A 55,759-nucleotide genomic window follows, 5' to 3' on the forward strand; every position below is an offset into this window, starting at 1 on the left:
TTCACCCGGGCCGTCCCGGGATTCGAACCCGCCCCGGAAGCCGCCGCACTGGCCCGGGACGGGCTCCTGCCCCTGCTCGACACCGTGCGTACGGCCATCGAGGCCGGCCAGTTCGCGGACGTGGCGCCCGAGACCATCGCGGTCAGCGCGTGGGGCCTCGTCCACGGCCTGGTTTCCCTCGAACTCACCGGGAACCTGCCCCCCGCCTTCGATGTGGCGGCCTCCTACGAGGCAGCACTCCGCGCCCACGCCCGCGGATGGCAGGTCCGGTGACTCAGCGGGCGCCGTACTGGCGGTCACCCGCGTCGCCGAGTCCTGGCACGATGAACCCCGAATCGTTGAGCCGTTCGTCGATGCTCGCGGTGACGACCCGGACCGGCAGCCCCGACTTCTCCAGATGCTCGAGCCCTTCCGGCGCGGCCAGCGCACAGATGGCGGTGACGTCCGTGGCGCCGCGCTCGGTCAGCCGCCCGATGGTGTAGGCCATCGAACCGCCCGTGGCCAGCATCGGGTCCAGCACGAACACCGGTTGGTCGGCCAGGCTTTCCGGCAGCGACTCCAGGTACGGCGTCGGTTCCAGCGTCTCCTCGTCCCGCGCCAGGCCGACGAAGCCCATCCTCGCGTCGGGAATCAGCTTGTGCGCCTGGTCCGCCATGCCGAGTCCGGCCCGCAGCACCGGCACCAGCAGCGGCGGGTTCGCCAGGCGGTACCCGTCGGTGCGCGCGACCGGCGTGTGGATGCGCTCGACCCGCACCGGCGCCTCGCGCGTGGCTTCGTAAATCAGCATCACGGTCAGTTCGTGCAGCGCCGCACGGAACGCGGCGCTGTCGGTGCGGGCATCCCGCATGGTCGAAAGCCGGTCCTTCGCCAGAGGATGATCAACGACGAGCACGTCCATGGGGCATCACCGTACCTGCTCATCGGGGCGGCCGAGGACAAGTCGCCCGCACGGCGACGGCCGGACCGCTAGGCTCACGCTGTGACCGAGCAGCCACCGATGCGCGCCTCCAACGCCGATCGTGAACGGGTCGCCCAGCTCCTGCACACCGCACTGGCCGAGGGCCGGATCACCGTGCAGGAACTCGAAGAGCGGCTCGACACCGTCTACGCCGCGAAGACGCTGGCCGAGCTCGAACCGCCGGTCGCGGACCTGCCGGACGTCCGGGCGGGCACGGCCGTCCAACCGGCGCCCTCGCACGCGGTGGACCAACGCATCGGCGGCACGCCCGGCTCGCAGACGTCGATCGCGATCATGTCCGGCGCCAGCCGCAAGGGCAACTGGGTGGTACCGGCCCAGCACAACAGCTTCGCGTTCTGGGGCGGGGTCGAGATCGACCTGCGCTCCGCGCGCTTCGCGCAGCGGAACTCGACCATCACCGCGGTGGCGATCATGGGCGGAATCGACATCGTGGTTCCGGACGACATCGTCGTCGAGGTGACCGGCATCGGGTTCATGGGCGCCTTCGAAAGCCGGGACGACCCCGCGGCGGCCGCCACTGCACCACCGCCGGGCGCTCCCGTGGTGAAGATCAACGGGCTCGCGTTCTGGGGCGGAGTCAGCGTGACCCGCAAGCCACGCCGCGAACCGTAGCTGGAGGACATGCGCCGCCGGGCGCGGCTAGCCTCTGACGGGTGAGCGCACCCACTCTGCCGGCGGGGCTCGCCGACGCTATCCGCGACGACGCTGCCCTGCGCCGGTTCCTGCACGGCCTGCCCGGGGTCGACCAGGTCGGCCTCGAAGCCCGAGCCGCCTCGCTGGCCACCCGCAGCATCAAAAAGGCCGCGAAGCTCTGGGCCATCGACACCGCGATCTCCATGGTCGACCTGACCACGCTCGAAGGCGCCGACACGCATGGCAAGGTCCGTGCGCTGGCGGCGAAGGCGAAGCGGCCCGATCCGGAACGCCCGGAAACGCCGCGTGTCGCGGCGGTCTGCGTGTACCCGGACCTCGTCGCCACCGCCGTCGAGCAGCTGGCAGGGACGGGGATCGGGGTCGCCAGCGTCGCGACCGCCTTCCCGTCCGGCCGCTCCAGCCGCGAGGTCAAGCTCGCCGACGTCCGCCTCGCCGTGGACGCCGGGGCGACCGAGGTGGACATGGTGATCGACCGGGGCGCCTTCCTCGAAGGCCGCTACGGCGCCGTGTTCGAGGAGATCCAGGCGGTCAAGGCGGCCTGCGGGGACACCCACCTCAAGGTCATCCTCGAAACCGGCGAGCTGGCCACCTACGACAACGTGCGACGCGCGTCGTGGCTCGCGCTGCTGGCCGGGGGCGATTTCATCAAGACCTCCACCGGCAAGGTGTCGCCCGCGGCGACCCTGCCGGTCACGCACGTCATGCTGCAGGCGGTCCGCGACTGGTTCACCACCACGGGTCAGTTGCGCGGGGTGAAACCGGCAGGCGGGATCCGGACCACCAAGGACGCGATCCGGTATCTGGTCGCCGTGCACGAGGTGGCCGGTGAGCAGTGGCTCACCCCGGCGCTGTTCCGCTTCGGCGCGTCCAGCCTGCTCAACGACCTGCTGCTCCAGCGGCGTACCCAACTCGACGGTCACTACAGTGGCCCCGACTACGTGACGGTGGACTAGATGACCTGGGACTACGCGCCCGCCCCCGAATCGGCGGAGCTGGCGAACCTCAAACCGGCCTACCGGCCCTTCGTCAACGGCGAGTTCACCGACGGGGCAGGCGAACCGCTCAAGACCGTCAACCCGGCCACCGGCGAGGTGCTCGCCGAGGTGGGCACCGCCGCCCAGTCCGATGTGGACGCGGCGGTGGTCGCCGCGCGGCAGGCCTTCGAGAAGACCTGGGGCCCGATGCCGGGGACCGAGCGGGCGAAATACCTGTTCCGGATCGCCCGGCTGATCCAGGAACGCTCCCGCGAACTGGCCGTGCTGGAAACGCTCGACAACGGCAAGCCCATCCGGGAATCACGGGACGCCGACCTGCCCACCGTGGCCGCGCACTTCTTCTACCACGCGGGCTGGGCGGACAAGCTGGACTACGCGGGGTACGGCCCCGACCCGAAGCCGCTGGGGGTGGCGGGCCAGATCATCCCGTGGAACTTCCCGCTGCTCATGCTGGCCTGGAAGATCGCACCCGCGCTCGCCACCGGCAACACGGTCGTGCTCAAGCCCGCGGAGACCACCCCGCTGACCGCGCTGGTGTTCGCCGAGATCTGCCAGCAGGCCGAACTGCCGCCCGGGGTGGTGAACATCCTGCCCGGCGCGGGGGACGTCGGCGCACGCATAGTGGACCACGATGGCATCGACAAGATCGCGTTCACCGGTTCCACCGACGTGGGCAAGCAGATTCAGCGCCGACTCGCCGGTACTCCCAAACGGCTCACCCTTGAACTGGGTGGCAAGGCGGCCAACATCGTCTTCGACGACGCGCCGCTCGACCAGGCCGTCGAAGGGATCGTGAACGGGATCTTCTTCAACCAGGGCCAGGTCTGCTGCGCGGGTTCGCGGCTGCTCGTGCAGGAGTCCATTGCAGACGAACTGCTGGACAAGCTGCGGTACCGGGTGTCCACCCTGCGCCTCGGCGATCCGCTGGACAAGAACACCGACATCGGCGCGATCAACTCCGCGACCCAGCTCGCGAAGATCCGTGAGCTCGCCGATTCCGGCGAGGCCGAGGGCGCGCACCGCTGGACGAGCCCCTGTCCGATACCGGAGAGGGGATTCTTCTTCGCCCCCACGGTTTTTTCCGGCGTGCACCAGTCGATGCGGATCGCCCGTGAGGAGATCTTCGGCCCGGTGCTGTCGGTGCTGACCTTCCGCACCCCGGACGAGGCCGTGGCCAAGGCGAACAACACGCCCTACGGGCTGTCCGCCGGGATCTGGACGGAGAAGGGCTCCCGCAGTCTGGCCATCGCGAACCGGCTCCGCGCCGGCGTGATCTGGGCCAACACGTTCAACCGTTTCGACCCGGCCGCGCCGTTCGGCGGCTACCGCGAATCCGGTTTCGGTCGCGAAGGCGGCCGCATCGGTCTGGAGGCCTACCTCGATGTCTGATCGGCTCACCGTCGCCAAGACCTACAAGCTTTACCTCGGCGGCAAGTTCCCCCGCTCCGAATCGGGCCGGGTCTATCCGGTGCAGGACGCCAAGGGCCGCTTCCTGGCGAACGCGGCCCGCGCTTCACGCAAGGACGCCCGCGACGCCGTCGCCGCGGCCCGCAAGGCCTTCGGCGGCTGGTCCGGGGCCACCGCGTACAACCGCGGTCAGGTGCTGTACCGGGTCGCCGAGATGATGGAGGGCCGTCGCGACCAGTTCGCCGCCGAGGTCGGCGCCGCGGAGGGGGTGCGGCGCGCCCAGTCCCTGGTGGATCTCGCGATCGACCGGTGGGTCTGGTACGCCGGCTGGACGGACAAGATCGCGAGCGTGCTCGGCGGGGCGAACCCGGTGGCCGGACCGTACTTCTCGTTCACGGTGCCGGAACCGTCGGGCGTGGTCGCCGTCCTCGCCCCGCAACGCTCTTCGCTGCTGGGGCTGGTGAGCGTGCTGGCCCCGGTGCTGGCCGCCGGGTGCACGGCGGTGGTGGTGAGCAGCGAACGCCGGCCGCTGCCCGCGATCACCCTGTCCGAGGTGCTGGCGACCTCCGACGTTCCGGGCGGGGTGGCGAACATCCTCACCGGGAGCGCGGCGGAGCTGGGCCCTTGGCTGGCTTCGCACGGCGACGTCGACGCGCTCGACCCGACCGGCGCCGAGGATCGCACCGGCCTGGCGCGCGAAGCCGCCGGGACGGTCAAGCGGGTGCTGCGGGTGCCCGCCGAAGAGCCGGACTGGACGCAGCGCCCGGATCTCGCCCGCCTTCGCCACTATCTGGAGGCGAAGACCGTCTGGCACCCGATGGGAACCTAGGCGGCGGTCCCCCAGCCCTGAACTGTGCCGTGAAGGGGCCCTTCACAGTCGATTCGACCGTGAAGGGCCCCCGGGTTCTACGGGTCTTCACGGGTCTTCACGGGGCCTGAGATGAGAGCGCTTTCCGCCGCTTGACGCAACTTTCTGCAAGTTCTCTGCAAATTCTTGACGTGCTTGCAAGGCCCGACCATCCTGTTACGCGATGGACGCCACGCGGGGCGCGGCCGCGAGGACCCGTACATCGACGTACCTGTCCCCTATGGCGGCGCGAGGATGCGCCGTCGTTGCCAGGAGGTCGTGGTGAAATCCCTCAAGGCCGCGCGGAGAGCGCTCTCCGTGACGGCGGTGGCCGCGCTCGTGAGCGGTGCAGTCGTGGCATCGATCTCGTCGGTGCCCATGGCACAGGCGACACCACCGGGAAACCCGGTGAAAGACGTGATCGCGAACCTGTTCGAGTGGAACTGGAACTCGGTGGCCCGCGAGTGCGCGAACGTGCTCGGTCCGGCCGGTTACGGCGCCGTCCAGGTCGCACCCCCGGAGGAGTCGATCTCCCTCCCCGACTACAACGGCGTGACCCATCCCTGGTGGGAGGTGTACCAGCCGGTCAGCTACGGGCTGAACAGCCGGATGGGCACCAGGGACCAGTTCGCCGCGATGGTCACCGCCTGCCACCACGCGGGGATCAAGGTGTACGCCGACGCGGTGCTCAACCACATGACCGGACACACCGGCGGCGTCGGTTACGCGGGCACCGCGTTCTCCGGCAAGTACTCCTACGGCGGCCTCTACTCCAGCGGAGACTTCCACTACTACCCGGCGAACTGCCCGAACTCCACCGACCAGATCACCGACTGGAACAACCAGACCGAGGTGCAGGAGTGCGAACTGGTGGACCTCGCCGACCTGTACACCGAGCAGAGCGGCGTACGCGCCAAGGAAGCCGCCTACCTCAACGACATGATCGGCCTCGGCGTCGACGGGTTCCGGATGGACGCGGCGAAGAGCATCAACGACAACGACATCGCCGCGATCGAGTCGCAGCTGAACAGGACCACGTCCGGCACAGCCCCGTACGTCTACCAGGAGGTCATGCCCGGCGGCGCGGTCACGCCGTCGATGTACACCTCCACCGGTGACGTCCTGGAGTTCACCTACGCGTCGGACCTGAAGAACAACTTCCAGGGCAGCATCGCGAACCTGTCCTCGTTCGGTTCCTCGTGGGGACTGCAGCCCAGCGCCAACTCGGTGACCTTTGTGGACAATCACGACACCGATCGCAACGGCAGCACACTGAGCTACCAGAACGGCCGGACCTACCTGCTGGCCAACGTCTTCCACCTCGCGTGGGGGTACGGCACGCCGCAGGTGTACGCGAGCTTCCAGTTCTCCTCCAGCGACCAGTCGCCACCCGCCAACGGTGACGGCACCGTCACCGACACCGACTGCGCCACGAGCGCCTGGTACTGCACGGACCGGAACCAGGCGGTCACCGGCATGGTGGGGTGGCACAACGCGGTGGCGGGCACCACGGTGGCGAACTGGTGGAGCGACGGCAGCAACTCGATCGCCTTCAGCCGCGGCGGCAAGGGTTTCGTCGCCATCAACAACGAGGGTTCGACGGGGACGCGGACCTACGTCACCGGCCTGCCCGCCGGGAAGTACTGCGACGTCATCCACGGCACGTACTCGTCGTCCAGCGGCTGTTCCGGCCCGGTGATCACCGTGGACGGCTCGGGCAACGCGACGATTCCGGTGCCCGCCTACGACGCGGTGGCCATCGACGTCGACGCGCCGGGCACCTGTTCGAACTGCGCCACGGTGACGTTCGACGAAACCGAGTCGACTTCGCCCGGCCAGTACGTGTTCGTGGTCGGCTCCCTGCCGCAGCTCGGCAACTGGTCACCGGCCTCCTCGGTGGCCCTGTCCTCCGCCGGCTACCCGGTCTGGTCGGCCTCCGTCGACCTGCCCGCGAACACCACCTTCCAGTACAAGTACCTCGTCAAGAACTCCGACGGCACGGTCACCTGGGAATCCGACCCGAACCGGAGTTACACCACTCCGGCGGGCGGAACCGCCACACTCGGCGACACCTGGCGGTAGCGCGTCACCGCGGGAAACCGCACCCGGCTCCGTGGATCCGGGCGTTACCGCGCCTTTCGCCCGGATCCACGGTTCCACGTCCTCGCCGTGATGTCAGGCGAGACGGACCGTCAGGCGCAGCCGGGAGGGGCTTGCTCCCGGCTGCGCTTGGCTCGCATCAGGTCAAAGGCGCTGGTGGGGGTGCCGGGCAACGGGCTGCCCTGGCGTGCGCTCAGTCCGTCGAGGATGAGGGTGAGCGCCCGGTCGAGCAGCAGGTCCTCGTCGGGGGCGAACGGGATCCGGCGCAGCAGGAACGAGACGAGCACGGCCACGTCCCCGGTTCCGATGTCGGTCCTCAGCGTGCCGTCCTGCTGGGCCGTGCGGACGATCCCGTCGAGCACGTCCAGGATCGCGTCGCGGAACTCCTGGGTCTTGGCGTCGTTGCGCAGGATCGTCCAGGCCAGCGGCGACACCAGCGCTAGTTGCACGCTGAGCCGCAGTTCGCGCGACTGACGCAGCAGCCGGACGAGCGCCTGCCAGGCCGAGGGCTCCTCGCGGGCCGCGGCGCGGGCCTCTTCCAGCACGAGGGCGAAGTTGTGCTGGGCCACCGCGCGGATCAACGCCTCGCGGTCGGGGAAGCGACGGTAGAGGGTGCCGACGCCGACCCCGGCCCGGCGGGCGATCTCCTCCATGGGCACGTCCGGGCCCTGCGCGGCGAACATCTCCTTGGCGGCGGCGATGATCTGGTCTCGGTTGCGGCGCGCGTCGGCCCGCAGTTTCGTCTCCGGATCTGCCGTCACGCCCCGATTGTCGCATCCTGAAAGAGGTGGACGAAGTTCTTCCGCTTCGGTACCTTGGAAATTAAGTGGAAGGTGTTCGTCCGGATACTCTCAGTCACGGATTGGGGTGGAACCCATGACCACGGCTCCCGCACCACTGACCATCACCCGCAGCTGCCCCTACGCCCCGCCGGAACAGCACGTCCGGCTGCGCGAGGAGGCACCCATCTCCCAGGTCGCCCTGCCCAACGGCCAGACCGCCTGGGCACTGACCAAGCACGAGCACATCCGCACCATGCTGACCGACCCCCGGTTCAGCTCCGACCGCCGCAATCCCGGCTTCCCGCTCCTGCTGTTCAGCGACCGCAGGCCGACCAACTTCCGTCCCTCCCTGATCGCCATGGACCCGCCGGAGCACGGCCCGGCCCGGCGCGCCGTCGTCGGCGAGTTCACCGTCAAGCGCATGGCGGCGCTGCGCCCCCGCATCCAGCAGATCGTGGACGAGCACATCGACGCGATGCTGGCCGGACCGCGGCCCGCGGACCTGGTGCAGGCGCTGTCACTCCCGGTGCCCTCGCTGGTGATCTGCGAACTGCTCGGCGTGCCCTACGCCGACCACGACTTCTTCCAGAGCCGGTCCACGAAGCTCCTCCGCCGGACCACCTCATCCGACGAGCGGCTCGCCGTCATCGACGACCTGCGGGGCTATCTCCACCGCCTGATCGCCAAGAAGGAGCGGGAACCCGGCGACGACCTGCTGAGCCGTCAGCTGGAGAAGACCAAGGACCGGGAGGAACTGGTCAGCCTCGGCTTCCTGCTGCTCATCGCCGGTCACGAGACCACCGCCAACATGATCTCGCTGGGCACGCTGACCCTGCTCGAACACCCGGAAACCCTCGCCGCCCTCCGCGAGGACCCGTCGAAGACCCTCAACGCGGTCGAAGAGCTCCTGCGCTACTTCACGATCGCCGAGTTCGCCACCTCGCGCGTGGCCACCGCGGACGTGGAGCTCGGCGGGGTCACCATCCGCGCCGGTGAAGGCGTACTGGCACTGGGGAACACGGCCAACCGCGACCCGGAGGCCTTCGACGACCCCGAGGAGTTCGACATCGAACGCGGCGCGCGGCACCACATCGCGTTCGGCTTCGGCGCGCACCAGTGCCTCGGCCAGAACCTCGCCCGGATGGAGTTGCAGATCGTGTTCGACACCCTCTTCCGGCGGGTACCCGGCCTCCGGCTCGCCGTGGACGCGGGCGAACTGCCGTTCAAGGACGATGCGAACATCTACGGCCTGTACGAACTCCCGGTCACCTGGTAGGAGTTGCTCATGCGGATAGTCGCGGACACCACCCGCTGCGTCGGCGCGGGTCAGTGCGTGCTCACCGACCCCGAGGTGTTCGACCAGAGCGACGAGGACGGCACCGTCGTCGTCCTCGTCGAGCGGCCGGACGACCTGGAGAAGGTCCGGGAGGCCGTGCACATCTGCCCCAGCCAGGCCCTCTCCCTCGTCGAAGACTGAGCGGAGGCGCGGCACGCGGTGCCGTGAATGGTCCCTTCACAGTCGATTCGACCGTGAAGGGACCATTCACGGCAAACCGCGGCTGCTAGCGGACGTGGACGGGGAGGGTGTCGACGCCGTAGACGACGGAGGTCGCGCGGTAGGACAGCTCTTCCGGCTCGACGGCGAGGCGCAGTTCCGGGAAACGCCGCACCAGCGCCGGGTACGCGATGCGCAACTCCATGCGCGCCAGTTCCGCGCCGATGCAGCGGTGCGCGCCCCAGCCGAAGGCCAGATGCTGCGCGGGATCACGGCGCGGATCGAAATCCTCCATTCCGGACCCGAGCACATCATCGCGGTTGGCCCCGCTCAGGGACACGAACACCACATCGCCCACCTTGACCCGCACGCCACCGACGTCGAGATCCTCCTTGGCGAAGCGGGGGAACGCCACCTGCACGACGGTGAGGTACCGCAGCAGTTCCTCCACGAAGCCGTTGATCGCCTCGTCCTCGTCGCGCACGAGGTCGAAAGTGGACGGATCGCTCAGGAGCGCGATGGCACCGAGCGCGAGCATGCTGGCCGTGGTTTCCAGGCCACCGGTGAGCACCCCGTCGGCCAGACCCGCCAGCTCCCGGTCGGAGATCTCGTCGCCGTGCTCCTTGACGAGCATGCCGAGCAGCCCGTCCCCCGGCGATTCCCGCTGCTTCTTCACGATGTCGAGCAGGTACGACAGCGACTCGGAGATCGCGCCAAACGAAGCACCCGCACCGGCGAACAGATCGAACCGCGCGGTGCTCAGCCGCTGGAAGTCCGCGCGATCCTCGTAGGAAACCCCGAGCAGCTCGCAGATCGTCAACGACGGGATGGGAAACGCGAAGGACTGCACAAGATCCACCGGACCCTCACTCGCCGCCATCGCGTCGAGCTGATCTCCGACGATTTCCTGAATGCGCGGGGTGAGCCTGGCGAGCCGGCGCATCGTGAATTCCGGTGTGAGCAGTTTCCGCAACCGGGTGTGATCGGGCGGATCCGCGAAACCGAGGCCCCCGGGGTTCTGCTCGGCCGACATTCCGGCCGTGCCGACCAGGTTCGTGTAGTCGTTGCTGAACTTCCCCGTCGCCGCCAGCACCTCCTTGGCCTCGGCATACCCGGTGACCAGCCAGGCACGCAGGCCGAAGGGAAGCCGCAGCGAGGCGACCGGTTCGGTGTCGCGCCTGCCCGCCAGCTCGGGCACCGGATCCAATCCGTTCCGGCGCAACGGCATCAGCGTGGAATCGGGCAGCAGAGAAAGCAGATCGACGCCCTTTTTCTGCTTTCGTTCGATGTATCTGCGCCCCAACCACGCAATGACGCGCGCGCGAAGATCGCTCATACCCCGGATGCTACACGGAACCACCTGAGGATCAGTGGAACAGCGGAATTCGCGGTCCGGTTCGCTGTGCTCAGAGCTGGTCGACGGCGGTGATGCGGAGGACGGCGGCGCCGGCCTCGTCGGAGGCCGGGAGGTCGACCTCCGCGCTGATCCCCCAGTCGTGATCGCCCGCGGGGTCGTCGAAGATCTGCCGCACCCGCCACACCGGCGGTTCCTTCTCGATGATGAGCAGCGCCGGGCCCCGCGCGTCGGGACCGATGCCGATCTCGTCGTGTTCCTCGAAGTACGGCTCCAGCGCGGCTTCCCATTCGACCGCGTCCCAGCCCGAACCCGCGTCCAGCTCGCCCAGTTCCTCGTAGGCGCCGCGTGCCGCGAGTTCCACCCGCCGGAACAGCTCGTTGCGCACCAGCACCCGGAAGGCACGTTCGTTCGCGGTGACCGGCGGCGGTCCCTGCGGCAGTTGCGGGGCGTGCAGGCCTTCCACCTCGCCGGGATGCCGCAGCGCCTCCCACTCGTCCAGCAGGCTCGAGTCGACCTGCCGCACCAGCTCACCCAGCCAGGCGATGAGGTCCTGCAACGGTTCCGTCTTCGCCTCGTCGGGCACGGTGTGCCGCAGGGCGTCATAGGAGTCCGCCAGATACCGCAGCACCAGCCCCTCGGAGCGCGCCAGCGAGTAGAAGTTCACGTACTCGACGAAGTTCATCGCCCGCTCGTACATGTCCCGCACGACCGACTTCGGCGACAACTCGTAGTCGGCGACCCAGGGGTGGCCGCGTTTGTAGGTCTCGTACGCCGCGTGCAGCAGCTCTTCCATCGGCTTCGGGTAGGTGACCTCGTCGAGCATCGCCATGCGCTCGTCGTACTCCATGCCCTCGGCCTTCATCGCCGCCACGGCCTCGCCCCTGGCCTTGAACTGCTGCTGCGACAGCACCGGGCGCGGATCATCCACAGTGGACTCAATGACGGACACCACGTCGAGCGGGTAGCCCGGCGCTTCGGGGTCGAGCAGGTCGATGGCGGCCAGCGCGAACGGCGACAGCGGCTGGTTCAGCGCGAAGTCGAACTGCAGGTCCACGGTGAGCCGGACGGTCCGGCCCTCCTCGTCCGGCTCGTCGAGCCGTTCCACCACGCCCGCGGCGAGCAGCGCCCGGTAAATCGCGATGGCGCGGAGGATGTGCCTGCGCTGGGCGGGCCGGTCCTCGTGGTTGTCCTCCAGCAGGTGCCGCATGTGCTCGAAGGCGTTGCCCGGCCGCGAGATCACGTTGAGCAGCATCGAGTGGCTCACCCGGAAGCTGGAGGTCAGCGGCTCCGGCGGCGAGGCGATCAACCGCTCGAAGGTGCTCTCCGTCCAGTTCACGAACCCCTCGGGCGCCTTCTTCCGGACGATCTTGCGCTTCTTCTTGGGATCGTCGCCCGCCTTCTCCAGCGCCTTCGCGTTCTCCACCACGTGATCGGGCGCCTGCACCACCACGTACCCGTCGGTGTCGAACCCGGCACGGCCCGCACGCCCGGCGATCTGGTGGAATTCGCGGGCCTTCAGGTGCCGCTGGCGGACGCCGTCGTACTTCGTGAGCGCCGAGAACACCACCGTCCTGATCGGCACGTTGATGCCGACGCCGAGGGTGTCGGTGCCGCAGATCACCTTCAACAGGCCCGACTGCGCCAGTTGTTCGACCAGCCGCCGGTACTTGGGCAGCATGCCGGCGTGGTGCACGCCGATGCCGTGCCGCACCAGCCGGGACAGCGTCTTGCCGAACCCCGCCGAGAACCGGAAGTCGCCGATCGCCTCGGCGATCGCGTCCTTCTCCGCGCGGGTGGTCACGTTGATGCTCATCAGCGCCTGTGCCCGCTCCACGGCAGCGGCCTGCGAGAAGTGCACCACGTAGACCGGCGCCTGCCCACCGTGGAGCAGCTCCGACATGGTCTCGTGCAGCGGGGTGAGCGCGTAGCGGTAGGTGAGCGGCACCGGCCGCTGTGCGGAGGTGACCACCGCGGTGGGCCGCCCCGTGCGCCGGGTGAGGTCCTTTTCGAAGAAGGAAACGTCGCCCAGCGTGGCCGACATGAGCACGAACTGTGCCTGCGGCAGTTCGAGCAGCGGCACCTGCCACGCCCAGCCCCGGTCGGGCTCGGAATAGAAGTGGAATTCGTCGGCCACCACCTGGCCGACCGGGGCGTCCGCACCGAACCGCAACGCGATGTTCGCCAGGATTTCGGCCGTGCAGCAGATGATCGGCGCGTCCGGGTTGACGTTGGAATCCCCGGTCATCATGCCGACGTTCTCCGCGCCGAAGATGTCGATCAGCGCGAAGAACTTCTCCGAGACCAGCGCCTTGATCGGCGCGGTGTAGTAACTGCGCCTGCCCTGCGCCATCGCGGTGAAGTGCGCACCGACCGCGACCAGGCTCTTCCCCGATCCGGTCGGCGTGGACAGGATGACGTTCGCCCCCGAGACGACCTCGATCAGCGCCTCTTCCTGAGCCGGGTACAGCTCGAGGCCCCGATCGGCCGTCCAGGTGGAAAACGCCTCGAACAGGGTGTCGGGATCAGGATGCGCTGGTAGGAGATCTGCGAGTGTCATTATGTCTCCATCGTGCCATCCCCGGCGGCACAGGGCGTGGGGCCCATCGCGGCCCGGCCCGCAAACCCGTAGGCTTCGCACACACAGGTGGTAATCCGGAGGGCTGGCATGGCACAGGACATCGTCCCGATCGAACTCGGGCTGCCGCAGGGGGACCTGGTGACCCTCTGGGCTCCGCGCTGGCGGGAAGACGGCGAGGAGTGGGAGGCCTTCCTCGGCGATGGCGACGATCTGTACGCCTTCCCGGACGCCGCGCATCTGGCCGCGTACGTCCGCACCGCCGAGCAGCACGACCTGATCGACCACCCGGCCTGGTCGGCGGTTCCCGCGCTGAACGTGCCGGAGCTGATCCCCGACGACGACCACTCCTACGACCTCGTCGGGGTGCCCGAACTGGTCGCCGAGGACCCGGACTCGTGGACGATCAGCGAACTGGCCGAGATCGTCGGCATCGTGCGCTCGCTGGCCGACGTGTGCGAACTCGACGAGGTCCACGAGGTGCTCGACGCCACCGAGGGTTTCTCGCTGCTCGAACAGGGCCGTCTGCCCTTCACCGGGCGCGAGGGCGAGCGACTGTGGACCGATCTGTCCGAAGCGGTGTCGGAGAAGTGGGACATCGTGCTCGACGCGATCGACGGGCTGATCACCGTCCCCGACGTCGACGCGACGGTGCTGGAGCAGACCGCCGAGGAACTGGCGGCGTTCCTGGAGGAGTCCGCCGAGTCCGAGGCCGGTGTCGACACCGAGGCCGAGGAGCTGGACGAGGAGCTCACCGCCGCGGACGACGACGAGGAGGACGAGGCCCCGACCGGCTTCTGGGCCGAGGTCGGCATCGACCCGATCAAGATCATCACCAATGAGCGCGAGTACTACACGCTCCGGTGCTACCTGGACGACGAGCCGGTCTTCCTCGGCCAGGACGGCCGGATCGACGTCTGGACCTCCCCGAAGGCGCTCGCGCGCAAGCTGGCCGACGCCAACGAGTTCGCCGAGGCAGACCTGGCCGAAGTGTCCACTTGGGACGATGTGCTGGCCAGGGCCACCGCGGGTGAGCTGGAGATCGAGGTCGACGCGGACAACACCTACGTGCTGGCCGGTCTCGCCGAGGACATCGCCGACGGCACCGATTCGATCGACCCGACCCAGCTGGAACTGGCGGTGGAACTGCTCACCGACGCCGCGGACTGGGCCGGCGACGAGAGCGTCGGCAACGCACTGTCCACTTCGGAAAGCCTCGGCTGGCTGGTGTCGTTCGTGCTCCGGCCGGACCCGAACCGGCTCGCGCCGAGCGCGCCGTTCGACGGTGAGCAGAGCGAGTGGCGCAAGCTGGTCGAGTCCTTCGAAGCCCGCCTAGAGGTTCACTAGCCGGGCGATGGTGCCCCCCAGCACCAGATCGCGGACCTCGCCCGGTGAGGTGACGCGCTCGACCATGGCGCGGGCGAGCACCGGGTCGCCGTAGGGCGCGTCGGAGCCGAAGAGGGTGCGCTCGGGCAGTTCCGCGATGGCGATCCGGACCGCGAACACGATGTTCGCGGTGGACAGTTCGAGGTACAGGCTGGGCACCTCGCGCGCCAACTCGATGGCGTCCAGCCAGTGCGCGCCACCGAGCTGGCTCACCACGAGCGGCACCCTCGGGTAACGGCGGGCGAGCGCGGCCAGCGTGTGCAGGTCCTTGCGGGTGGTGGGCGCGGCACCGTGCACGACCACGGGAAGCCCGCCGTGGTCGGTCGCGGCGCGCAGCACCGGTTCGACCGTTTCCGCCCGGTCCGGCGGCGGGGTCAGCTCCCCGATCCCGCGCAGCCCTTCGACGTCGGGCTCGGTCAGCGAAACCTTGGCGAAGGGCAGGAAGCGGTCCGGGTAAGCACGTGCCGCCCGCTCCCACTCCTGGACGGCGGCCTCCCGCGGTGCCGCTTCGTCACCTTCGAGGGTGCGTGTCAGCGTGTCCATCTCACGGCGCAGCGAGGCGAGGTCGACCGCACGCTCAGGATGGGGACGGGTGCCGAACAGCACCGCCTTGTCGACACCGGCTTCGTCCAGTGCGGCGATCTGGATCTCCACCGGGTCGTGGACATGGCTGTGCGCGTCGATGATCAAGGTCTCTCCTCGTGGACCGGAATCAGGTGGTCGGTGCGAGTGTTGATCCCTGACACGGTGGGAGGGTCAAGTCATGCTGATCGGTGAACTGGCGCGCCGCACGGCCACGAGCGAACGGCTGCTGCGGCACTACGAACGGACCGGCCTGCTGACCGCGCGGCGGCGCGAGAACGGCTACCGGGACTACGACGAAGACGCCGAAGCGCGCGTCCGGCAGATCCGTGCGCTGCTCGCGGCCGGGCTGCCGACCCGGGTGATCCGCCAGGTCCTCCCCTGCGCCTATCCGGACGGCTCGCTCGATGCCTGCCCGGGCACACTGGACACCCTGCGCGAGCGGCTCGACGTCCTGGACCGCCAGGCCGCCGAGCTCGACACCGCCCGTGATCTCCTGCGCCGCACCATCGCCACCACCGAGGCGCGAGTCCGGTAACCGCTTACTCGCGTGCGGCCTCTTCGGCCTTGACCGGGGTCAGGCCGACGGCGAGGACGGGGAAGATCGCCGCCACGCAGAACGCCAGCGCGTACCGCGAGTCCCCGATGACCAGGCCCAGCAGCGGCGGGGTCAACGAAGCCGCGAGGTTCTGCGCGGTGTTCTGCGCGCCCATCGCCCGCCCGGCCCAGGAGATCCCGGCCAGTTCGGCCGAGGCGGTGAAGCCCAGACCGTTGTCCGCGACCGTGATCACCGCCGCCAGGGCCAGCGCCAGCAGGACCACCCACGGCCAGGTCGCATCCCCCACCGCGACCAGCAGCATCACCGCGGCGGCGGCCATCGCGAGCAGCCGCATCGGCCGCAGCCTGCTGCCCACGCGGTCCGACCAGTAGCCCGAACCCAGCCTGCCGAGCGCGCCCAGGACCTGCACCCCGGCGAGGAACCAGCCCGCGGCCAGCGGGTCCCAGTGCTGCTTCGATTCCAGGTAGACCGGCGCGAACGCGGACACCGCGAACTGGGGCACCACCAGCAGGGCGCTCGCCCCGTGCAACCGCCACAGGGCGGGGCTCCGGTAGGGCGAGGCCGCCTTGGGCGCGCCGGACGCACGCTCCGGCCGGGGCGGGTCGAGCACCAGCCAGGCCACCAGGACGGCGACCACCAGGGCGAACACCCCGGGGAACAGCAAAGCGGCGTGGAATCCCCACCGCTGCGCCAGTGGGGGCAGCGCCAGCGCGGCGACGCCCACCCCCAGGGGTTGCGCGGTCTGCCGGATGCCCATCGCGATACCGCGCTCCCGGACTCCGAACCAGCCCATCACGGCGCGGCCGCTCGCGGCGTTGACGCTGGCCGTGCTCGCCCCGGCCAGCAGGAACAGCGCGAACAGCCCGGGCAACGGTGGCGCCGCGATCCCGGTGACCAGCAGCAGGATCCCGGAGACACCCAGCCCGATGGCCATCACCAGGCGCTCACCGTAGCGATCGGCCGCGGCTCCCCACGCGATCAGCGTGAACAGCAGCCCGACGCTGGGCGCGGCGACCACGGCACCGGCCTGGGCCAGGGTCAGCCCCTCGGCCTCCCGCATTCGTGAGACCAGGAACGGGATGCCGTAGAGGAAGGAGCAACTCGCGGTCTGGGCGGCGAGGCCCAGCGCGAGGATGCCCCAGCGCCGTTTGCTCTGCGTGCCCGCCGCGACCGCGTGTCCCATCTTCACCATCCCAAGATGTGAGAATCATGTCTTACATCTTGGAAGCTACTGGGGATGAGTGGCCCCGCGCAACGTGTTTCTCGTCGTGAACAGCCCGTTTTCCCCACCGAGAGTGCGCCGGTAAAGATGCGTGGCGAAGGCGAAGGCCCAGGCCCAGGTGAGTCCGAGGGGTGCGAAGAAGACCAGCCGGACCATCGGGTTACCGGTGACGTCAGCGCCGGGAGCCAGCGGGTTGTGGGCCGCGAGCATGACGGCGCCCAGGACGGGGACGGCGGCCACCGTGAACCAGGCCCAGGCCCGGCGCCCTTCGGCGGCGAGCGACCACGCGATCACCAGGCTCGCCATGGTGAGGATGAGGTAGCCGCCCCCGCGTGCACCTTGGTGCACGATGCCGTGCCAGGTGGTCCGCACCATCTCCGGTGTCGTTCCGGCCGGGAAGCCGGGCTGCGGGTCCGAGGGGAAGATGCCGCCGACCATGATGGCGACGCCGTACAGCCCGAGCAGTCGCGCCCCCCACGCGGCGAAACGACCCGTGCGCAGTACCCGGCTCACCCCGACCGCGAAGAGCACCATCAGCACTCCGGTCAGCAGCCCGTTCGTCCTCTGGAGCCACCCGAGGTCACCGGTGGTCATGACGTTGAAGGTGTTCACCCTCGGGTCGAAGCCGTCGCGCGTCAGCCCCTGGACCAGCGTCACCACCACGTACAGGGGACCGGCCACGACGCCGCACGCCAGCAACGCACGGGTCGCGCGTGCCGACCCCGCCGGGGCCGTCCGTTCCACCCTGGTGGTCGTCATCGCGCCACCTTCGCCATCTCCCGGGCAGTGACGCGGCGGGCGCGGGCCAGGGCCGTCCCACCGAGGATGATCGCGATCAGCCCCAGCACCACGGCCCCGGCCGCCCCCACGACTCCGTTGCCGGTGCCGGGACCACCGTCGGCGACGGCCAGGGTCAGCGCGCCGTTGACCGCGGCGATCAGCCCCGCCGCCAGCGCGACGACGGCTCCCCTTCTTCCGCCGTTGCCGATGCGCCGGGCGGAGCGAACCAGCGCCAAGACGCCGATGACCGCGCCGGCCAGCGCCAGGATCGCGGCCGCGGAGGCCCACATTCGCTCGGGGGTAAAGCCGTACGGGCCGGGGGCGGCGGACTGGACCAGGATGTGTGCGGCCTCCGCTGGGGAGAGCGCAAATCGGACGGACATGAGATGCTCCTTCTCCTCCCTCGACATGACCTGCGAGGGATGGTCCGATCCTTTCGGCCGAGCCGTTGTCCGTCGTCCCGCGAACGCGGACAGTTCGCGCTGCCGCGGATGCCGTAGCCGGCTGCCGCGGGCGCCGCAGGAGCCGGGGAACTACCGCGTGCGCGGTAAGTGGCCGATCATCCGGGCGGAGGAGTCGCCCCCGCGAAAAGCTGGCTAGGGTGCGGGGTGTGCGCAAGGGTCCGATCGGTGTCGGGGACTGGGTGATCGCCGTCGGCGTGGCGGCGACGCTGCTGATCACCGGGCTGTCCGAGCAGGCCCCGGCCACGAGTCTCGCCCCGCTGGGCTACGCGTTGCTGATCACCGGCGGGCTGGCGCTGGCCGCGCGCCGGCGGGCCCCGGTCATCGTGCTGGCCGTGACCGGATTGTGCGCACTCGGCTACCAGGCCGTCGGTTTCGGCGTGCCTGTCGTCGCGTACCTGTTCGCCGTGTACGCCACGATGAGGGCGGGACACCGGGTCGTCACGGTGGCGGGTTCGGTGCTCCTGATCGCCACGCTCCCGTTCGCGGCCCTGGTCTCCCTGCACGACCTGAGCAAGGCGTACGCACAGTCCCGAGGCGCCCTCGAGTTGGCGTGGCTGGTCGCCGCCGGTGCGGCGGGTGAGGCGCTGCGGCAGGCCGAGCGCCGGGCGGAGGAGGCCGAACGCACCCGTGAGGAGACCGCGCGGCGCCGTGCCGACGAGGAGCGCCTGCACATCGCGCGAGAACTGCACGATTCGCTGACCCACCAGATCTCGGTCATCAAGGTGCAGGCCGAAGCGGCGGTCCACCTCGCCCGCAAGCGTGGCGAACCGGTGCCGGAGACGCTGCTGGCGATCCGGGAAGCCGGTCGTGAGGCGACTCGGGAACTGCGCGCCACCCTGGAAGCGCTGCGCAGCGACACGAACCCTGACAACGACAACGACGGGATGAGCCCGTCGCGTGGGATCGACCATGTGCCGGGGCTGGTGGCACAGGCCCGCACGACCGGCCTGGACGCGACACTGGCCATCGAGGGACATCGGCGTGCCATCCCGGCCGCGGTGGATCGCACCGCCTACCGGATCGTCCAGGAGTCACTCACCAACATCGCCCGTCACGCGGACGCCACGACGGCGTCGGTCCGGATCGACTACCGTCCCGACGCCCTGGCCATCCGAGTCGATGACGACGGCAGGGCCACGCCGGACACCACGCCGGTGCCCGGCAGGGAGCCCGGAGTGGGGTTGCTCGGGATGCGCGAGAGGGTCAACGCCCTCGGGGGTCGCCTCCGCGCGGAACCGCGCGGCGGCGGTGGCTTCACCGTCCACGCCGAACTCCCCGTGGACCGGACACCGGACCGCACGTCGTGATCCGTGTCCTGCTGGTCGACGACCAGCCACTCATCCGCAGCGGGTTCCGCGCGTTCCTCGACGGAGAAGACGACATCGAGGTCGTGGCCGAGGCCGGGGACGGGAGCGAGGGCCTGAGGCTGGCCAGGCAGCACCTACCGGACATCGCGCTCGTCGATGTCCAGATGCCGGTCGTCGACGGTATCGAGACGACCCGGCGCATCGCCGCGGATCCGGCCCTGGCCGGCCTCCACGTCGTCATCCTCACGAACTACGGCCTGGACGAATACGTTTTCCAAGCGCTGCGCGCCGGCGCCGCCGGGTTCCTCGTCAAGGACATCCAGCCGGAGGACTTCCTGCACGCCATCCGTGTCGCCGCTCGCGGCGACGCCCTGCTCGCCCCGTCGATCACCCGCAGACTGATCGATCGGTACGTCACCCAGCCGTTCGACACTGGCGACGGCACCGCCACCGGCGCGGTGCTGGGACAGCTGACCAACCGTGAACGGGAGGCCGTGGCCCTGGTCGCGCGGGGACTGTCCAACGACGAGATCGCCGACCGGATGGTGATCAGCCCGATGACCGCGAAAACCCACATCAACCGAGCCATGACCAAGCTCCACGCCCGCGACCGCGCCCAACTCGTGGTCCTCGCCTACGAATCGGGCCTGGTAACCCCCCGCAACTCCTGACGGGCACGGACAGAACCACACGGTCCGGGCTTGACGATGCCGGTCCGCAGGCCGTCCTCCCCGACCCCCGGCGTGACACCCGCCGCCCGGGCCACCATGGGACCCGGGCGCCCCCGCACCGTATTTCTCGCCGTGAATAGCGGGTTTTCTAGGCCGAGACGAACGGCGCGTAGCCGGGCTTGATCACGTTGTTGATCAGGTCCAGTCGCTGATCGAAATCGAGGAAGGCGGACTTCATCGCGTTGATGGTGAACCACTGCAGATCGTCCCAGCCATAGCCGAACGCCTCGGCCAGCGCGGCGAACTCACTCGACATCGAGCAGCCGCTCATCAGCCGGTTGTCCGTGTTGACGGTGACCCGGAAGTGCAGCCGCGCCAGCAGGCCGATCGGGTGCTCGGCGATCGAGGCGGCGGCGCCGGTCTGCACGTTCGACGACGGGCAGATCTCCAGCGGGATCCGGCGGTCGCGGACATAGGCGGCCAGCCTGCCCAGCCGCACGGTCCCGTCCGGACCCGTTTCGATGTCGTCCACAATGCGCACGCCATGGCCCAGCCGTTCCGCGCCGCAATGCTGGATGGCCTCCCAAATGGAGGCCAGCCCGAAGGCCTCGCCGGCGTGAATCGTGAAATGCGCGTTATTGGTCCGCAAATATTCGAAAGCGTCGAGATTGCGGGTCGGCGGGAATCCGGCTTCGGGACCGGCGATGTCGAATCCCACCACTCCGCCGTCCCGGTAACGCACCGCGAGCTCGGCTATCTCCAGTGCGCGAGCATGCTGACGCATCGCACACAGGAGAGTACCCATTCGGATGAATTTTCCCCGTTTGGCTGCTCGACGCTCACCCTCCGCGAAACCGGCCTGAACGGCCTCGACCACGGCCTCCAGCGACAGCTCCCGTTCGACGAACAACTCGGGCGCGTAGCGCACCTCGGCGTAGACCACGCCGTCCGCCGCCAGGTCCTCCACCGCTTCGGCGGCCACCCTGACCAGGGCGTCCTCGGTCTGCATCACTCCGCACGTGTGCGCGAAGGTCTCCAGGTACGACTCCAGCGACCCCGAATCCGCCGCCTCCCGGAACCATTTGCCCAGTTCATCGACATCGCTGGAGGGCAGACCGGAGTACCCGTGCGCCTCCGCCAACTCGAGTACGGTGCGCGGTCGCAGCCCGCCGTCCAGGTGATCGTGGAGTAACACCTTGGGCACAGTCCGAAGGGATTCCAAGGTCATCGAGGGGGTGTCGGAGGTCATGCCGTCCACCGTACCCAGCGACCCCGCCGCCGATGGCCTACGACGCTCGGCACGGCTCGCGCCATCGGTGTCCGGAGAATGACCGGGCCCGGCACACCGCGCCCGCACACCTTTACGGGGGTGATACCCAACCCAATTCCGCAATGGATAAGCTTCGCTCCACGTCCCTTCTTTCCCCGCCGACGAAGGACATCGAAGTGACCACTGACAATCACATTGGAGCTCCGTCCTTCGACCGGATGCGCAACATGCTGGTGCGCGCGGCCGAAGTACGCGAGAGCGAGCAGCAGCAGATCTTCGACGCGCTCGACGACATCTACGCCCGTCTGGCGCCGGTGGACTCACTCGGTGCCGTGCGGAAGCGCCTGTCCGAGCTGCCCGACCGGACCGAGGTCGGTGTTCTCGCCGAGCGCCTCGACGAGGCGATGACGAAGCTCGAGGCCCAGGACAACGCGATCGCGGACCTCGCTCGCGCGGTGGAAAGCATCGTCGACAAGCTGGCGAAGCCGTTCGCCCAGCTCGACGGCAGGCTCGACGGCGTGGCCGCCCGGTTCGAGGGCGTCGCGGGACGGATGGACGGCCTCGAGGACAAGCTGGCGAGCATCCACCGGCGCCTCGACGAACTGAACGCGCACCTGGACAAGCAGGACAGCAAGCTCGACGCGCTGCCCGCCGCCGTGCAGGGACCGCTCAAGGAGCGCCTCGAACTTGCCGAGTCGACGCTGCGGGAGCGCATCGACACCGGCGACGCCGACCTCAAGGCCCGCGTCGAGGCGCTCGACGGGGCGACCCGCGAACGGATCGACGGAGCCACCCAGGCACTGCGCACCGCGCTCGAGGAGACCGGCGAGATGGTCGACTCCTCCGTGCGGCTGGAGCAGATCACCAACCGGCTCGACCAGGTCACCGGCCGCCTCGACGACCTGACCGGCCGGATCGACAAGGTCGAGGACGGCATCAACGCGCAGTTCGGCGACCTCGGCGGCACGGTGAAGGGCGCTTTCTCGCGGGTGGAGAACACGCTGTCCGTCCAGCCCGACACCGACTCGGTGAGCTCGCTGGTGCGCCGCCACAACGAGGAGTCCGAGCGCCGCATCGGCGGTCAGCTCGACGAGGCGATGGCGACCTTCGCGGAGCTGATGCTCGGCGGTGGCCCGGCGGTGCCGCAGATTGCCGCGCCCGCCCCGAACCCGCGCCAGCCGCGTCGCGCCCGCAACGGCCGCGCCCCGAAGGGCCCGGAGATCAAGGGCAAGACCGAAACCGGCGACGAGTCCGGCGAGTCCTGACCCCGCACCCCCACCTCGAAGTGCCCCCCTCCCACTCCGGGAGAGGGGCACTTTTTCGTGCGGCACTGGGCCGCGAGGGACCCCACGGCCGTTTTGGCCGGGGCGGGATGCCCTGAAGGTCGCCTTCAGGGTCATAAAGGCCCTCAAGGCCACCTTGAGGGCACGACCCCGGCCGTGAGGGGGCCCTCACGGCCGGGCGCGCAGGGTGTCCAGGATGAGGGGCGCCGGGGTGACGGGCGTGTCGGTGATGCGCACCTGTCCGGACAGCGCTTCCAGCGCGCCGGGAACGGCCTCGGGGGTGTCGGTGTGCAGTTCCAGCAACGGCTGCCCTGCCGAAACCGCTTCCCCCGGCTTCGCCAGGCACAGGATGCCCGCGGCGTGCTGCACGGCCTCCTCCCGCCGCGCCCGGCCCGCGCCGAGCCGCCACGCCGCGATCCCGACGGCGTAGGCGTCCAGCACGGACAGGTACCCGCCCCGCTCCGCCGTCACCACGTGGACGTGCCGTGGCTTCGGCAGCGGGGCTTCGGGGTCGCCGCCTTGGGCCCGGATCATGCGGCACCAGGTCTCGTAGGCCTCCCCCGAAGCCAGCACCCGGGCAGGATCGGCTTCCGGCAGGCCGGCCAGGGCCAGCATCTCCTTCGCCAGCGCCACGGTCAGTTCGACCACGTCCGCCGGGCCGCCGCCCCGCAGTACCTCGACGGCTTCGGCAACCTCCACCGCGTTGCCCACCGCACTGCCGAGTGGAACGTCCATTCCGGTCAGCAGCGCGGTGGTGGCCACCCCGTGCGCGGTGCCGATCTCGACCAGGGTCCTGGCCAGCTCCCTGGCCTGCGCCTCGGTCTTCATGAATGCGCCGGAGCCCGCCTTGACGTCCAGGACGAGTGCGGACGAGCCTTCGGCGATCTTCTTGCTCATGATCGAACTCGCGATGAGCGGGATCGACTCGACGGTTCCCGTGACGTCCCGCAGCGCGTACAGCTTCCGGTCGGCCGGGGCGAGCCCCTCGGTGGCGGCGCACACCACCGCGCCGACCTCGCGCAACTGGCGGACGATCTCCTCGGCGGACAGTGCGGCCCGCCAGCCGGGGATGGACTCCAGTTTGTCCAGGGTGCCGCCGGTGTGTCCGAGCCCGCGCCCGGACAGCTGCGGCACGGCCGCCCCGCAGGCCGCGACCAGCGGGGCCAGCGGCAGCGTGATCTTGTCGCCGACCCCTCCGGTCGAGTGCTTGTCCACGGTCGGCCTGCCGACGTCGAGGGCGAGCCGCTCCCCCGAGTCGATCATCGCCCTGGTCCAGGCCGCGATCTCGCCTGCGTCCATACCGCGCAGGAACACGGCCATCGCCAGTGCCGACATCTGCTCCTCGGCCACCGCCCCGCGCGTGTAGGCGTCGACGACCCAGGCGATCTGCTCGCCCGACAGGCGCCCGCCATCCCGTTTGGCCCGGATCACGTCCACGGCCGCGAACTTTTCCATGCTCACGACGGTAGATCCGCGGGGCCGAACGCGTCGGGCAGCACGGCCGACATCGGGCGGATGCCCACGGGCGTGTCCACCTCGCAGGTGGGGCCACCGAGCTCGTAGAGGATCTGGCGGCAGCGGCCGCAGGGCATCAGGAGTTCACCGTCGCCCGAGCGGCAGGCCACCGCGACCAGCCGGCCGCCGCCGGTGAGCCGCAACTGGCCCGCCATGGTGCATTCGGCGCACAGGGCGAGGCCGTAGGAAGCGTTTTCGACGTTGCAGCCCAGCACAACCCGGCCGTCGTCGACCAGGCCGGCCACCCCGACCAGCAGTCCCGAGTAGGGCGCGTACGCGTTCCGCGCCGCCTGGACGGCCTGTTCCCGCAGCCCATCCCAATCCACTGTGGACACTTCAGTCACCTTCCCCGCGGTGGTAGGGCGCGCCGTCGGCCTTCGGCGGGCGAAGCCGCTGCGAAGCCACCGCCAGCACGATCAGGGTCACGAAGTGCGCGGTGTACGGGATCAGGTCGCTCGGCAGGTCGTCGTTCGCCCAGTAGATCCAGTACAGCACGGCCGCCCCGGCGAGGCCGAGCGCCGCGGCGAACCACTGGCGCCGGACCAGCTGCACGATCACGATCACCGCGAGCAGCAGCACCGCGCCGTACAGCAGCGCCAGCACGGCCTTGCCGCCACCGGACAGGCGCAGCCCGTCCGCGTAGCCGAACAGCGCCGCGCCACCGAGCAGGCCGCCCGGCCGCCAGTTCCCGAAGATCATCGCCGCGAGGCCGATGTACCCGCGGCCGTTGGTCTGGTTCTCCAGGTACCCGCCGCCACCCGCGAGCAGCACCAGCGAAGCGCCGCCCATCCCGGCCAGCCCGCCGGAGATCAGCACGCCGAAGTACTTGTAGCGGTACACGTTCACGCCGAGGGACTCCGCGGCCACGGGGTTCTCCCCGCACGAACGCAGTCGCAACCCGAAACGCGTCTTCCACAGCACGAGATAGCTCACCGGCACCAGCAGGATCGCGATCAGCGCCAGCGGCGAAACCTTGCTGACCAGTCCGTCGATCAGCCCGGCGGCGTCCGAGACGCCCACCCGCTGCTGGGCTTCCAGCCCGCTCAGCCAATCCGACAGGAAGGTCGCCGAGTAGGTGTCGAAGGTCGGCACCGGCGGCGACTGCCGCGGATTGCCCGACAGCGGTTCGAAGATCAGGGTCGACAGGTACTTCGCCACCCCGAGGCCGAGCAGGTTGATCGCGACACCGGAGACGATGTGGTTGACGTTGAAGGTCACCGTGGCGATCGCGTGCAGCAGGCCGCCCAGCGCGCCGAACAGGATCGCCGCGCCCAGCCCGGCCCACACGCCACCGTGGAAGGCGCCCCAGGCGGCACCCCAGGTCCCGAGGATCATCATGCCCTCGAGCCCGATGTTCACCACCCCGGCGCGTTCGGACCACAGGCCGCCGAGCCCGGCCAGCAGGATCGGCAGCGCGAGGCGCAACGCGGTCTGCGCGGTGTTCGTCGAGGTCAGCGTGTTGACCCCGGTGAGGTACGACGCGGTGGACAGCACGGCCACCACACCAATCGCCCACAGCACCCCCCTGGCCCAGCCCGGTACGCGCCGTTTGCGCTGGGCCGTGGGGACCGTCGCCGGAGCGGCGGACGGATTCCGATCGGTCACCGCACTCACAACGTGCCCCCTTCGCTGACGCTCGCCGGACGGGCGGCGAGCGCCCGGCCGACCCGGTGCTGGGCGCGGGCCAGGTCGGCCCGCTTCACCACCTCGTAGGCCACGACCACGGACAGCACGATGGCGCCCTGCATGATCGTGGCGATCTCCTTGGGCACGTCGACCGTTTCCAGCGAGACCGCGGACTTGTCCAGGAACGCCCACAACAGGGCGCCCAGCGCGATGCCACCGGGATGGTTGCGGCCGAGCAGCGCGACCGCGATGCCGGTGAAGCCGTAGCCCTGCGTGGAGGTGATGGCGTAGCTGAAGTCGCGGCCGAGCAGTTCCGGCAGTGCGATCAGCCCGGCCACCGCGCCGGAAAGCAGCATCGCGACCAGGGTCATCCGCTTCGCGTTGACCCCGCCCGCGGCGGCGGCCGTCGCCGACTCGCCACTGGCCTTGAGCTCGAAACCGAACCGGGTCCGGTTGAGCATGAACCAGTAGGCCAGGCCGATGGCGGCGGCGATCACCACGAAACCGAACAGCGTGGCGCCGCCGATCGGGATGCCGGGCACGCTGCCCGAGGCGTCGATCGGCCGGGTGCGCAGGTTGTTGCCGGTCAGCACGCCGAACTGCTTGGGGTTGATCAGGAAGGCCACGATCCCGCCGACAATCGAGTTCAGCATGATCGTGGAGATGACCTCGCTGACCCCCCGGGTCACCTTGAGGACCGCGGGCAGCGCGGCGTAGGCCGCGCCCGCGAGGGCCGCCACCAGGATGATCACGAAGGTGTGCACCACCGGCGGCAGGTGCAGCGCCCCGCCCGCGATCGCGGCGATCACCGCCGCGAACCGGTACTGCCCCTCGACCCCGATGTTGAACAGGTTCATCTGGAAGCCGATGGCCACGGCGAGCCCGGACAGGTAGTACACGGACGCGAGGTTCAGCGTGTCCACCGCGGTGGTGCCGCGGAACAGCTGCCTGATCATCGTCCCGTACGCCTGCAGCGGGTCGGCACCCGAGATCAGCAGCGCGACCGAGCAGATCAGCAGGGAGAAGACGATCGCCAGCAGCGGCGGAAGAACCTTGGTACGCCAGGAAGTCACGCCGCTGTCCCTTCGTCAAGCGCCCCGGTCATGGCGGAACCCAGTTCCTGGGGTGTCACGGTGGCCGGATCGGCCTGGCTGACGAGTCTGCCTCGCAGCATGACCTGGATGGTGTCCGACAACCCGATCAGCTCGTCGAGATCGGCCGAGATCAGCAGCACCGCGAGCCCGTCGTGGCGGGCCCGCCGGATCTGCTCCCAGATCAGTGCCTGCGCGCCGACATCCACCCCGCGCGTGGGATGGGAGGCGATCAGCAGCACCGGATCGCCGGACAGTTCCCGGCCCACCACGAGCTTCTGCTGGTTACCGCCGGACAGGGCGGCGGCGGGCACGTCGATCCCCGGGGTGCGCACGTCGTACTCGCGCACGATCCGCTCGGTGTCCGCACGGGCGCCCGCGATGTCGAGCAACTGGCCCCGGGAGACCGGCGGGCGCGACTGGTAGCCGAGGATCCGGTTGACCCACAGGGGTTCGGTGAGCAGCAGGCTGTGCCGGGTGCGGTCCTCGGCGATGTAGCCGATCCCGGCCTCGCGGCGGGCGAGCGTGCCGAGCCTGGTCAGATCGCGCGCCTCACCGTCGGCGCCGACGAGCTGGACCGTGCCGGCCGCGGCGCGGCGCATGCCCATGATCGTCTCGACCAGCTCGGTCTGCCCGTTGCCCTCGACCCCGGCGATGCCGAGCACCTCGCCCGCGTGCACGGTGAACGACACGTCGTCCAGGGCGGCACGCTGCCCGTCCTCGGCCAGCAGGCGGAGACCGGTGACCCGCAGCACGTCCCGGGTGGTCACGGTGGACTCGCGCGTTTCGGGGCTGGGCAGCTCGGAGCCGACCATCAGTTCGGCCAGTTCGCGCGAGCTGATCTTCTTCGGGTCGGCGGTGCCGACCGTGGTGCCGCGGCGCAGCACGGTCACCGTGTCCGCGATCTCGCGCACCTCGTCGAGCTTGTGGGAGATGAAGAGGAAGGTGAAGCCTTCGGCGGTCATCTCGCGGACGGTGTCGAACAGCGCCTCGACTTCCTGGGGCACCAGCACCGCGGTCGGCTCGTCGAGGATGATGATCCGCGCGCCGCGGTAGAGCACCTTGAGGATCTCCACGCGCTGCCGGTCGGCCACGCCGAGGCTTTCCACCAGCGCGTCGAGCGGGGCGGCCAGCCCGGTCCGCCCGGCCAGTTCGGCCATCCGTGCGCGGGCCCGGCGCCCGATCCCGTGCAGGCCCTCCGCACCGAGCAGCACGTTCTCCCGCACCGTCAGGTTGTCGGCGAGCATGAAGTGCTGGTGCACCATGCCGATGCCCGCCCTGATCGCGTCCTGGGGGTTGCGCAGGCGCACCGCGGCACCGTTGACGGTGATGGTGCCCTCGTCGGGTTGCTGCATCCCGTAGAGGATCTTCATCAGGGTCGACTTGCCGGCCCCGTTCTCGCCGCAGACCGCGTGGACCTCGCCGGCACGGACCGTGAGGTTCACATCGGAGTTGGCGACCACGCCCGGGAACCGCTTGGTGATCCCGGACAGCTCGACAACCGGTTCTCGATCGCTCATGAAGCTCCCCGAAAGGTGTGAGGGGCACTACCGGCAAGGGCCCGGGAAGGGGTCGCCTTCCCGGGCCCGCTACGCCTTGGTGCGTCAGTTGCCGGCGGTGGTGGACACCGTGATCTTGCCGGAGATGATCTCCTGCTTGTAGCCCTCGAGGACCGGCACGATGTCGTTGATCTTGCCGCCCGAGGTGGCGTACCCGACGCCGTCGACCTTCAGGTCGAACCGCTTCGGCAGGGAGCCCAGCGTGTTCGTGGCGACCGCGGCGAGGTAGTCGTACACCGCGACGTCGACCCGCTTGAGCATGGACGTGATGATCACGTCCCTGGTGGTCTCCACCGTCTTCTGGTTGTACTGGTCGGAGTCCACGCCGATGGCCAGCACGCCCGCCGACTTGGCGGCCTCGAACACGCCCTTACCGGAGGCACCGGCGGCCTGGTAGACGACGTCGGCGCCCTTGCTGATCTCGGCCGCGGCCACCACGTTGCCCTTGGCCGGGTCCTGGAAGCCGGTGAAGTCACCCGCCGGGGTGAGGTACTCCTTCTCCACGACCACCTTCGACGAAGCCGCCTTCGCACCCTGCTCGTAGCCGGCCTGGAACTTCTGGATCAGCGGGGTGTTCACGCCGCCGACGAAGCCGACGTGGCAGTTCTTGCTCTTGTAGACCGCGGCGACGCCGGCCAGGAACGAGCCCTGCTCCTCCGAGAAGACCAGCGGGGTCACGTTGGGCGCGGTGATCGAGTCGTCGTCGATGATCGCGAACTTGGTGCCCGCGAACTTCGCCGAGACCGCCTTGACCGCGTCCGCGTAGGCGAAACCGACCGCGACGACCGGGTTGTAGCCGTCGGTGGCGAGCTGGGTGAGGCGCTGCTCCTTGGCGGCCTCGTCCTCGTTGGCGCCTGCGGTGCTCTCGCGCACGTCCTTGACGCCCAGGTCCGTCTTGGCCTTGTCGACCCCGGCGGCGGCCGCGTCGTTGAACGAGGCGTCGCCCCGGCCGCCGATGTCGAAGGCCAGCCCGACGCGCATGCTGCTGCCGTCGACCTTCCCGCTCGCGGCACTCGACGACGCGGCGGCCGCCGAGCCGGCGGACGGCGCGGTCGCCGTCACACAGGAGCCCACGGTGGCGACGTTGCTGCTTCCCCCGCTGCCGCCGGAGTCCTTGGCACAACCGGCCAGCGCGAGGACACCGACCATAGCGGTGGCGGTCAGTGCCGCGGCACGCGTTCTACGCACGCTCTCTCTCCCTCCCCGCTGTGTTCCAGCGGACCCGAGAACGGCCCGGCACAGCTGCCGGGCTCGACTGGCGAACCGTACCGGTCGGTGAACGATTCACCACGAAGGAGCAACGGCCCGTAACCTAAATGTTTAGTTGGACCCCGGCAGCGCTATCGTTCCACTACGTCACGTGATCATCACACGATCGGGTGACGGCGCGCACAGGGTGGGTGTCTGGTCGATCACACAGGACAACCCGAGGGTGAGTACGTTACCGGCCGCGGGTTTAGCATCCGAATATCCAAGCTCGTTGACGCTGATTTCACGGGCAAAGTCCAACCACGACGTTGGAGGCCGTTCACCGATGTCCACCACGGCTACCCCCGCCGCTGAAAGCCCGGCGGCGGAGGCGAGCGATCGGGCGGGTGCCTCACGCCGGAAGGGGACCTTCTACCGGGGCGACCCCGGCATGTGGTCCTGGGTCCTGCACCGCATCACCGGGGTACTCACCTTCTTCTTCCTGTTCGTCCACGTGCTCGACACCGCACTGGTCCGGGTCTCGCCCGAGACCTACAACTCGGTCATCGAGACATACAAGACCCCGATCGTCAACCTGCTGGAGGTGGGGCTGGTCGGCGCCGTGCTGTACCACGCCCTGAACGGCATCCGGGTCATGCTCATCGACTTCTGGTCGAAGGGTCCGAAGTACCAGCGGCCGATGCTGTGGACGATCGCCGTCATCTGGGTAGTCGTGATGGTGCCCGGGGCGATCGCCATGCTCTGGCGCACGGCATCGATCTTGTTCGGAGGAAGCGCGTCGTGAGCACCCCATCCCTGACGCTCGACAAGCCCCGCTCGCCCCGCCGCCCGGCGGCCCGGCGGAGCAACACCGAGCTCTACAGCTGGCTGTTCATGCGGATCTCCGGCCTCGCGCTGATCATCCTCGTGCTCGGCCACCTGCTGATCATGAACATCCTCGACGGCGGTGTGCACCGGATCAACTTCGGCTTCGTGGCCGGCCGGTGGGCCTCCCCGTTCTGGCAGTTCTGGGACCTGGCGATGCTGTGGCTCGCCGAGATCCACGGTGGCAACGGCCTCCGCACCGTCATCGACGACTACGCCCGCAAGGACAGCACGCGCTTCTGGCTGAAGATCCTGCTCTACGTCGCGATGGCGATCATCCTGTTCGTCGGCACGCTGGTGATCTTCACCTTCGACCCGAACATCCACAGCTGACCCCACCACCAAGGAAACGGATATGCAGTTCCACAAGTACGACGTGGTGATCGTCGGCGCGGGCGGCGCGGGTATGCGCGCCGCCATCGAGGCAGGGCAACAGGCCCGCACCGCGGTGCTCACCAAGCTCTACCCGACCCGCTCGCACACCGGTGCCGCCCAGGGCGGCATGTGTGCCGCGCTCGCCAACGTCGAAGAGGACAACTGGGAGTGGCACACCTTCGACACGGTCAAGGGTGGCGACTACCTGACCGACCAGGACGCGGCCGAGATCATGGCGAAGGAAGCCATCGACGCGGTGCTCGACCTGGAGAAGATGGGCCTGCCGTTCAACCGGACGCCCGAAGGCAAGATCGACCAGCGGCGCTTCGGCGGCCACACGCGTGACCACGGCAAGGCCGCGGTGCGCCGGGCCTGCTACGCGGCCGACCGCACCGGTCACATGATCCTGCAGACGCTGTACCAGAACTGCGTCAAGCACGGCATCGAGTTCTTCAACGAGTTCTACGTACTCGACATCGCGATGACCGAGACCGAGGACGGCCCGGTCGCCTCCGGCGCGATCGCGTACGAGCTGGCCACCGGCGAGATCCACATCTTCCAGGCGAAGTCGATCGTGTTCGCCACCGGTGGCTTCGGCAAGGTCTTCAAGACCACCTCGAACGCGCACACCCTCACCGGCGACGGCATGGGCATCTACTACCGCAAGGGCCTGCCGCTGGAGGACATCGAGTTCTACCAGTTCCACCCGACCGGTCTGGCCGGGCTGGGCATCCTGCTCACCGAGGGTGCCCGCGGTGAAGGCGCGATCCTGCGCAACGCCGACGGCGAGCGGTTCATGGAGCGCTACGCCCCCACCATCAAGGACCTCGCGCCGCGCGACATCGTCGCCCGGTCGATGGTGCTCGAGGTGCTGGAAGGCCGGGGCGCGGGCCCGCACAAGGACTACGTGCTCCTCGACTGCACCCACCTCGGGGCCGAGGTGCTCGAGACCAAGCTGCCGGACATCACCGAATTCGCCCGCACCTACCTGGGTGTGGACCCGGTGAAGGAGCCGGTGCCGGTGTACCCGACCGCGCACTACGCCATGGGTGGCATCCCCACCAACGTGCACGGTGAGGCCCTGCAGAACAACGAGAAGATCATTCCCGGCCTGTACGCGGCCGGCGAGGTCGCCTGCGTCTCGGTGCACGGCGCGAACCGGCTGGGCACCAACTCGCTGCTGGACATCAACGTGTTCGGCCGCCGCGCGGGCATCGCCGCCGCCGAGTACGCCAAGGGCCACGACCACGTCGAGCTGCCGGACAACCCGGCGAAGCTGGTCCAGGGCATGGTCGACCACCTGCGCACCGCGCACGGTGGCGAGCGGGTCGCGGACATCCGCACCGAGCTGCAGCAGACCATGGACACCAACGCCGCGGTCTACCGCACCGAGGACACGCTGAAGACGGCGCTGACCGACATCCAGCGGCTCAAGGAGCGCTACGGCCGGATCTCGGTCCAGGACAAGGGCAAGCGGTACAACACCGACCTGCTCGAGGCGATCGAGCTGGGCTTCCTGCTCGACCTGGCCGAGGCGCTGGTCAACGCGGCACTGGCCCGCAAGGAGTCCCGTGGCGGGCACGCCCGCGAGGACTACCCGAACCGGGATGACGTCAACTTCATGCGGCACTCGATGTCGTACAAGATCCTGCCGGAAAAGGAAGACCCGGACGCCCCGCTGGGTCTCACCGGGTTCATGGCCGACATCCGGCTGGACTACAAGCCGGTGACCTTCACCCGGTACGAGCCGATGGAGCGGAAGTACTGATGACCGCTGTTGCTGAGAACACGGCCCACGACACGTCGAAGGTTCCCGCGCCGGAAGGCTCGGTCACCATCACGATGAAGATCCTGCGGTTCAACCCGGAGCTCGACTCCGAACCGCACTGGGAGTCCTACGACGTGCCGGCGCTGCCGACCGACCGGGTGCTCAACGTGCTGATGAGCATCAAGAACTACGTGGACGGCACCCTGTCGTTCCGCCGTTCCTGCGCGCACGGCATCTGCGGTTCCGACGCCATGCAGATCAACGGGATCAACCGGCTGGCCTGCAAGGTGCTGGTGAAGGACCTGCTGGCGAAGGAAGGCAAGCAGACCGTCGTCACCGTCGCCCCGATCAAGGGCCTGCCGACGATGAAGGACCTCTATGTCGACATGGAGCCCTTCTTCGAGGCGTACCGCTCGGTGAAGCCGTACCTGATCGCCTACGGCAACGAGCCCACCCGGGAACGCATCCAGTCGCAGGCCGACCGGGAGCGCTTCGACGACACCACGAAGTGCATCCTCTGCGCCTGCTGCACCTCCTCGTGCCCGGTCTACTGGAACGACGGGTCGTACTTCGGCCCGGCCGCCATCGTGAACGCGCACCGGTTCATCTTCGACTCCCGTGACGAGGGCGCCGAAGAGCGGCTGGACATCCTGAACGACTCCGAGGGCGTGTGGCGCTGCCGCACCACCTTCAACTGCACCGACGCCTGCCCCCGCGGCATCCAGGTGACCAAGGCGATCCAGGAAGTCAAGCGCGCCCTGCTGTTCAAGCGCGTCTGACGGCCCGCACGCCACGAACAACGGCGCCGCATCCTTCACCCGGAGGATGCGGCGCCGTTGTTTTGCTGGTCACCAATCGTGCCCTTGCCGAGCACACTCGGTCTTATGATTTCGGCAACCTCGGCTCGACATAGTCGGAGACCTTGCTCACCACTACGCATGCACCGTCGGTTGTCGCTGTCGCATCGTTGATATCAATTCGGCCCGAGCCCACCGCGATGCTGAGCAAACAATCCCCTTCAAAGCCGTTATTCTTGATTACAACCGCTTGACGCCCTTCAGGCGTAGTTGCATGTGACAACTGCCCACCCGTTTTGACTGCAAGGCCGTCGATTGCCTGTGTCGGGCGCATCGTGATACTGAAGACGTGTCCCAGGGTGTCGTTCGCTGTCGACTGGGACCACCTGCAACTACTTACCCCTTTACCCCCGAGGTCGCCTAAGTCTTGATGCGCCCCGACTCCCGGCGCGATTTGTTTCGCTTCCGTGTCGGTAAGGAGTGTGCAGGCATTGAGACCGGTTGCCACATTTGGCATAACCGTGGTCGAAGGCGCACTGAAACTCAAGGAGGCCGATTGATGACCCGCAGGTGGCACCCTTCCCGCCGGGGTGTCAGCGCAGGCCGTCAGTGCGAGAGCGGCAACGCCGAAAGTGGCAGCAAGGGCCGCCAGGCGCATCCGTTCCTCCTTAAGGGCGTGCAGGCTAGGACTTGAGAGTTCGGACGGTACCGTGCTCGCTGTCCTCGTAGTTCCGCTTCACCTGTTCGGAGGTGCCCGGGACTAGCTTCGCGATTCGCTCACGATTTCGGTAGCCTCGGCTCGACGTAGTCGGAGACCTTGCCGACCACCGAGCATGCGCTGTCGGTACTGGCACCCACACCCACCACTGCATCGAATAGGTCGACCCGACCGGAACCGACTGCGACGCTCACCATACAAGTCCCCCGACCTCTGATGTTCTTCACTATCGCAGCCTGACGCCCCTGACTGGTAGTCAAATTCAAGAGTTGCGCACTCGGGCCAACAACAATATCTTTCAACCCCTGGGCAGGCCGTACTGTCACACCAATCGCATGCGAGGGCGTGTCGTTCGTCGCCGATTTGTTCCAACTGCAGGCACTAGTGCCGGAGCCACCCTGTTCACCCAGATCCCGGTGCCCTTCGGCCCCGGAGACCACTTGCTGCGCCTCGGCATCCGTGAGCAGGGTGCAAGCGTTGAGCCCCGCCAAACCATTCGATCCCGGCGATTCACCTGAACTCGACATTGCCGTTTGACTGGCACTGGGTAGGGCTTGTCCGGTTTGGGTGCTCGTGCAGGCTGCCATCGTCATGGCGGTCGCAGCGATGATGATGATGGTGAGGGCTGCTGGGCGCACCCGTTTCCTCCGTGTCGGCGGGCTGGCTAGGACTTGAGAACTCGGACGTTACCGTGCTCGTTGTCCTCATAGTTCTTCTTGGCCTGGACGAGGGCATCACGGGTGTCGTCGAGGATCTGTTGCCACTGTTCGACGACCGCGTCAGCCGAGTTAGCCAGTCCGGTTCCACCTTGTTGGACATGCCCAGCAACCCGTTGCGCATAAGGTCCCGTACCCAGTTGCGGTGTCTGGATGACGTTGTTCACGGCCAGATAGAGGCCCGAAAGTTCCGTATATCCGGTGTTGATCGCGGCCATGAGGGCGTCGAAGCCGTTCTCGGTGATACGGAGCTGTCCGGACGCGGCGGCGTTCTTGAGACCCTGGGCAGCCTGTTTGGCCTGGTTGAGGGCCTGATCACTGACACCCGTTTGCACGGCGGCGACGATGTCCGCGATGAAGCCGGTCGAGCCGAGTTGGCCGCCGCCATCAGCTGGGATGTTGACTCCCATGGTGCTCCCTCCCCGAAGTCGTGTCCGGTTCGAAGGTAGCAGCGGCGGGGCGGCGCGGGACGTGGTTTGCCGTGTTTGGCGACCGGCCGGAGGGAGTTTCCTGACCGAAACGGTCACGCACCGACTTGACGGTCGCTACGATGAGGGCGTAGAGAGCGCTTCCAAAATCGGGTAGGGGGACGACGAGGATGACTTCTCCGTGGTCGACTGCTCCGCAGCCGCCGAAGACCTATGGTGACGGGCACAAGACGGCGCAGGACATCGCGGCGATGCCGGATGCCGAGCGGGAGCGCTACGTCACGGAGTCCATGTCTCCCGAGGACCGGGCCAACTACCTGCAGGACGCCGCGCAGGCGAAGACGGCGTCCGACCCGGGTTTGCTGCCCATTCTCGACCAGCTCATCGCGAGGGTCGAAGCGCAGGCTCAGGCCAACAAGTACAACCAGCAGACCATCGCGCAGACGACCACCGGGCAGACCCAGTACGTGGAAGGTCTGCCCGCGTCGGACATCAACTACAAGGCCGTCGACCACGCCGAGTTGCAGAGCTATGTCACCAACGGCCTGGACGCGGGGCAGGTCGGCACGACGTCGAACGGCTACCACGAGTTGGCGTCGTCGTTCGACCGGATCGCGACCGCGTTCAACGACGCGGTGAACAAGTCGCAGACCGAGTGGGAGGGTGACGCGGCCGACGCCGCACGCGGATACTTCACCAGTACCCACCAGTGGGCGGACGCGAACGCGCAGAATGCGCGGCTGGCGTCGGAGGTGACGTATCAGCAGTCGACGGCGGCGCAGACGGCGAAGTCGAGTATGCCCGCGCCGGTGCCGTTTTCGTGGTCGGATGAGATGAAGAGCTGGGCGACGTCGAATCCGTTGGATTTGGCGGACAACATCCAGAAGTCGATGGACAAGCAGCAGCAGAGCCAGCAGGCCCATGACCAGGCCGCGCAGGTCATGACCAGCTACGACCAGAACCTGTATGCCGCGGCGTCCAAGCAGCCCGTGTTCGCCCAGCCCCCCACCTTCACCCCACCCAACGGTGGCGCGATCGGCAGCGTGGTCGGCGGCGCCATCGGCTCGACTGTGGCCTCCGGCTACACCGGCCCCACCGGCGGCACCATCCCCGGCGGCGGTGGGGGCGGCTACAACGGTGGCCCTTCGGGCGGTCCCGGTGGCGGTAACGGGGGTGGGTCCCCGATCGGGAACCTGCCCGGCTATCCCACGCCCCCGCTGTCTGGTGGGGCCCGCACCGGTGGTGGTGGTGGCTCCTCGCGGCCGGGTGGCACCTCGGCGCAGGGTTACCAGGCGCCCGCCACCAACACCCCCACCACGTCGAACTCCAACTCCAACAGCCTGCCCGGGCTGGGTGGCATGCCAATGGGACCCATGGGTGGCGGGTTCTCCCCCGGTGGCGACAGCGAGGGCTACAGCAGCAAAATCGGCCGCGGCGGCAGCGGCGGTGGGTTCGGGCCCGGCAGCGGGTCCGCCGCGGGCAGCGGGTCCGCGGCGGGGGCCGGGGCGCAAAGCGGTGCCCGTGCCGGCGGTGCCGGAGCAGCCGAAACCGCCGCCGGCGGCAGCAGCGGCGGCCGCGGCGCCAGTGCCGCCAGTCGCGGTGGCATGGGTGGCATGGGCCACGGCGCCAAAGGCGAAGGCGCCGAAGACGAAGAACACACCCGCCCCTCCTGGCTCGTCGAAGCCGACCCCGACGACATCTTCGGCACCAACGAACGCACCGCACCCCCCGTCATCGGCGCATAAACACCGGCGGGTCCGTGCAGCGGGGGACGTTTGCTTCGAATGATTCGAAGCAAACGTCCCCCGCTCCGGCACCCCGGCCGAAGAGGGTCAGGCGCGGGAGCGGCGAAGGCCGCGCCAGCCGATGACCCCGATCACGGTGCCGAGGATGAACGACACGATGGTCAGGATCAGGTGCACCACGAAGAACGAGGTGGCCGAGCCGTCCGGCGCCCAGGACTGGGAACTGGCCCACAGGTTCTTCGCGAACGTGATCCAGATGATCCAGGACCAGACACCGAAGGCCAGCAGAAACCAGGCGACACGTCGAGACATGCTTCGAGTATCCCCCCGGTCGGTGCGGCCGGTCTTGCGGGTAAGCGCGACTGTGGTGCACTAATCTCCCAGTTCGTGCGCAGCGTTGATCCCCGGGCCGCCCTCGGTCTCGTCCTGGCCCTGCTGTCCGGGTTTCTGATCGGCACCGCCCCGACCGCCGCCGCGGTCCAGACCTGTCCGGACCAGCAGGCGCCCCCGCCGCCGGTGGACACCTCGGAACGGTCCGCGCCCGGCCAGCCTTCCCCGCAACCGCTGCCCGTGCCGGACCAGCCCGTGGGCGGCACCAGGATGGCCGAGTGCGGTGTGATCACCCCCGACAGCACGAACCTTCCCCCGGACACCACCGCCGCCTCCTGGGTGATCCAGGATCTCGACACCGGCGCGGTCCTCGCGGCGAAGAACCCGCACGCGCGCGAAAGACCCGCTTCACTGATCAAGACGCTGTTGGCGCTCGTGGTGATCCGGGAACTCCAGCCGAGCCAGGTCGTGGTCGCCACCCCCGAGGACGCGAGCCAGGAATGCACCTGCCTCGGCCTGGTCGCGGGTGGGAGCTACACCGTCGACCAACTGCTGCACGGCCTGCTCATGCACTCCGGCAACGACGTGGCGCACGCGCTGGCCACCGCACTCGGCGGGGTACCCGCCGCGGTGCAGAAGATGAACGCGCTGGCCGCCTCGCTGGGAGCGACCGACACCAGGGCGGCGACACCGTCCGGTTTGGACGGACCGGGCATGTCCACCTCGGCCTACGACCTCAGTCTGGTCTTCCACGCCGCGATGAAGGAACCGGAGTTCGCCGAGGTGGTGCACACCAAGGGCTTCCAGTTCCCCGCGCAGGGCGGTAAACCCGCCTTCGGCGTGGTCAACGATAACAAACTGCTCGGCAGCTATCCCGGTTTCCTCGGCGGTAAGACCGGTTTCACCGACGACGCCCGCCACACCTACGTGGGCGGCGCGGCGCAGGGCGGCAAACGGATCGCGGTGGTGATGATGCGGGCCGAGCAGCGGCCCACCCTGGTCGTCGCGCAGGCCGCGAAACTCCTCGACTACGGTTTCCAGTTGGCCAAGGCCGGGTTACCGTCGGTCGGGCAGTTGGTCGAACCGGCGGTGAGCGCCAACGCCAACAACGCCGCGGCGCCGGCGGGGGCCGTGGGCTCCGCTCCCGGCGCCTCTCACCGCGACGCCTTCGGCGTGACCGGCTGGGTGCTCACCGGGGTGGTCGCGCTGCTGATCCTGATCGGGTTCGTGCTCCAGCGCCGCCGCCGGGGCCACACCTCGTCGGCGGACTGACCCACCCGCTCAGCCGCGCCGCCGCCCTAGCCAGGCGAGGAACGCCCCGGCACCGAACGCACCCGCGACCGAACCGGCGCCGAGCCCGCGCCGGACCGGCACCAGCGGGCGGATCACCGCGGGCGGTGGCGGTTCGACCACGTTGACGATGTTCTCGGAGGCGGTCGCCGTCCACGCCGTGACGAACAGCACGAACCGGGAGACCAGGTTCGCGAACACCAGCAGGCCGATGATCGGACCGATCAGCACCCCGATCGGCGAGCCCAGCACACTGGCCAGGTAGATCGACCCGACCTGCTTGAGGATTTCGAACCCGACAGCGGCCATGACCGCGCCCTTCGCGGCGCTGCGCACCGAGACGTGTTCACGCGGGAGGCGGGAAAGCACCCAGAGGAACACCAGGGTGTTCGCCGTCAGCGACAGCACCACGGTGATCACGGTGAGCACGAAGGCGGCCCAGCCCTGGTCGGCCAGGCCCGCCTGTTTGAGCAGCCACCGTCCGATCCCGCCGCCGACCGCGGTGAGGCCGAACGACACGACCAGCGCCACCCCGAGCCCGACCAGCGCGAGCAGGTCCTTGAGCGTGGTGCTGATCAACGGCAGCTTCTTCTTTTCCTGGCCCCACTGTGCGGTGAGCGCGTCGCGCAGGTTGGTCATCCAGCCGACGCCGGAGTAGAGGGCGAGCACCAGACCGAGGATCCCGGTGGTGCCGCGCGAGTTGATCGCGGTGTTGATCAGGTCGTTGATCAGGCCCGACAGGCCGCCGGGGACCGAAGAGACGATGCCGGAGCGGAGCTGGTCGAGTGCGGCCTGGTTGCCTGCCAGCACGAAACCGGCGATCGAGAATCCGACCAGCAGCAACGGGAAGAGGGACAGCACGCTGAAGTAGGTGATCGCGGCGGCGTAGTGGTTCCCGTACCGCTCGCCGAAGGCCTCGCTGGCTCTGAACAGGTGATCCAGCCACGGGTGTTTCCGGCGCAGTCGGGGGATCAGTTTCTCTTTCGCTTCCGCCACACGCGGACGTTATCCGCCCGCCGCCGACCTCGCAATCCGCACCCGCCGATCTGAACCGGCGCGAAATCCGTTCTGGGACAAGGGATTTCGGTCAAGCCGGTCCCGGCGAACCCACCCTGGCGGAGGAGGGTGCCCCGGGCCCGGGTTGCCGCACTTCTACCCGAAGTGCGGCAACCCCGAAGACGGTCAGCGGCCTCCCGCGGCACCGGCGGGCGGACCACCGCCCGGATTGCCGCCCTGGCCGCCGGGACGGGCACCGCCACCGACGAGACCGCGGGTGTTGGTGTTCGCCGTCGGCAGCGGCTGGCTCAGATCGGCCAGTACCACCTGCTCACCGGCGTTCAGGCCGGTCTTGATCTCGGTGACGGCCGGGCCGACGACCCCGACGGTCACCCGCCGGACCTCGGTCTGCTGCCCCGACAGCACGGTCACGCCGGCCGAGTTCCCCAGCAGGCGCACCGCCGAGGTCGGCACGGTCACCGCGGCCTCGGCGGAACCGGTGACGATCGACACCGCGGCGGTCGCGCCCTGGTGCAGTTCGGTGCCCGGCGGCAAGGAGATGGTCACCGGGTAGCTCGGCGAGCCCGATGAAGTGGTGCTCGCCAGCAGCCCGATCGCGGTCACGCTGCCGGTGATCGGGGTACCGCTGCCGTCCGGGGTGACCAGCACCCGCTGTCCCGGCTTGACCTGGCCGGCCTGGCTGTCGCTGACCGCCGTGCTCACCTGGACCGCCCCGTGCCCCAGCACCACGATGCGCCCGCCGGAGGATGCCTGTCCCGCGGTGAGGCCGACCTGGCCGATGGTGCCGTCGATGGGACTGACCATGGTGGCCGCCGCCAGGTTCTGCTGGGCGACGGCCACCTGGGCGTTCGCCGCGTCGATGGCCGCCTGGTCGGCCGCCAACTGCTGGGCCGAGGCCGGGGTGCTCGTCTTCGTGCCCGGCGAAGAACCCGGCGAAGAACCCTGTGCGGACGAACCGGTGGAGGACCGCGAACCGGTCCCGGATTTCGGCGTCTGGCTGGGCGCCGCCTGGGTGCCCGGCGAGGTGCTCTGCGGTGTGCTCGCGGCTTTCGCGAGCATCGCCGACAGCGCGTTCTCCGCGTCGGCGAGCTTCTGCTCGTCGGTGGAGGTGGCCTGCTGGGCGTCCTGGGTCTGCTGGATCGCCGCGGTGCAACTGTCCACAGTGTCCTGGCTCGGTGGCTGCTTCGGATCCGGGTTCACCACCGGCTGGCAGGCCTTCTGCTGCGCGGTCAGCGCGGCGGAGACCGCGGCGAGGTCCTTGTCCACCTGCTGCTGGGCCTCGATCACGGCGTCCTGCGCCGCCTTCAGGTCACCGGAGCCGCCGCTGCCGGAGGTGCCCGCGGTGCGGTACAGCGCCGGGGTGACCCGCCCCGTACCCGCCGCGGTGCCCTGTCCGGACTGGTCGGCGGCCAGTCTGGCCTGTGCGGTGGCCAAAGTGGATTGCGCGCTGGCGAGCTGGCTCGACAGCGCGGTGGTGTCGAGCCGGGCCAGCGTCTGCCCGGTGGTGACCTGCTGTCCGGCCGTCACGCCGACCGAGGCCACCTGACCGCTCACCGGAAAGGACACGGTGGCCTGGTCGACGGCCTGAATGGTGCCGGTGGTGTCCAGGGTCGCGGTCACCGAGGCCGGGCCCGCGGTCGCGGTGCGGTAACCCGGCGCCGAGGACGCCGAGGTCGCCCAGACGACCGCGATGCCCGCGACCACCACGACCACGCCGGTCACGGTGAGCACCCGGCGAACGCGCTCAGCCATTCGTCCCTCCCGTGCGCTGACGGCCGCCGGCCGCGCAGCCGTTCGCACCGGCCTGGCTGATGGCGATCGCGGTCGCCGTCACCGCCCCGGTGTCGTCGGCCTTTCCGTTCGCCGTCACGCACTCGCCGACCTTGAGCGCACTGGAGTCCGCGGTCACCGCCTTGGTGTAGGTGGTGCCGCCGTCGACGGTGACCGTGACGTCGGTTTCCGCTCCGGTCTGGCGGTTTTCCTCCGCCAGCGTGAACCCGGTGGCGCTGACCGCGGTCACCTTGCCCGCCGCGCGAGCGCCGTTCGGATTGCCGTTCTGGCCGCCGGGTGCGCCGGAGGGCCGGTTCGGACGGCTGCCGCCACCGTTCTGCGGCCGCATTCCCCCGCCCGCACCGCATCCGTTCGCCGACGCCGCGGTGACCTCCACGCTCTTCGCGGTGATCGGCTGGCCGGTCCCGCCGACGATCACGCACGAGCCGACCGTGACATCGGCCAGCGCGGCGGCGACCCGGTTGGTGAACGTGGTGGTGCCGGAGAAGTTCACGGTCACCTGCCCGTCGGCGGCGTTCTGCACCTCGATGCTGGAGGCGGCCACCGCGGCGACCGTGCCCGCGGCGGCGGGGCCGCCCCGCTGCCCGTTGCCGGGGGCGGCGGGGCCGCTCGAAGCGGCGGCGCCGGTTCCGCCGCCCGAAGACGAAGAACCGCACGCGGCCATCGCCAGGGCGAGCACGGCCCCGGTGGCCGCGATGATCAGGCGTCGGATCGTCATGCCTTCCTCCGTGTCATTCGCTGCGCAACGCGTCGATGGGTGCCAGCCGAGCGGCGCGGCCGGCCGGGTACACGCCGAACACCAGGCCGATCGCGATCGCGGTGAGGATCGCGACGAGCGCGGCGACTGGCGAGATGGTGATCGGGATGGCGATCAGGTGCGGCAGGACCAGCGCGCCCGCGATGCCCAGGAGCGCGCCGAGCAGGCCGCCCGCCAGGCCGAGCACCGAAGCCTCCACCATGAACTGCCGCCGGATCGCCACCGGGCTCGCGCCGACCGCCTTGCGCAGGCCGATCTCGCGGATCCGCTCGGTGACCGAGACCAGCATGATGTTCATGACGCCGATCCCGCCCACCAGCAACGAGATCGCGGCGACCCCGCCGAGCAGCAGGGTCAGCGTCCTGCTGACCGAACTGGCCGTGTTCAGCAGCGACTGCTGGCTGTTGATGGTGAAGTCGGCGGAGGCCGCGCTAGCGAGGTGGTGCAGCACCAGCAGTTCCTGGTTGGCCTCCTGATAGGCCGCGGACAGCGTGTCCGGCGTGGTGGCCTCCAGGTAGATCGCCTGTACCGAGGTGCGGTTCGCGCCGCCGGTGAGGCGGTCGGCCGCGGTGCTGATCGGCACCACCGCCTGGTCGTCCTCGTTGAGCGCGGACGAGGTGCCCGCCGAGGCGAGCACGCCGATCACGGTGAACGGCGTGCTGCCGATGGTGACCGTGCGGCCCACCGCGTTGGTGCTGCCGAACAGTTCGGACGCGGTCGTCGGCCCGAGCACCACCACGGCGGCTTCGCTGGTCTCGTCCGCCTCGCTGAGGAAGCGGCCCTGGTCGAGGGTCTTGGCCCGCACCTGCAGCCACGGCGGCGTTGTGCCTACGACCGACGTGGTCCAGGTGGTGGCGCCGGCCGCCAGCGACGTGCTGCGCGTCGTGGTCGGGGCGACGCCCGCGATGTCCGGCGCCACACCGGGTGCGGCGAGCGCGGTGGCGTCGTGCACGGTGAGCGTGGTGGCCGAGCCGCTGCCGCCGCGCACTCCGGTGCTGGTGGTGGCGCTGCCCGGGGAGACCACGAGCAGGTTCGTGCCGAGGGAGTTGATCGCCGAGGCGACCTGGGCCTGTGCTCCCTGGCCGAGGCCGACGGTCAGGATCACCGCGGCGATCCCGATCAGGATGCCGAGCATGGTCAGCCCGGACCGGAGCCGGTGGGCGCGGATGGCCTCGAAGCTCGTGCGCAGGGTTTCCAGCCAGTTCACCGGTTCTCCCCCGTGTCCGATTCGATGAGGCCGTCCCGCAAGCGCACCACGCGGTCCGCCTGTGCCGCCACGTCTTCCTCGTGCGTGATCAGCACGATGGTGTGGCCCGCCTCGTTGAGCTCGCGGAACACCGACAGCACCTCGGCGGTCGAGTGCGAGTCCAGCGCGCCGGTGGGCTCGTCGGCCAGCACCAGCGACGGCCGGTTGACCAGCGCCCGTGCCAGCGCGACGCGGGACTGCTGGCCGCCGGAAAGCTCGTTGGGCCGGTGTTCGATCCGCTCGCCGAGGCCGACCCGCTCCAGCAGTTCCACCGCCCTGGCCTTGCGCTCGGTGCGCCGGACCCCGGCGTAACAGAGCGGGAGCTCCACGTTGCGCCAGGCCGACAGCCCGGGCAGCAGGTTGAACTGCTGGAAGACGAACCCGATGCGGCGGTTGCGGATCGCCGCGAGTTCCAGTTCGGACAGATGGCTGACATCCTCGCCCGCCAGCGTGTAGCTCCCGCTGCTGAGCAGGTCGAGACAGCCCAGGATGTGCATCAGGGTGGACTTGCCCGAGCCCGAGGGCCCCATGATCGCGACGTACTCGCCGTGCTCGACGCGCAGCGAAACCCCGCGCAGCGCTTCGACTTCCACCACGCCCGTGGAGTAGACCTTGCGGACATCCCGGACGTCGATCACCGCTTCCGGCACGCTCAGCCCCCGAACCCGCCGAGGCCACCGGTGCGGCCACCGCCGCCGAAACCGGTGCCGCGGCCGCCCTGGCCGTTCCCGGTGCCGGTGCCGGTGCCGGTCCTGGCCGAACCACCGGTCCCGGCCGGAGTGGTCACCATCACCTGCTCGCCCTCCGACAGTCCGCTGAGGACCTGGGTCATCCCGTTCGAGGTCTGCCCCACGGTGATCGGCTTGCTCGTCTGCTTGCCGCCGACCAGTTCGTCGACGGTGGCCTGCCCGCCGCTGTAGTGCACCGCGGCGCTGGGCACCGCGAGCACGTCGGTGAGCTGCTTGACCACGATCGACACGCTCGCCCCGGCTCCGGCGAACAGCCCGGTGGGGTTGCCGGTGACCGCGATGGTGACCGGGTAGCTGGGCACCGAGGAGGAGCCGGAGGGCATCACGCCGACCGAGGTGACGGTGCCGTAGACCGGTGTGGTGGCGCCGTTGGGCGTGATCACCGCCTGTTCGCCGGTCTTGATCTGTCCGACCTCGGTGTCGTCGACCCCGGCGTTGACGAGGTACGAATCGGTGGAGATCACCACGATCTGCGCGGAGGACGAGCTCGACGAGGAACTGGTGCTCTGGTTCCCGGACGAGGCGGTCCCGCCCGCCGAGGAGTTGCCCGACGCGCTGTTGCCCGAGCTGCCGGAACCGGTTCCGGTGGCGGAGACCTGCTGTCCGACGGTGAGGTTCACGGCCGCGACGGTGCCTGCGATCGGCGAGGTCATCGTCGCCTGTGAGAGCGCGGCCTGCGCGCTGTCCAACTGGTTCTGTGCCGCGGTGATCGCGGCCTGGTCCGCGGACAGCTGGGCGCTGGACGCGTTCGCGGTCTGGTCGGAGGACAGCTTCGACTGGTCGGAGGCGAGCGTGGACTTCGCCTGCGCCACGCTCGCCGACAGCGAGGCCGACTGCAGGGTCGCCAGCGTCTGGCCGGCGCTCACCCGCTGCCCCACCGTCACCTCGACCGCGGTGACCTGCCCGGCCACACCGAAGTTCAGGTTGCTCTGCTGGGCCGGTTGGATGGTGCCCGACGAGGAGACCGTCTGCTTGAGCGTGGTGGTGCCGACCGCGACCAGGCGGTACGCGGGGGCGGTGCTCTGCGGCCGGGTGACCAGCCAGATCGTCACCCCGGTGACGGCGACCACCACCACGGCGGCCCCGCCCAGGATCCACCGTCTCTTCCTGCGCAGCACGGCGACCTTCTCTCTTCACCTGAAGGAACCAACGGGCGAGAATCATCGCCGCTGATTCTTGGGAGTTTATGAGAAAAAGGCGCCGGGGAACCTGTGAATCAACTATGTATCGGACGGGAAACGGTAAAGAATGATTTACCTTCCGATGGGCAGGAAGCCGACCCGGTCGTAAACCACGGCGAGCGTCCGGGTGGCCACCTCACGTGCCTGCTCGGCACCCCGCGCGAGCACCTTGTCCAACTCGGAAATATCGTCCAGGTAGGACTTCACCCGTTCCTGGAACGGAGTGACGAACTCGACGAGAATCTCGGCGAGATCTTTCTTCAGGTCGCCGTAACCCTTGTCCTGGTAGGAGTTCTCCAGTTCTTCGATGGACTTCCCGGTCAGCGCGGAGTAGATGGAGAGCAGGTTCGACACCCCGGCCTTGCCCTCCGGGTCGAAGACGATTTCCCGCCCGGTGTCGGTCACCGCCGAGCGAATCTTCTTGGCCGACCGCTTCGGGTCTTCGAGCAGTTCGATCAGCCCATTGGGCGAGGACGCCGACTTGCTCATCTTGCTGGTCGGGTCCTGCAGGTCGTAGATCTTCGCGGTGTCCTTCACGATATGCGGTTCGGGCACCACGAACGTCTTGCCGAAACGGTGGTTGAACCGCTGCGCGAGATTTCGCGAAAGCTCGAGGTGCTGGCGCTGGTCCTCGCCCACCGGCACCGCGTGCGCCTGGTAGAGCAGGATGTCCGCGGCCTGCAGGATCGGGTAGGTGAACAGCCCGACGCTGGCGCGGTCGGCGCCCTGCTTGGCGGCCTTGTCCTTGAACTGGGTCATGCGGCTCGCCTCGCCGAAACCGGTCAGGCATTCCAGCACCCAGGACAGCTGCGCGTGCTCGGGGACGTGGCTTTGCACGAACAGGGCGCTGCGGTCGGGGTCCACCCCGAGCGCGAGCAGCTGCGCCGCCGAGACGCGCGTGCGCTGGCGCAGCACCTTCGGGTCCTGTTCGACGGTGATGGCGTGCAGGTCCACCACCATGTAGAAGGTTTCGTGCGTGTCCTGCAGCCGCACCCACTGGCGGAGCGCGCCGAGGTAGTTCCCGAGGTGGAAGGAGTCCGCGGTCGGCTGAATGCCGGAGAGCACCCGCAGCCGGGCTTCCGCGGTTCCCGTGGTGGAGGCGACCTGGTTTTCCTGAGCTTCGGACACACCCCGATTGTTTCAGGCGCCGCGCGCGGCGATGGCGGCGAGGTCCGCCGCGGGCCCCCGCAGCGACTGCCCCGACCGCCAGACCACGCGCAGCCGGCGGCACAGGTCGACCCCCGGCACCTCCAGCGCGACCAGCGTCCCGGCCGCGAGCTCGTTGGCCACGGTGTGCGCGCCGAGGACGGCCGGCCCCATCCCCTCCATCACCGCCGTCTTGATCGCGGTGGTGGAGGACAGTTCGAGCAGCGGATCGGTGAGCCGGTGCGGCGCCAGGGCGCGTTCCAGCGCCAACCGGGTGCCCGAGCCGGGCTCACGGCAGATCAGCGGGGTGTCCGCCAGTTCCTCCGGCCGGAGCTTTCGCCTGCGTTTCGCCCACGGATGCGCGGGCGCGACCACGAGTCGCAGTTCGTCGGTGGCGACGGTCTCGGCCCGCAGACCGGCGGGCACGTCAGGGCCCTCGACAAAGCCGAGGTCGGCCTCCCCGGCCAGCACCCGGCCCGCCACGTCGCTGGAGTTGCCCGACACCAGCGCGACACCGGTGCCGGGGTTGAGCCCGCGCAGCGCGGCGAGCCACTTCGGCAGCAGGTACTCCGCGACGGTGAGGCTCGCCGCGACCCGAAGCCGCCCGTCGCGTTCCTCACGGAGCGCGGCGATCCCCGACTCGAGATCGGCGGCGGCCTCGATCACCGGCCGCGCCCAGTCCGCCACGAGGATCCCCGCCCGGCTCAGCCGGGAGCCCCGCGGCGACCGGTCGACGAGGGCGACGCCGATGCGGGCCTCGAGTTGCTGGATGCGGGCACTGGCGGCGGGCTGCGAGATGCCGTGCTCCCGTGCGGCGGCGCCGATTCCCCCCAGCCGGGCCACCGACAGCAGCAGGTCGAACCCGGCCAGATCCGTGACACGTGACGGCAACGACATAAACACAGGCTATGAGCCCATCGAGCAAGGCGGGCTGGTGAAGCGACCGGTTTAGCCCGAACGTGTGGGACATGCTCACAAGCGCACCGTCCCTGCCCCGCGCGGGCAGCACCCCGAACTGGTTCGCCTCGGTGATGGGCACCGGGATCGTGGCCAACGCCGTCCCGGCCCTGCCGGTCCACCTCGCCGGGCTCCGCGCGGCCGCCACCGTGGTCTGGGCACTGGCCGCCCTCTGGCTCGCGCTGCTGTGCGGGGTGATGGCCCGGGAGTGGCGGCGCAACCGCGAGCACCAGTTGGCGCACCTGAGCGATCCGGTGCTCGCGCACTTCTGGGGCGCTCCGCCGATGGCGCTGCTCACCGTGGGCGCCGGCGCCCTCTCGCTCGGGCAGTCCTGGCTCGGCCTCGGCCCGGCGCTGGCCGTCGACGGGACGCTGTGGATCACCGGCACGCTGCTCGGGCTGGTCACCGCGGTCGGGCTGCCCTACCGGATGATCAGCGGGCGGCTCGAGACCGGCGAAGCGTTCGGCGGCTGGCTGATGCCCGTCGTGCCGCCGATGGTGTCCGCGGCCACCGGCGCGGCCCTCGTGCCGCACCTGCCGCCCGGCCAGCCGCGGCTGGCGTTGCTGCTGTTCTGCTACGCGCTGTTCGGCGTCAGCCTGTTCGCCACGCTCGCACTGCTGCCGCTGATCTGGCACCGCCTGGTACGGCTAGGCCCGGGGACCGTGCCCACCGTCTGGATCGTGCTCGGCCCGCTCGGCCAGTCGGTGACGGCGGCGAACCTGCTCGGCGCGGCCGCGCCGGGGGTACTGCCCGGTAGTTCCGCCGCGTTCGCGTTCGGCCTGCTCTACGGCGTTCCCACCTGGGGTTTCGCGATGCTGTGGCTGGCGCTGGCGGCCACTCTCACGTTGCGCTCCCAGTTGCCGTTCTCGCTGACCTGGTGGAGTTTCACCTTCCCGGTCGGCACCTGCGTGACCGGGACGAGCGCACTGGCGGCGGTGACGCACTCCGCGCTGTTCGCGGTGGCCGCGGTCGTGCTCTACGGGTTGCTCGTCGCCCTGTGGCTGACGGTCGCGGTGCGCACCCTGCTGGCGATGGCGACGCCGGTCAGGGCGACCGCCTTCCGCTGAGCGGCCCTACTGGACGGACGGGCGGTGCGGGGTGAAGACGGGGGTCTCGACGGCGGCCCCGGGGAGATCGGCGATTTCACTCGATGCGGCGACCGGCGCGGCCTCCGGGACGGCGGGGGCGGCAGCAGAGTCAGCGGAGTCGGCCTGCGCCTTGCGTCGCTGGCGGAGCACACCGAGCGCCATGCCCACGACGCCGAGGATGACCGCGGCCAGCCCCACCGGGCCGAGCACGCCGAGAGACATCGTCTCGGCCTCGGTCGCGGCCTTCGGCGTCTCGGCCGCCGCCGCGACACCGGTTCCGGTGGCCAGCATCGCCACCAGGGTCACGCTCATCCGCATCAGGAACCTGAGCAAGGTGCTTCGGCTGTGCACCGGGATGCCTCCCGCGACGAGTTTCTCGCCCTAGAACGACTGTCACACTAATGGGTGGGTATTTCCTTGTGAAAACTACCGAGCGTGTCAAGCCCCGGGGTTTTCCGTCGTTGCGCGGCAGAGATTAGCGCCCATCCGAGTCTCCCGCACAGGGGGTCCACCCAAAAACGTGTCGACCGGAGTTCGACGAGCGGAGAATGCGGGCCATGTGTCGCAGCATCAAAACCCTCCGGCCCCCGTTCGCCGAGCAGGTGACCAGCGAGGACGTCCGCGCCGCCGCCCTGCAGTACGTCCGCAAGATCTCGGGCTTCCGGCAACCGGCCGCCCACAACGCCGAAGCCTTCGAGCGAGCCGTGGACGCCGTCGAGCAGGCGACCGCGGAGCTCCTCGCGACCCTGCGGGTACGGGGCGGACACCCGACAGTTTGAGCTGTCTTGACAAACTTATTTTTCGGTGCGACCGTGGTCCCATGCTCGAAGTCACCGTGATCGACGATCCGGCCGCCGCCGAGGTCTCGCTCGACCCCGTCCGGTCGAAACTGCTGGCCGCGCTCGCCGTACCGGGATCGGCCACCACGCTCGCCGCGCAGGTGGGACTGTCCCGGCAGAAGGTCAACTACCACCTGCGGGCGCTCGAACGACACGGCCTGATCGAGCTCGTCGAGGAGCGCAGGAAGGGCAACGTCACCGAACGGGTGATGCAGGCCACCGCCGCCTCGTACGTCATCTCGCCGACCGCGCTCGCCGACGTGGCCCCCGATCCGGGCCGCGCGCCCGATCAACTCTCGGCGCGCTGGCTGCTGGCACTGGCCGCCCGGCTGGTTCGGGAGGTCGGCGACCTCATCGCCGGGGCCACCGCCGCCCGGCAGCGCCTGGCGACCTACGCGATCGACTCGGAGATCCGCTTCGCCACCGCCGCGGACCGGGCCGCCTTCGCCGAGGAACTCGGCACGGCGGTAAAGGCACTCGTCGCGAAATACCACGCCGAAAACGCGCCGGGCGGCCGCGGGCACCGCCTTGTCGTCGCCTTGCACCCCACGCTCAAGAAAGCCACCGGAAAGGAAGGGTGAACACATGTCCAAGGAATTCGAAATCAAGCGGGAAGTCGTGCTGGAGGCCACTCCGGAAGCGGTTTTCGAAGCCGTCACCGCGGGCACCGGAAACTGGATGTTCCCGGTCGAGATGGAGGCCGCCGCCGACGGGGTGGCCAACGATCCGAAGGTCCGCGCCTGGGAGCCGCCGAACCGGTTCGCGGTCCGTGTCGAGGGCGAAAACGGCTGGTTCAATGCGTTGGAGTACATCGTCGAAGCGCGTGACGGCGGCACCGCGACCCTCCGGTACGTCCACAGTGGCGTGTTCACCGACGACTGGGACAACCAGTACGACGGCGCCGCCAAGCACACCGACTTCTACCTCCACACCCTCGGCCAGTACCTCAAGTACTTCTCCGGCCGCACCGCCGCCTACGCCGCCGTTTCCGGCCCCGCCGCCTCCTCCGGGGAAAAGGCCATGGAATCGGTCAAGCAGGCGCTCGGCGTCACCCGGGAAGGCGAGACAATCCGGCTCGCACTGCCCGGCCTCACCCCGGTCGAAGCGGTCGTCGACTACCTGAATCCCTACTTTCTCGGCCTCCGCACCACCGACGCGCTGTACCGGGTCTTCGGCCGCAACCACTTCGGGGGCACCATGGACGCGGCCCACCACCTGTTCGGCGGCGCGGGCAAGGACGAGACCGAGCAGGCCTGGCGCACCCTGCTGGACGAGGTGTTCGCCGCGTGAGCGGACGCCAGAGCGCGGGAATCCTGCTGTACCGCAAGGAAAGTGACGGCCTGGAAGTCCTGCTGGGACATATGGGCGGGCCGTTCTGGGCGCGCCGGGACGCCGGCGGGTGGACGCTGCCCAAGGGCGAGTACGACCCGGGCGAGGAACCGGAAGCGGCCGCCCGCCGGGAGTTCCGGGAGGAACTGGGCCTGCCGGTTCCTCCCGGGGAACTGACCGCCCTGGGCAGCGTCCGCCAGTCCGGGGGCAAGGTCGTCACCGCGTGGGCGCTTCAGGCCGATCTCGACCCGGCCCTGGTGGTGCCCGGTACGTTCAGCATGGAATGGCCCCGAGGTTCGGGCCGGTTCCAGGATTTCCCGGAGCTCGACCGCGTCGCCTGGTTCGGGATCGACCAGGCGCGGGAGAAGATCCTCGCCAGCCAGCAACCGTTTCTGGACCGGCTCACCGAACTGGTGCCCCGCCCGCCACGATGAACGCGGCGAGGGGGACCGTAGTAAACATCCCTTGCTCCACCCGCGGTGCTAGGTCAGAGTGCCGTTCTGCGGAGCGGGCGGGAGCCAGCCGCGTCGCACGCTTTCCTCGATCATCGTCTCCGCGGCCTCGCCGAGGCGCGCCGAACCGTCGGTGATCAGGTCGCGGCGCTTCCGGACGCGGTCGGCGGTGACGCCGGGAGTGCGCCAGGTGCCGCCCCCGGCCATCCAGTTGAGCAGGAACGGCTGCAACCGGTCCATGGCCTTGGCGAACCGGGCCTCCGGCGTGGCACGGGCCTCGAACTCGTCCCACAGGGCGCGGTACGACGCGGCCTGATCCTGCGGCAGCAGCGCGAAAAGCCGCTCGGCCGCGGCCTGCTCGCGCTGCGCCTGGGATTCGCGGGCCTGCACGTCGTACAGCGGGGTGTCGCCCGCGTAGATCTCGACGAGGTCGTGCACCACCACGAGTTGCACGGTGTGCCCGACATCGATCGGCTCGTCGGCGTACTCCGCGAGGACGCTCACCATCAGCGCGAGATGCCACGAGTGCTCGGCGTCGTTCTCGCGCCGGTCCACGGCCGCGAGCGGCGACTGCCGGAGCACCGTCTTGAGCCGATCGGCTTCGATCAGGAAGGTCAGCTGGGCGCCGAGGCGATCACCAAGGAACGGCAGCGGGTTGCGGTCGGCCAGCAATGGTTCCGCCTGCCCGTCCGGAGTTTCGCGGGACCCCCGCAGCCGGTCGGCCCCGGTCGAGGCCGCGCCATCGTCACCCATGAAGCCTCCTCGTTCCGAAGCGGCGGAGCCGCTTGCCGCGGGCCGCCACGCAAACCATGCGCGCCCGGGCCCTACGCCCGCAGGTCGTAGTCGTAGGTCGCGGTGACGGGGGCGTGGTCCGACCAGCGCAGTTCGTAACTCGGCGCCCGCTCCACCACGACCGACGTGCACCGCTGGGCCAGTCCGGGCGTGGTGACCTGGAGGTCGATCCGCCAGCCCGAGTCGTTGTCGAACGCCTTGCCGCGGTAGGACCACCAGGTGTAAGGCCCGGGGCCCGCCGGGTCGAGCCTGCGCTGCACGTCGACATACCCCGCCTCGTCGTAGACGCGGCTCAGCCAGGCCCGTTCCTCCGGCAGGAAGCCCGAGTTCTTCTGGTTGCTCTTCCAGTTCTTCAGGTCGATCTCGGCGTGCGCGATGTTCCAGTCCCCGGCCACGATCACCTCGGCACCCGCGGCCTCGGCCTTCGCCCGCAGCTCCCGCAGATACGGCAGGAAGGCCGCCATGAAGCGCTCCTTCTCCGCCTGCCGCTCGGTGCCGGCCTCACCGCTGGGGAGATACAGGCTGGCCACCACGAGGCCGGGCAGGTGCACCTCCAGATACCGGCCGCTGTCCTCGAACTCCGGCTCGCCGAAGCCGACCCGCACCTCGACCGGCTCGATCCGGCTGTACACCGAAACCCCGTTGCGCCCCTTGGTGGCACAGGGCGCGTGGTATGCATGCCAGCCCGCCGGGGCCACCACGTCCTGGGGCAGCTGGCTCGTCTCGGCCCGTACCTCCTGGCACGCGATCACGTCGGCCCCGCTGGCGGCGAGCCACTCGACGAAGCCCTTTTTGACGGCGGCACGCATGCCGTTGACGTTGACGCTGGAGACGGTGACCACGACGCGCAGACTACCCGCGCCCACCGACAAAAGCTGGGACACTGCGGCCATGACGCGAGTGACCGTGCTGGGCAGCTGCGGCGCGTGGCCGGAACCGGGCCGGGCCTGCAGCGGATTCCTGGTGACCTGCAACGGCTTCCGCCTCATCCTCGACCTCGGGTACGGGACCGCCTCACGCCTGGACGGCGACGTGGACGCGGTGATCGTCACGCACGAGCATCCCGACCACTGCGTGGACGTCAGCGCGCTCGGCAGGCTCCGCCAGTACACCGAGGGGGCGCCGAAACTCCCGTTGTACTGCCCGCCGGGCGTGCTGCGGGTCCTGGAAGCGCTGGAGCCCCGGCCCCACCCTGCCACCGTGTTCGACCCGCACGACCTCGCCGAACCGGCGACCGTCGGCCCGTTCCGGCTCGAATCCCGGCTCCTGCCACACCATGTGCCCAACTACGGGGTACGGCTTTCGGCACCCGGCGTCACGATCGCTTACACCGGGGACGGCGGGCCGAGCCCGGAACTCGCCGAACTCGCCCGGGACGCGGACCTGTTCATCGCCGAAGCCACGCTGCAGGACGCGCCACCGGACACCGAACCGCGGTACCTGATGACGGCGGGCGAGGCGGCGGACTGGGCCGCCAGGGCGGGCGCCCGGCGTCTGCTGCTCACCCACTTCTGGCCCGGCAGCGATCGCGAAGTGCCGGTACGCCAAGCTCGTGCGCGTTTCGGCGGGGAGGTCCTCGCGGCGACCGAAGGTCTGGTCCTCACCCTCTGACCGCGCGCTGCCCTGCGCCTCAGCCGCAGTTGCCCTGGGCGGGCTTGAGGAACTCGGCCGCGGCCCACTTGTTGTCGCCGAGCTTGCGGAAGCCGTTCTGGACGTCGAGTTCGGCGCCGGTCTGGGCGTCCTTCTTGAACTTCCCGACGATCCCGGCGTTCGGGTCGGGCGCGGACCGCACGTTGAGCACATCCGCCGTCACCGTCATCACGCAGCCGGTCGAACCGGGGGTGGCGCCCGAGGAGGTGCGCTTGTCCGCACCCAGCACGTAGATGAGCCCGACCCCCACCAGCACCGCGATGATGGTCAGGGTGCGCTTCGGAATTCCCAGGATCACGGGGGCTCCTCGACGATGATCAAGAACACTCCCGGCCAGGGTAGCCATCCCGCGGTCACGGGGACCAGACGACCGGGCGGAAACCACCCGGAGGCGCCAACGCCGGTCATTCCCCCATCACGGCCGGTGATGGTTCCGTCTGCCAACCGGTGTGCTCGACGACCTCCGCCCGCGCCCCGGCCAGCAGGCGCGCCACCTCCGGTTCACGGACCGGATCGAACGGCCAAGACGCCTTCGAACGGCTTTCCCCCAACGCCCGCGCCAGGTGCCCCGCGTTGCCGTAGCCGGGGACGAGGATCTTGGTCAGGGAGGCGATCCGCTCGCCCCCGCCGACCACGTCGACCCGGGTGCGCGCCAGGCCGGTCGCCCGCGCCAGCCACAGCACCCCGCCGACGACCAACCGAAGCAGCAGTTCCACCAGATAGAACGGGAGCACGACCAGCCAGATCAGGAACTGCACGAGGTAAACGAAGGCCTCGACGGCCTGGCCCACGGCACCGACCGCGAACGCGGCGACCAACAGCAGCGGGAGCAGGTACAGCCACTGCCAGCCGCTGATCTCACGCTCGTCCCGGCGGCGTTCCCGCTCGGCCTTGCGCTCTTCCCGTCGCTGCTTGGCGTTCGCGAGCGCGTTCCGCTGCTTCTCGCTGAGCCGCTCGACGCGGTAACGCAAGTACCTGCCCGACGCCAGGTTCACCGGCTGGAACACCCGGTGCCAGGGCGTGAACTTCCGCCTGATCGCCCAGCGCTCTCCGCCGGCATCCTTGACCTGCACCGGTGCACCATACGCAAAGGGCGCGCCCGGCGGGAGCCGGAACGCGCCCTTTACCAGTGTGACGTCAGCCCTGGTTGATCTTCTTGGCCAGGTTCTCGTCCAGCGTCGCGAGGAACTCCTCGGTGGTCTGGTACGGCTGGTCCTTGCCGATCAGCAGCGCGAGGTCCTTGGTCATCTTGCCGCTCTCGACGGTCTCGATGACGACCTGCTCCAGCTTGCTCGCGAAGCCGATCAGCTCCGAGTTGCCGTCGAGCTTGCCGCGGTGCTCCAGGCCCCGGGTCCACGCGAAGATCGACGCGATCGGGTTGGTGGAGGTCGGCTTGCCCTGCTGGTGCTGGCGGTAGTGCCGGGTCACCGTGCCGTGCGCGGCCTCGGCCTCGACCGTCTTGCCGTCCGGGGTGCGCAGCACCGAGGTCATCAGGCCGAGCGAGCCGAAGCCCTGCGCGACCGTGTCGGACTGCACGTCACCGTCGTAGTTCTTGGTGGCCCAGACGTAGCCGCCCTCCCACTTCAGCGACGCGGCGACCATGTCGTCGATCAGCCGGTGCTCGTAGGTCAGGCCCTTGGCGTCGAAGTCGGCCTTGAACTCGTTCTCGAAGATCTCCGCGAACACGTCCTTGAACATGCCGTCGTAGGCCTTGAGGATGGTGTTCTTGGTCGAGAGGTAGACCGGGAAGCCGCGGTCGAGGCCGTACTGCAGCGAAGCGCGGGCGAAGTCCTCGATCGACTTGCGGTAGTTGTACATGCCCATCGCGACACCGCCACCCTCGGGGTAGCGGGCGACCTCGAACTCCATCGGCTCGGAGCCGTCGTCCGGGGTGTAGGTGATGGTCACGGTGCCGGGGCCGGGGACCTTGAAGTCGGTGGCCTTGTACTGGTCGCCGTGGGCGTGGCGGCCGATGATGATCGGCTTGGTCCAGCCGGGCACCAGCCGCGGGATGTTCCG

Annotated in this window: 58 protein-coding genes (2 of these 58 cut by a window edge); 25 read left to right on the forward strand and 33 right to left on the reverse strand. The window is 69.4% G+C overall.

All coding sequences use genetic code 11. The features are described 5' to 3' along the window. Positions 1–273, forward strand: partial view of a TetR/AcrR family transcriptional regulator gene (locus tag ORV05_RS29345; RefSeq protein WP_268755204.1) — the 3' end only. The gene continues 321 nt to the left of window position 1, outside the view; only the last 273 of its 594 coding nucleotides appear in the window; its start codon lies off the left edge, out of view; the stop codon is at positions 271–273. A gap of 1 nt (position 274) precedes the next feature. On the opposite strand, the gene upp is transcribed toward ORV05_RS29345, so the two are convergent. Continuing rightward, positions 275–898 (reverse strand): uracil phosphoribosyltransferase, encoded by a 624-nt coding sequence (upp, locus tag ORV05_RS29350; protein ID WP_268755205.1) that lies wholly within the window; start codon positions 896–898, stop codon positions 275–277. A 99-nt stretch (positions 899–997) separates the two neighbouring features. Between upp and ORV05_RS29355 the strand changes: the two genes are divergently transcribed. The 5 genes from ORV05_RS29355 (at position 998) to ORV05_RS29375 (ending at position 6,964) form a co-directional block, all read left to right on the forward strand. Next, a complete protein-coding gene (locus ORV05_RS29355; RefSeq protein WP_268759953.1) occupies positions 998–1,591 on the forward strand; it encodes a DUF1707 SHOCT-like domain-containing protein in 594 nt (197 codons plus the stop codon). Between the two features lie 41 nt (positions 1,592–1,632). Continuing rightward, the gene (deoC, locus tag ORV05_RS29360) at positions 1,633–2,586 is read left to right on the forward strand and encodes a deoxyribose-phosphate aldolase (RefSeq protein WP_268755206.1); all 954 of its coding nucleotides are present in this window, start codon (positions 1,633–1,635) and stop codon (positions 2,584–2,586) included. Further along, positions 2,587–4,017 (forward strand): aldehyde dehydrogenase family protein, encoded by a 1,431-nt coding sequence (locus ORV05_RS29365; RefSeq protein ID WP_268755207.1) that lies wholly within the window; start codon positions 2,587–2,589, stop codon positions 4,015–4,017. It begins immediately after the preceding gene. Continuing rightward, positions 4,010–4,864, forward strand: coding sequence for an aldehyde dehydrogenase family protein (locus ORV05_RS29370; protein ID WP_268755208.1), 855 nt, complete (start codon positions 4,010–4,012; stop codon positions 4,862–4,864). Before ORV05_RS29365 ends, ORV05_RS29370 begins: the two co-directional genes overlap by 8 nt. Positions 4,865–5,164: 300 nt before the next feature. Further along, a complete protein-coding gene (locus tag ORV05_RS29375) occupies positions 5,165–6,964 on the forward strand; it encodes a carbohydrate-binding module family 20 domain-containing protein (RefSeq protein ID WP_268755209.1) in 1,800 nt (599 codons plus the stop codon). A gap of 110 nt (positions 6,965–7,074) precedes the next feature. Here ORV05_RS29375 and ORV05_RS29380 read toward each other — a convergent pair whose 3' ends face one another. Continuing rightward, on the reverse strand, positions 7,075–7,743 hold the full coding sequence (locus tag ORV05_RS29380) for a TetR/AcrR family transcriptional regulator (RefSeq protein WP_268755210.1): 669 nt from the start codon (positions 7,741–7,743) through the stop codon (positions 7,075–7,077). A gap of 115 nt (positions 7,744–7,858) precedes the next feature. On the opposite strand from ORV05_RS29380, the gene ORV05_RS29385 reads away from it, so the two are divergent. Next, complete coding sequence (locus tag ORV05_RS29385) at positions 7,859–9,040, forward strand: cytochrome P450 (protein ID WP_268755211.1); 1,182 nt, start codon at positions 7,859–7,861, stop codon at positions 9,038–9,040. 9 nt (positions 9,041–9,049) lie between these two features. Continuing rightward, positions 9,050–9,241 (forward strand): ferredoxin, encoded by a 192-nt coding sequence (locus ORV05_RS29390; RefSeq protein ID WP_268755212.1) that lies wholly within the window; start codon positions 9,050–9,052, stop codon positions 9,239–9,241. Positions 9,242–9,326: 85 nt separating this feature from the next. Here the strand turns inward: ORV05_RS29390 and ORV05_RS29395 are convergent, their stop codons facing one another. Together ORV05_RS29395 and ORV05_RS29400 are read right to left on the reverse strand one after the other, a co-directional pair. Beyond that, the gene (locus ORV05_RS29395; protein WP_268755213.1) at positions 9,327–10,595 is read right to left on the reverse strand and encodes a cytochrome P450; all 1,269 of its coding nucleotides are present in this window, start codon (positions 10,593–10,595) and stop codon (positions 9,327–9,329) included. Positions 10,596–10,665: 70 nt separating this feature from the next. Then, positions 10,666–13,173 (reverse strand): DEAD/DEAH box helicase, encoded by a 2,508-nt coding sequence (locus ORV05_RS29400; protein WP_268755214.1) that lies wholly within the window; start codon positions 13,171–13,173, stop codon positions 10,666–10,668. 108 nt (positions 13,174–13,281) lie between these two features. On the opposite strand from ORV05_RS29400, the gene ORV05_RS29405 reads away from it, so the two are divergent. Beyond that, on the forward strand, positions 13,282–14,538 hold the full coding sequence (locus ORV05_RS29405) for a primosomal protein (protein WP_268755215.1): 1,257 nt from the start codon (positions 13,282–13,284) through the stop codon (positions 14,536–14,538). Here the strand turns inward: ORV05_RS29405 and ORV05_RS29410 are convergent. Next, positions 14,524–15,267 (reverse strand): amidohydrolase family protein, encoded by a 744-nt coding sequence (locus tag ORV05_RS29410; RefSeq protein WP_268755216.1) that lies wholly within the window; start codon positions 15,265–15,267, stop codon positions 14,524–14,526. The genes ORV05_RS29405 and ORV05_RS29410 overlap by 15 nt on opposite strands. Positions 15,268–15,340: 73 nt before the next feature. Here ORV05_RS29410 and ORV05_RS29415 point away from each other — a divergent pair, with 73 nt between their 5' ends. Next, positions 15,341–15,697 carry a MerR family transcriptional regulator gene (locus tag ORV05_RS29415; protein WP_268755217.1) on the forward strand — a complete coding sequence of 119 codons (357 nt, stop codon included), beginning with the start codon at positions 15,341–15,343 and terminating at the stop codon, positions 15,695–15,697. Positions 15,698–15,701: 4 nt separating this feature from the next. Here the strand turns inward: ORV05_RS29415 and ORV05_RS29420 are convergent, their stop codons facing one another. From ORV05_RS29420 to ORV05_RS29430, 3 genes are read right to left on the reverse strand one after another with little or no spacing between them, the layout of a single operon-like run. After that, a complete protein-coding gene (locus tag ORV05_RS29420) occupies positions 15,702–16,910 on the reverse strand; it encodes an MFS transporter (protein WP_268755218.1) in 1,209 nt (402 codons plus the stop codon). A 36-nt stretch (positions 16,911–16,946) separates the two neighbouring features. Next, positions 16,947–17,699, reverse strand: coding sequence for a DUF998 domain-containing protein (locus ORV05_RS29425; RefSeq protein ID WP_268755219.1), 753 nt, complete (start codon positions 17,697–17,699; stop codon positions 16,947–16,949). Then, complete coding sequence (locus ORV05_RS29430) at positions 17,696–18,103, reverse strand: DUF6223 family protein (RefSeq protein WP_268755220.1); 408 nt, start codon at positions 18,101–18,103, stop codon at positions 17,696–17,698. The genes ORV05_RS29425 and ORV05_RS29430 overlap by 4 nt, the downstream gene beginning before the upstream one ends. Before the next feature lie 227 nt (positions 18,104–18,330). Here ORV05_RS29430 and ORV05_RS29435 point away from each other — a divergent pair, with 227 nt between their 5' ends. Beyond that, positions 18,331–19,491: a sensor histidine kinase gene (locus ORV05_RS29435; protein WP_268755221.1), complete on the forward strand. Its 1,161-nt coding sequence runs from the start codon at positions 18,331–18,333 to the stop codon at positions 19,489–19,491. Continuing rightward, a complete protein-coding gene (locus ORV05_RS29440) occupies positions 19,488–20,162 on the forward strand; it encodes a response regulator (protein WP_268755222.1) in 675 nt (224 codons plus the stop codon). Before ORV05_RS29435 ends, ORV05_RS29440 begins: the two co-directional genes overlap by 4 nt. A gap of 148 nt (positions 20,163–20,310) precedes the next feature. On the opposite strand, the gene ORV05_RS29445 is transcribed toward ORV05_RS29440, so the two are convergent. Further along, positions 20,311–21,411, reverse strand: a complete 1,101-nt coding sequence (locus ORV05_RS29445) for an adenosine deaminase (protein WP_268755223.1) — start codon at positions 21,409–21,411, stop codon at positions 20,311–20,313. A 197-nt stretch (positions 21,412–21,608) separates the two neighbouring features. Here ORV05_RS29445 and ORV05_RS29450 point away from each other — a divergent pair, with 197 nt between their 5' ends. After that, positions 21,609–22,697, forward strand: a complete 1,089-nt coding sequence (locus tag ORV05_RS29450) for a PA containing protein (protein WP_268755224.1) — start codon at positions 21,609–21,611, stop codon at positions 22,695–22,697. 186 nt (positions 22,698–22,883) lie between these two features. Here the strand turns inward: ORV05_RS29450 and ORV05_RS29455 are convergent, their stop codons facing one another. The 6 genes from ORV05_RS29455 to ORV05_RS29480 form a co-directional block, all read right to left on the reverse strand. Next, positions 22,884–24,170, reverse strand: coding sequence for a thymidine phosphorylase (locus tag ORV05_RS29455; protein WP_268755225.1), 1,287 nt, complete (start codon positions 24,168–24,170; stop codon positions 22,884–22,886). Positions 24,171–24,172: 2 nt separating this feature from the next. Further along, positions 24,173–24,565, reverse strand: a complete 393-nt coding sequence (locus ORV05_RS29460) for a cytidine deaminase (RefSeq protein WP_268755226.1) — start codon at positions 24,563–24,565, stop codon at positions 24,173–24,175. Between the two features lies 1 nt (position 24,566). Next, positions 24,567–25,835, reverse strand: coding sequence for an ABC transporter permease (locus ORV05_RS29465; RefSeq protein WP_268755227.1), 1,269 nt, complete (start codon positions 25,833–25,835; stop codon positions 24,567–24,569). A gap of 5 nt (positions 25,836–25,840) precedes the next feature. Next, entirely contained in the window at positions 25,841–26,929 is a 1,089-nt protein-coding gene (locus tag ORV05_RS29470) for an ABC transporter permease (RefSeq protein WP_144585511.1), read from the reverse strand. Further along, a complete protein-coding gene (locus tag ORV05_RS29475; RefSeq protein ID WP_268755228.1) occupies positions 26,926–28,467 on the reverse strand; it encodes an ABC transporter ATP-binding protein in 1,542 nt (513 codons plus the stop codon). The genes ORV05_RS29470 and ORV05_RS29475 overlap by 4 nt, the downstream gene beginning before the upstream one ends. A gap of 84 nt (positions 28,468–28,551) precedes the next feature. Continuing rightward, on the reverse strand, positions 28,552–29,655 hold the full coding sequence (locus ORV05_RS29480) for a BMP family lipoprotein (protein WP_268759954.1): 1,104 nt from the start codon (positions 29,653–29,655) through the stop codon (positions 28,552–28,554). Positions 29,656–30,040: 385 nt separating this feature from the next. Between ORV05_RS29480 and sdhC the strand changes: the two genes are divergently transcribed. Genes sdhC through ORV05_RS29500 form a run of 4 tightly spaced genes read left to right on the forward strand, consistent with a single transcriptional unit; the run spans position 30,041 to position 33,501 of the window. Beyond that, positions 30,041–30,499: a succinate dehydrogenase, cytochrome b556 subunit gene (sdhC, locus tag ORV05_RS29485; RefSeq protein ID WP_268755229.1), complete on the forward strand. Its 459-nt coding sequence runs from the start codon at positions 30,041–30,043 to the stop codon at positions 30,497–30,499. Then, positions 30,496–30,912: a succinate dehydrogenase hydrophobic membrane anchor subunit gene (locus tag ORV05_RS29490; protein WP_268755230.1), complete on the forward strand. Its 417-nt coding sequence runs from the start codon at positions 30,496–30,498 to the stop codon at positions 30,910–30,912. Before sdhC ends, ORV05_RS29490 begins: the two co-directional genes overlap by 4 nt. Before the next feature lie 22 nt (positions 30,913–30,934). Then, a complete protein-coding gene (gene sdhA, locus ORV05_RS29495) occupies positions 30,935–32,722 on the forward strand; it encodes a succinate dehydrogenase flavoprotein subunit (RefSeq protein ID WP_268755231.1) in 1,788 nt (595 codons plus the stop codon). After that, entirely contained in the window at positions 32,722–33,501 is a 780-nt protein-coding gene (locus ORV05_RS29500; RefSeq protein ID WP_144585527.1) for a succinate dehydrogenase iron-sulfur subunit, read from the forward strand. Before sdhA ends, ORV05_RS29500 begins: the two co-directional genes overlap by 1 nt. A gap of 103 nt (positions 33,502–33,604) precedes the next feature. Here the strand turns inward: ORV05_RS29500 and ORV05_RS29505 are convergent, their stop codons facing one another. From ORV05_RS29505 to ORV05_RS29515, 3 genes are all read right to left on the reverse strand, one after another. Beyond that, a complete protein-coding gene (locus tag ORV05_RS29505) occupies positions 33,605–34,177 on the reverse strand; it encodes a DUF3558 family protein (RefSeq protein ID WP_268755232.1) in 573 nt (190 codons plus the stop codon). 119 nt (positions 34,178–34,296) lie between these two features. After that, complete coding sequence (locus ORV05_RS29510; RefSeq protein WP_268755233.1) at positions 34,297–34,875, reverse strand: DUF3558 family protein; 579 nt, start codon at positions 34,873–34,875, stop codon at positions 34,297–34,299. A gap of 26 nt (positions 34,876–34,901) precedes the next feature. After that, positions 34,902–35,363, reverse strand: a complete 462-nt coding sequence (locus tag ORV05_RS29515; RefSeq protein WP_268755234.1) for a hypothetical protein — start codon at positions 35,361–35,363, stop codon at positions 34,902–34,904. Positions 35,364–35,551: 188 nt separating this feature from the next. Between ORV05_RS29515 and ORV05_RS29520 the strand changes: the two genes are divergently transcribed. After that, positions 35,552–37,126, forward strand: coding sequence for a hypothetical protein (locus ORV05_RS29520; protein WP_268755235.1), 1,575 nt, complete (start codon positions 35,552–35,554; stop codon positions 37,124–37,126). A gap of 87 nt (positions 37,127–37,213) precedes the next feature. Here ORV05_RS29520 and ORV05_RS29525 read toward each other — a convergent pair whose 3' ends face one another. Beyond that, positions 37,214–37,438, reverse strand: coding sequence for an SCO4848 family membrane protein (locus ORV05_RS29525; RefSeq protein ID WP_144593186.1), 225 nt, complete (start codon positions 37,436–37,438; stop codon positions 37,214–37,216). A gap of 75 nt (positions 37,439–37,513) precedes the next feature. Here ORV05_RS29525 and ORV05_RS29530 point away from each other — a divergent pair, with 75 nt between their 5' ends. Further along, positions 37,514–38,728: a D-alanyl-D-alanine carboxypeptidase family protein gene (locus ORV05_RS29530; protein WP_407652591.1), complete on the forward strand. Its 1,215-nt coding sequence runs from the start codon at positions 37,514–37,516 to the stop codon at positions 38,726–38,728. 9 nt (positions 38,729–38,737) lie between these two features. Here the strand turns inward: ORV05_RS29530 and yhjD are convergent, their stop codons facing one another. From yhjD to ORV05_RS29570, 8 genes are all read right to left on the reverse strand, one after another. Further along, positions 38,738–39,742: an inner membrane protein YhjD gene (gene yhjD / locus ORV05_RS29535; RefSeq protein ID WP_268755236.1), complete on the reverse strand. Its 1,005-nt coding sequence runs from the start codon at positions 39,740–39,742 to the stop codon at positions 38,738–38,740. A gap of 186 nt (positions 39,743–39,928) precedes the next feature. Next, the gene (locus tag ORV05_RS29540) at positions 39,929–41,515 is read right to left on the reverse strand and encodes an efflux RND transporter periplasmic adaptor subunit (RefSeq protein WP_268755237.1); all 1,587 of its coding nucleotides are present in this window, start codon (positions 41,513–41,515) and stop codon (positions 39,929–39,931) included. Beyond that, the gene (locus ORV05_RS29545; protein WP_268755238.1) at positions 41,508–42,272 is read right to left on the reverse strand and encodes a DUF5666 domain-containing protein; all 765 of its coding nucleotides are present in this window, start codon (positions 42,270–42,272) and stop codon (positions 41,508–41,510) included. The genes ORV05_RS29540 and ORV05_RS29545 overlap by 8 nt, the downstream gene beginning before the upstream one ends. A gap of 13 nt (positions 42,273–42,285) precedes the next feature. Continuing rightward, the gene (locus ORV05_RS29550; RefSeq protein ID WP_268755239.1) at positions 42,286–43,518 is read right to left on the reverse strand and encodes an ABC transporter permease; all 1,233 of its coding nucleotides are present in this window, start codon (positions 43,516–43,518) and stop codon (positions 42,286–42,288) included. Continuing rightward, entirely contained in the window at positions 43,515–44,207 is a 693-nt protein-coding gene (locus tag ORV05_RS29555) for an ABC transporter ATP-binding protein (protein ID WP_407652593.1), read from the reverse strand. The genes ORV05_RS29550 and ORV05_RS29555 overlap by 4 nt, the downstream gene beginning before the upstream one ends. A gap of 2 nt (positions 44,208–44,209) precedes the next feature. Next, positions 44,210–45,424 (reverse strand): efflux RND transporter periplasmic adaptor subunit, encoded by a 1,215-nt coding sequence (locus ORV05_RS29560; protein WP_268755240.1) that lies wholly within the window; start codon positions 45,422–45,424, stop codon positions 44,210–44,212. Positions 45,425–45,559: 135 nt separating this feature from the next. Next, on the reverse strand, positions 45,560–46,552 hold the full coding sequence (gene trpS, locus ORV05_RS29565; RefSeq protein WP_268759958.1) for a tryptophan--tRNA ligase: 993 nt from the start codon (positions 46,550–46,552) through the stop codon (positions 45,560–45,562). Between the two features lie 75 nt (positions 46,553–46,627). Continuing rightward, the gene (locus tag ORV05_RS29570) at positions 46,628–47,524 is read right to left on the reverse strand and encodes a LysR family transcriptional regulator (RefSeq protein WP_268759959.1); all 897 of its coding nucleotides are present in this window, start codon (positions 47,522–47,524) and stop codon (positions 46,628–46,630) included. Positions 47,525–47,601: 77 nt separating this feature from the next. Between ORV05_RS29570 and ORV05_RS29575 the strand changes: the two genes are divergently transcribed. After that, positions 47,602–48,657 (forward strand): TDT family transporter, encoded by a 1,056-nt coding sequence (locus ORV05_RS29575; RefSeq protein ID WP_268755241.1) that lies wholly within the window; start codon positions 47,602–47,604, stop codon positions 48,655–48,657. A 6-nt stretch (positions 48,658–48,663) separates the two neighbouring features. On the opposite strand, the gene ORV05_RS29580 is transcribed toward ORV05_RS29575, so the two are convergent. Beyond that, positions 48,664–49,029, reverse strand: coding sequence for a hypothetical protein (locus ORV05_RS29580; RefSeq protein ID WP_268755242.1), 366 nt, complete (start codon positions 49,027–49,029; stop codon positions 48,664–48,666). Positions 49,030–49,235: 206 nt separating this feature from the next. On the opposite strand from ORV05_RS29580, the gene ORV05_RS29585 reads away from it, so the two are divergent. Genes ORV05_RS29585 through ORV05_RS29600 form a run of 4 tightly spaced genes read left to right on the forward strand, consistent with a single transcriptional unit; the run spans position 49,236 to position 51,280 of the window. Further along, positions 49,236–49,457: a DUF2277 domain-containing protein gene (locus ORV05_RS29585; RefSeq protein WP_268755243.1), complete on the forward strand. Its 222-nt coding sequence runs from the start codon at positions 49,236–49,238 to the stop codon at positions 49,455–49,457. Between the two features lie 41 nt (positions 49,458–49,498). Then, complete coding sequence (locus ORV05_RS29590) at positions 49,499–50,098, forward strand: ArsR/SmtB family transcription factor (RefSeq protein ID WP_268755244.1); 600 nt, start codon at positions 49,499–49,501, stop codon at positions 50,096–50,098. A 4-nt stretch (positions 50,099–50,102) separates the two neighbouring features. Then, positions 50,103–50,807 (forward strand): SRPBCC family protein, encoded by a 705-nt coding sequence (locus ORV05_RS29595; RefSeq protein ID WP_268755245.1) that lies wholly within the window; start codon positions 50,103–50,105, stop codon positions 50,805–50,807. After that, positions 50,804–51,280 carry an NUDIX domain-containing protein gene (locus tag ORV05_RS29600; protein WP_268755246.1) on the forward strand — a complete coding sequence of 159 codons (477 nt, stop codon included), beginning with the start codon at positions 50,804–50,806 and terminating at the stop codon, positions 51,278–51,280. The genes ORV05_RS29595 and ORV05_RS29600 overlap by 4 nt, the downstream gene beginning before the upstream one ends. A 48-nt stretch (positions 51,281–51,328) precedes the next feature. Here ORV05_RS29600 and ORV05_RS29605 read toward each other — a convergent pair whose 3' ends face one another. Together ORV05_RS29605 and ORV05_RS29610 are read right to left on the reverse strand one after the other, a co-directional pair. Continuing rightward, a complete protein-coding gene (locus ORV05_RS29605; RefSeq protein WP_268755247.1) occupies positions 51,329–52,051 on the reverse strand; it encodes an HD domain-containing protein in 723 nt (240 codons plus the stop codon). Between the two features lie 71 nt (positions 52,052–52,122). Beyond that, positions 52,123–52,983, reverse strand: a complete 861-nt coding sequence (locus tag ORV05_RS29610) for an exodeoxyribonuclease III (RefSeq protein WP_407652597.1) — start codon at positions 52,981–52,983, stop codon at positions 52,123–52,125. Between ORV05_RS29610 and ORV05_RS29615 the strand changes: the two genes are divergently transcribed. Beyond that, complete coding sequence (locus tag ORV05_RS29615; protein ID WP_268755248.1) at positions 52,982–53,701, forward strand: MBL fold metallo-hydrolase; 720 nt, start codon at positions 52,982–52,984, stop codon at positions 53,699–53,701. The genes ORV05_RS29610 and ORV05_RS29615 overlap by 2 nt on opposite strands. Positions 53,702–53,720: 19 nt before the next feature. On the opposite strand, the gene ORV05_RS29620 is transcribed toward ORV05_RS29615, so the two are convergent. The 3 genes from ORV05_RS29620 to ORV05_RS29630 form a co-directional block, all read right to left on the reverse strand. Continuing rightward, on the reverse strand, positions 53,721–54,038 hold the full coding sequence (locus tag ORV05_RS29620) for an SH3 domain-containing protein (protein WP_268755249.1): 318 nt from the start codon (positions 54,036–54,038) through the stop codon (positions 53,721–53,723). Between the two features lie 106 nt (positions 54,039–54,144). After that, positions 54,145–54,813: a hypothetical protein gene (locus ORV05_RS29625; RefSeq protein WP_268755250.1), complete on the reverse strand. Its 669-nt coding sequence runs from the start codon at positions 54,811–54,813 to the stop codon at positions 54,145–54,147. A gap of 64 nt (positions 54,814–54,877) precedes the next feature. Then, positions 54,878–55,759 carry the 3' portion of an NADP-dependent isocitrate dehydrogenase gene (locus ORV05_RS29630; RefSeq protein WP_268755251.1) on the reverse strand. 342 nt of this gene lie beyond the right edge of the window, so 882 of the gene's 1,224 nt are visible here — the last part of the coding sequence; the start codon falls outside the window, past its right edge; it ends in the stop codon at positions 54,878–54,880.

The sequence above is a fragment of the Amycolatopsis cynarae genome (assembly GCF_026802195.1).
GTDB classification, from domain to species: domain Bacteria; phylum Actinomycetota; class Actinomycetes; order Mycobacteriales; family Pseudonocardiaceae; genus Amycolatopsis_E; species Amycolatopsis_E rhizosphaerae.

Coding starts and splice junctions, on each gene's coding strand:
- upp (WP_268755205.1), bottom strand. CDS start 898: ATGGACGTGCTCGTCGTTGATCATCCTCTGGCGAAGGACCGGCTTTCG.
- ORV05_RS29355 (WP_268759953.1), top strand. CDS start 998: ATGCGCGCCTCCAACGCCGATCGTGAACGGGTCGCCCAGCTCCTGCAC.
- ORV05_RS29365 (WP_268755207.1), top strand. CDS start 2,587: ATGACCTGGGACTACGCGCCCGCCCCCGAATCGGCGGAGCTGGCGAAC.
- ORV05_RS29370 (WP_268755208.1), top strand. CDS start 4,010: ATGTCTGATCGGCTCACCGTCGCCAAGACCTACAAGCTTTACCTCGGC.
- ORV05_RS29385 (WP_268755211.1), top strand. CDS start 7,859: ATGACCACGGCTCCCGCACCACTGACCATCACCCGCAGCTGCCCCTAC.
- ORV05_RS29390 (WP_268755212.1), top strand. CDS start 9,050: ATGCGGATAGTCGCGGACACCACCCGCTGCGTCGGCGCGGGTCAGTGC.
- ORV05_RS29395 (WP_268755213.1), bottom strand. CDS start 10,595: ATGAGCGATCTTCGCGCGCGCGTCATTGCGTGGTTGGGGCGCAGATAC.
- ORV05_RS29400 (WP_268755214.1), bottom strand. CDS start 13,173: ATGACACTCGCAGATCTCCTACCAGCGCATCCTGATCCCGACACCCTG.
- ORV05_RS29405 (WP_268755215.1), top strand. CDS start 13,282: ATGGCACAGGACATCGTCCCGATCGAACTCGGGCTGCCGCAGGGGGAC.
- ORV05_RS29415 (WP_268755217.1), top strand. CDS start 15,341: ATGCTGATCGGTGAACTGGCGCGCCGCACGGCCACGAGCGAACGGCTG.
- ORV05_RS29420 (WP_268755218.1), bottom strand. CDS start 16,910: ATGGTGAAGATGGGACACGCGGTCGCGGCGGGCACGCAGAGCAAACGG.
- ORV05_RS29425 (WP_268755219.1), bottom strand. CDS start 17,699: ATGACGACCACCAGGGTGGAACGGACGGCCCCGGCGGGGTCGGCACGC.
- ORV05_RS29430 (WP_268755220.1), bottom strand. CDS start 18,103: ATGTCCGTCCGATTTGCGCTCTCCCCAGCGGAGGCCGCACACATCCTG.
- ORV05_RS29445 (WP_268755223.1), bottom strand. CDS start 21,411: ATGACCTCCGACACCCCCTCGATGACCTTGGAATCCCTTCGGACTGTG.
- ORV05_RS29455 (WP_268755225.1), bottom strand. CDS start 24,170: ATGGAAAAGTTCGCGGCCGTGGACGTGATCCGGGCCAAACGGGATGGC.
- ORV05_RS29475 (WP_268755228.1), bottom strand. CDS start 28,467: ATGAGCGATCGAGAACCGGTTGTCGAGCTGTCCGGGATCACCAAGCGG.
- ORV05_RS29480 (WP_268759954.1), bottom strand. CDS start 29,655: ATGGTCGGTGTCCTCGCGCTGGCCGGTTGTGCCAAGGACTCCGGCGGC.
- sdhC (WP_268755229.1), top strand. CDS start 30,041: ATGTCCACCACGGCTACCCCCGCCGCTGAAAGCCCGGCGGCGGAGGCG.
- sdhA (WP_268755231.1), top strand. CDS start 30,935: ATGCAGTTCCACAAGTACGACGTGGTGATCGTCGGCGCGGGCGGCGCG.
- ORV05_RS29500 (WP_144585527.1), top strand. CDS start 32,722: ATGACCGCTGTTGCTGAGAACACGGCCCACGACACGTCGAAGGTTCCC.
- ORV05_RS29505 (WP_268755232.1), bottom strand. CDS start 34,177: ATGCGCCTGGCGGCCCTTGCTGCCACTTTCGGCGTTGCCGCTCTCGCA.
- ORV05_RS29515 (WP_268755234.1), bottom strand. CDS start 35,363: ATGGGAGTCAACATCCCAGCTGATGGCGGCGGCCAACTCGGCTCGACC.
- ORV05_RS29520 (WP_268755235.1), top strand. CDS start 35,552: ATGACTTCTCCGTGGTCGACTGCTCCGCAGCCGCCGAAGACCTATGGT.
- ORV05_RS29525 (WP_144593186.1), bottom strand. CDS start 37,438: ATGTCTCGACGTGTCGCCTGGTTTCTGCTGGCCTTCGGTGTCTGGTCC.
- ORV05_RS29540 (WP_268755237.1), bottom strand. CDS start 41,515: ATGGCTGAGCGCGTTCGCCGGGTGCTCACCGTGACCGGCGTGGTCGTG.
- ORV05_RS29545 (WP_268755238.1), bottom strand. CDS start 42,272: ATGACGATCCGACGCCTGATCATCGCGGCCACCGGGGCCGTGCTCGCC.
- ORV05_RS29575 (WP_268755241.1), top strand. CDS start 47,602: ATGCTCACAAGCGCACCGTCCCTGCCCCGCGCGGGCAGCACCCCGAAC.
- ORV05_RS29585 (WP_268755243.1), top strand. CDS start 49,236: ATGTGTCGCAGCATCAAAACCCTCCGGCCCCCGTTCGCCGAGCAGGTG.
- ORV05_RS29590 (WP_268755244.1), top strand. CDS start 49,499: ATGCTCGAAGTCACCGTGATCGACGATCCGGCCGCCGCCGAGGTCTCG.
- ORV05_RS29595 (WP_268755245.1), top strand. CDS start 50,103: ATGTCCAAGGAATTCGAAATCAAGCGGGAAGTCGTGCTGGAGGCCACT.
- ORV05_RS29605 (WP_268755247.1), bottom strand. CDS start 52,051: ATGGGTGACGATGGCGCGGCCTCGACCGGGGCCGACCGGCTGCGGGGG.
- ORV05_RS29615 (WP_268755248.1), top strand. CDS start 52,982: ATGACGCGAGTGACCGTGCTGGGCAGCTGCGGCGCGTGGCCGGAACCG.
- ORV05_RS29610 (WP_407652597.1), bottom strand. CDS start 52,983: ATGGCCGCAGTGTCCCAGCTTTTGTCGGTGGGCGCGGGTAGTCTGCGC.